52 protein-coding genes (2 of these 52 cut by a window edge) are annotated in these 56753 nt (G+C 62.1%); 32 read left to right on the plus strand and 20 right to left on the minus strand.

The genetic code is table 11. The features are described from left to right. Window positions 1-6, minus strand: partial view of a 23S rRNA (adenine(2030)-N(6))-methyltransferase RlmJ gene (locus GLS_RS10095; protein WP_041112126.1) — the 5' end (the start) only. It extends 834 nt beyond the left edge of the window; 6 of the gene's 840 nt are visible here — the first part of the coding sequence; its start codon is at window positions 4-6; its stop codon lies beyond the left edge, outside the window. Beyond that, window positions 3-1100 (minus strand): tRNA (adenosine(37)-N6)-threonylcarbamoyltransferase complex transferase subunit TsaD, encoded by a 1098-nt coding sequence (gene tsaD, locus GLS_RS10100; RefSeq protein ID WP_041112127.1) that lies wholly within the window; start codon window positions 1098-1100, stop codon window positions 3-5. The genes GLS_RS10095 and tsaD overlap by 4 nt, the downstream gene beginning before the upstream one ends. 67 nt (window positions 1101-1167) lie before the next feature. Between tsaD and hemC the strand changes: the two genes are divergently transcribed. Together hemC and GLS_RS10110 are read left to right on the plus strand one after the other, a co-directional pair. Continuing rightward, window positions 1168-2217 (plus strand): hydroxymethylbilane synthase, encoded by a 1050-nt coding sequence (hemC, locus tag GLS_RS10105; RefSeq protein ID WP_041112846.1) that lies wholly within the window; start codon window positions 1168-1170, stop codon window positions 2215-2217. Between the two features lie 50 nt (window positions 2218-2267). Beyond that, window positions 2268-2915 carry a uroporphyrinogen-III synthase gene (locus tag GLS_RS10110; protein WP_226986566.1) on the plus strand — a complete coding sequence of 216 codons (648 nt, stop codon included), beginning with the start codon at window positions 2268-2270 and terminating at the stop codon, window positions 2913-2915. On the opposite strand, the gene secB is transcribed toward GLS_RS10110, so the two are convergent. Next, a complete protein-coding gene (gene secB, locus GLS_RS10115; protein WP_041112129.1) occupies window positions 2916-3437 on the minus strand; it encodes a protein-export chaperone SecB in 522 nt (173 codons plus the stop codon). It abuts the gene before it with no gap. A gap of 193 nt (window positions 3438-3630) precedes the next feature. Here secB and GLS_RS10120 point away from each other — a divergent pair, with 193 nt between their 5' ends. The 5 genes from GLS_RS10120 (at window position 3631) to GLS_RS10140 (ending at window position 9696) form a co-directional block, all read left to right on the plus strand. Next, window positions 3631-4428 carry a Tim44/TimA family putative adaptor protein gene (locus GLS_RS10120; RefSeq protein ID WP_041112130.1) on the plus strand — a complete coding sequence of 266 codons (798 nt, stop codon included), beginning with the start codon at window positions 3631-3633 and terminating at the stop codon, window positions 4426-4428. Window positions 4429-4440: 12 nt separating this feature from the next. Then, window positions 4441-5583: a murein transglycosylase A gene (mltA, locus tag GLS_RS10125; protein WP_041112131.1), complete on the plus strand. Its 1143-nt coding sequence runs from the start codon at window positions 4441-4443 to the stop codon at window positions 5581-5583. Beyond that, complete coding sequence (locus GLS_RS10130) at window positions 5580-6398, plus strand: DNA-methyltransferase (RefSeq protein WP_011253407.1); 819 nt, start codon at window positions 5580-5582, stop codon at window positions 6396-6398. The genes mltA and GLS_RS10130 overlap by 4 nt, the downstream gene beginning before the upstream one ends. A gap of 81 nt (window positions 6399-6479) precedes the next feature. Next, on the plus strand, window positions 6480-7970 hold the full coding sequence (locus tag GLS_RS10135; RefSeq protein WP_405002417.1) for a cytochrome-c peroxidase: 1491 nt from the start codon (window positions 6480-6482) through the stop codon (window positions 7968-7970). Between the two features lie 217 nt (window positions 7971-8187). Next, window positions 8188-9696 (plus strand): glycosyltransferase family 61 protein, encoded by a 1509-nt coding sequence (locus GLS_RS10140; protein WP_041112132.1) that lies wholly within the window; start codon window positions 8188-8190, stop codon window positions 9694-9696. A gap of 65 nt (window positions 9697-9761) precedes the next feature. Here the strand turns inward: GLS_RS10140 and GLS_RS10145 are convergent, their stop codons facing one another. Together GLS_RS10145 and GLS_RS10150 are read right to left on the minus strand one after the other, a co-directional pair. Then, entirely contained in the window at window positions 9762-10961 is a 1200-nt protein-coding gene (locus GLS_RS10145) for an alpha/beta hydrolase (protein ID WP_052327554.1), read from the minus strand. Between the two features lie 111 nt (window positions 10962-11072). Beyond that, a complete protein-coding gene (locus GLS_RS10150) occupies window positions 11073-11282 on the minus strand; it encodes a hypothetical protein (protein WP_024717082.1) in 210 nt (69 codons plus the stop codon). A 162-nt stretch (window positions 11283-11444) separates the two neighbouring features. On the opposite strand from GLS_RS10150, the gene GLS_RS10155 reads away from it, so the two are divergent. Next, window positions 11445-12008, plus strand: coding sequence for a Smr/MutS family protein (locus tag GLS_RS10155; RefSeq protein ID WP_041112849.1), 564 nt, complete (start codon window positions 11445-11447; stop codon window positions 12006-12008). 5 nt (window positions 12009-12013) lie between these two features. On the opposite strand, the gene GLS_RS10160 is transcribed toward GLS_RS10155, so the two are convergent. Continuing rightward, the gene (locus tag GLS_RS10160; protein WP_041112133.1) at window positions 12014-13096 is read right to left on the minus strand and encodes a type 2 periplasmic-binding domain-containing protein; all 1083 of its coding nucleotides are present in this window, start codon (window positions 13094-13096) and stop codon (window positions 12014-12016) included. Continuing rightward, the gene (gene hemF / locus GLS_RS10165; RefSeq protein ID WP_041112134.1) at window positions 13093-14010 is read right to left on the minus strand and encodes an oxygen-dependent coproporphyrinogen oxidase; all 918 of its coding nucleotides are present in this window, start codon (window positions 14008-14010) and stop codon (window positions 13093-13095) included. Before hemF ends, GLS_RS10160 begins: the two co-directional genes overlap by 4 nt. A 287-nt stretch (window positions 14011-14297) precedes the next feature. Here hemF and GLS_RS10170 point away from each other — a divergent pair, with 287 nt between their 5' ends. Next, window positions 14298-15188 (plus strand): S-methyl-5'-thioadenosine phosphorylase, encoded by an 891-nt coding sequence (locus GLS_RS10170; RefSeq protein ID WP_041112135.1) that lies wholly within the window; start codon window positions 14298-14300, stop codon window positions 15186-15188. 63 nt (window positions 15189-15251) lie between these two features. Here the strand turns inward: GLS_RS10170 and GLS_RS10175 are convergent, their stop codons facing one another. The 3 genes from GLS_RS10175 to GLS_RS10185 are packed head-to-tail and all read right to left on the minus strand — an operon-like array spanning window position 15252 to window position 16997. Next, a complete protein-coding gene (locus GLS_RS10175) occupies window positions 15252-15515 on the minus strand; it encodes a hypothetical protein (RefSeq protein ID WP_226986567.1) in 264 nt (87 codons plus the stop codon). 1 nt (window position 15516) lies between these two features. After that, window positions 15517-16263, minus strand: a complete 747-nt coding sequence (locus GLS_RS10180) for an SDR family oxidoreductase (protein WP_041112136.1) — start codon at window positions 16261-16263, stop codon at window positions 15517-15519. 8 nt (window positions 16264-16271) lie between these two features. Continuing rightward, the gene (locus GLS_RS10185) at window positions 16272-16997 is read right to left on the minus strand and encodes a dienelactone hydrolase family protein (RefSeq protein WP_226986568.1); all 726 of its coding nucleotides are present in this window, start codon (window positions 16995-16997) and stop codon (window positions 16272-16274) included. Between the two features lie 42 nt (window positions 16998-17039). Between GLS_RS10185 and GLS_RS10190 the strand changes: the two genes are divergently transcribed. From GLS_RS10190 to GLS_RS10225, 8 genes are all read left to right on the plus strand, one after another. Further along, a complete protein-coding gene (locus GLS_RS10190; RefSeq protein WP_041112137.1) occupies window positions 17040-17246 on the plus strand; it encodes a DUF4169 family protein in 207 nt (68 codons plus the stop codon). Between the two features lie 130 nt (window positions 17247-17376). Next, on the plus strand, window positions 17377-17667 hold the full coding sequence (gene groES, locus GLS_RS10195; protein WP_024717078.1) for a co-chaperone GroES: 291 nt from the start codon (window positions 17377-17379) through the stop codon (window positions 17665-17667). 50 nt (window positions 17668-17717) lie between these two features. Continuing rightward, window positions 17718-19358 (plus strand): chaperonin GroEL, encoded by a 1641-nt coding sequence (groL, locus tag GLS_RS10200; protein WP_041112138.1) that lies wholly within the window; start codon window positions 17718-17720, stop codon window positions 19356-19358. A 281-nt stretch (window positions 19359-19639) separates the two neighbouring features. Beyond that, window positions 19640-22618: a TonB-dependent receptor domain-containing protein gene (locus GLS_RS10205; RefSeq protein ID WP_193363815.1), complete on the plus strand. Its 2979-nt coding sequence runs from the start codon at window positions 19640-19642 to the stop codon at window positions 22616-22618. A 163-nt stretch (window positions 22619-22781) separates the two neighbouring features. Further along, window positions 22782-23168: a hypothetical protein gene (locus GLS_RS10210; protein WP_041112140.1), complete on the plus strand. Its 387-nt coding sequence runs from the start codon at window positions 22782-22784 to the stop codon at window positions 23166-23168. After that, complete coding sequence (locus GLS_RS10215) at window positions 23168-24121, plus strand: hypothetical protein (RefSeq protein ID WP_041112141.1); 954 nt, start codon at window positions 23168-23170, stop codon at window positions 24119-24121. Before GLS_RS10210 ends, GLS_RS10215 begins: the two co-directional genes overlap by 1 nt. A gap of 51 nt (window positions 24122-24172) precedes the next feature. Then, window positions 24173-25030, plus strand: coding sequence for a heavy metal-binding domain-containing protein (locus tag GLS_RS10220; protein ID WP_052327556.1), 858 nt, complete (start codon window positions 24173-24175; stop codon window positions 25028-25030). A gap of 1 nt (window position 25031) precedes the next feature. Beyond that, the gene (locus GLS_RS10225; RefSeq protein ID WP_041112142.1) at window positions 25032-26273 is read left to right on the plus strand and encodes a toxic anion resistance protein; all 1242 of its coding nucleotides are present in this window, start codon (window positions 25032-25034) and stop codon (window positions 26271-26273) included. Here GLS_RS10225 and GLS_RS10230 read toward each other — a convergent pair. Next, a complete protein-coding gene (locus GLS_RS10230; protein ID WP_041112143.1) occupies window positions 26264-29197 on the minus strand; it encodes an ATP-dependent DNA helicase in 2934 nt (977 codons plus the stop codon). The two genes, GLS_RS10225 and GLS_RS10230, sit on opposite strands and share 10 nt — an antisense overlap. Before the next feature lie 210 nt (window positions 29198-29407). Here GLS_RS10230 and GLS_RS10235 point away from each other — a divergent pair, with 210 nt between their 5' ends. Genes GLS_RS10235 through GLS_RS10245 form a run of 3 tightly spaced genes read left to right on the plus strand, consistent with a single transcriptional unit; the run spans window position 29408 to window position 33873 of the window. Beyond that, window positions 29408-31039: a lysine--tRNA ligase gene (locus GLS_RS10235; RefSeq protein ID WP_041112144.1), complete on the plus strand. Its 1632-nt coding sequence runs from the start codon at window positions 29408-29410 to the stop codon at window positions 31037-31039. Window positions 31040-31093: 54 nt separating this feature from the next. Beyond that, entirely contained in the window at window positions 31094-33175 is a 2082-nt protein-coding gene (locus tag GLS_RS10240; protein ID WP_041112853.1) for a lysylphosphatidylglycerol synthase domain-containing protein, read from the plus strand. Then, window positions 33172-33873, plus strand: coding sequence for a MarC family protein (locus tag GLS_RS10245; protein WP_011253425.1), 702 nt, complete (start codon window positions 33172-33174; stop codon window positions 33871-33873). The genes GLS_RS10240 and GLS_RS10245 overlap by 4 nt, the downstream gene beginning before the upstream one ends. On the opposite strand, the gene GLS_RS10250 is transcribed toward GLS_RS10245, so the two are convergent. Beyond that, entirely contained in the window at window positions 33874-34479 is a 606-nt protein-coding gene (locus GLS_RS10250; RefSeq protein WP_041112145.1) for a uracil-DNA glycosylase family protein, read from the minus strand. It lies immediately after the preceding gene. Then, entirely contained in the window at window positions 34476-35039 is a 564-nt protein-coding gene (gene thpR / locus GLS_RS10255; RefSeq protein ID WP_041112146.1) for an RNA 2',3'-cyclic phosphodiesterase, read from the minus strand. The genes GLS_RS10250 and thpR overlap by 4 nt, the downstream gene beginning before the upstream one ends. A gap of 151 nt (window positions 35040-35190) precedes the next feature. Here thpR and GLS_RS10260 point away from each other — a divergent pair, with 151 nt between their 5' ends. From GLS_RS10260 to cyoD, 5 genes are all read left to right on the plus strand, one after another. Next, complete coding sequence (locus tag GLS_RS10260) at window positions 35191-35961, plus strand: Bax inhibitor-1/YccA family protein (RefSeq protein ID WP_041112147.1); 771 nt, start codon at window positions 35191-35193, stop codon at window positions 35959-35961. Between the two features lie 447 nt (window positions 35962-36408). Then, window positions 36409-37347, plus strand: coding sequence for a ubiquinol oxidase subunit II (gene cyoA, locus GLS_RS10265; RefSeq protein ID WP_011253429.1), 939 nt, complete (start codon window positions 36409-36411; stop codon window positions 37345-37347). A 7-nt stretch (window positions 37348-37354) separates the two neighbouring features. Then, entirely contained in the window at window positions 37355-39343 is a 1989-nt protein-coding gene (cyoB, locus tag GLS_RS10270) for a cytochrome o ubiquinol oxidase subunit I (protein ID WP_041112148.1), read from the plus strand. Between the two features lie 18 nt (window positions 39344-39361). After that, the gene (gene cyoC / locus GLS_RS10275; protein WP_011253431.1) at window positions 39362-39979 is read left to right on the plus strand and encodes a cytochrome o ubiquinol oxidase subunit III; all 618 of its coding nucleotides are present in this window, start codon (window positions 39362-39364) and stop codon (window positions 39977-39979) included. Next, window positions 39979-40314 carry a cytochrome o ubiquinol oxidase subunit IV gene (cyoD, locus tag GLS_RS10280; protein WP_011253432.1) on the plus strand — a complete coding sequence of 112 codons (336 nt, stop codon included), beginning with the start codon at window positions 39979-39981 and terminating at the stop codon, window positions 40312-40314. Before cyoC ends, cyoD begins: the two co-directional genes overlap by 1 nt. Window positions 40315-40488: 174 nt before the next feature. Here the strand turns inward: cyoD and fdxA are convergent, their stop codons facing one another. The 3 genes from fdxA to GLS_RS10295 form a co-directional block, all read right to left on the minus strand. Further along, on the minus strand, window positions 40489-40821 hold the full coding sequence (fdxA, locus tag GLS_RS10285; RefSeq protein ID WP_011253433.1) for a ferredoxin FdxA: 333 nt from the start codon (window positions 40819-40821) through the stop codon (window positions 40489-40491). 92 nt (window positions 40822-40913) lie between these two features. Further along, entirely contained in the window at window positions 40914-41192 is a 279-nt protein-coding gene (locus GLS_RS10290; RefSeq protein WP_011253434.1) for an RNA-binding S4 domain-containing protein, read from the minus strand. Beyond that, complete coding sequence (locus GLS_RS10295; protein WP_052327659.1) at window positions 41189-43747, minus strand: helicase-related protein; 2559 nt, start codon at window positions 43745-43747, stop codon at window positions 41189-41191. Before GLS_RS10295 ends, GLS_RS10290 begins: the two co-directional genes overlap by 4 nt. A 98-nt stretch (window positions 43748-43845) precedes the next feature. Here GLS_RS10295 and GLS_RS10300 point away from each other — a divergent pair, with 98 nt between their 5' ends. Together GLS_RS10300 and GLS_RS10305 are read left to right on the plus strand one after the other, a co-directional pair. Beyond that, window positions 43846-45237: a leucyl aminopeptidase family protein gene (locus GLS_RS10300; protein WP_041112150.1), complete on the plus strand. Its 1392-nt coding sequence runs from the start codon at window positions 43846-43848 to the stop codon at window positions 45235-45237. A 303-nt stretch (window positions 45238-45540) separates the two neighbouring features. Beyond that, entirely contained in the window at window positions 45541-45942 is a 402-nt protein-coding gene (locus GLS_RS10305) for a MarR family transcriptional regulator (RefSeq protein WP_024717011.1), read from the plus strand. A 14-nt stretch (window positions 45943-45956) separates the two neighbouring features. On the opposite strand, the gene GLS_RS10310 is transcribed toward GLS_RS10305, so the two are convergent. Next, complete coding sequence (locus tag GLS_RS10310) at window positions 45957-46928, minus strand: glycosyltransferase family 4 protein (protein ID WP_041112151.1); 972 nt, start codon at window positions 46926-46928, stop codon at window positions 45957-45959. Window positions 46929-47015: 87 nt separating this feature from the next. On the opposite strand from GLS_RS10310, the gene GLS_RS10315 reads away from it, so the two are divergent. From GLS_RS10315 to GLS_RS10325, 3 genes are read left to right on the plus strand one after another with little or no spacing between them, the layout of a single operon-like run. Then, complete coding sequence (locus GLS_RS10315) at window positions 47016-48974, plus strand: polysaccharide biosynthesis protein (protein WP_041112152.1); 1959 nt, start codon at window positions 47016-47018, stop codon at window positions 48972-48974. Beyond that, a complete protein-coding gene (locus GLS_RS10320) occupies window positions 48971-50113 on the plus strand; it encodes a DegT/DnrJ/EryC1/StrS family aminotransferase (RefSeq protein WP_041112153.1) in 1143 nt (380 codons plus the stop codon). Before GLS_RS10315 ends, GLS_RS10320 begins: the two co-directional genes overlap by 4 nt. Further along, window positions 50110-50538: a hypothetical protein gene (locus GLS_RS10325; RefSeq protein ID WP_041112154.1), complete on the plus strand. Its 429-nt coding sequence runs from the start codon at window positions 50110-50112 to the stop codon at window positions 50536-50538. The genes GLS_RS10320 and GLS_RS10325 overlap by 4 nt, the downstream gene beginning before the upstream one ends. A gap of 80 nt (window positions 50539-50618) precedes the next feature. On the opposite strand, the gene GLS_RS10330 is transcribed toward GLS_RS10325, so the two are convergent. From GLS_RS10330 to GLS_RS10340, 3 genes are all read right to left on the minus strand, one after another. Next, the gene (locus tag GLS_RS10330) at window positions 50619-51764 is read right to left on the minus strand and encodes an AI-2E family transporter (RefSeq protein WP_041112155.1); all 1146 of its coding nucleotides are present in this window, start codon (window positions 51762-51764) and stop codon (window positions 50619-50621) included. A gap of 150 nt (window positions 51765-51914) precedes the next feature. Then, window positions 51915-53693: a Hint domain-containing protein gene (locus tag GLS_RS10335; protein ID WP_041112156.1), complete on the minus strand. Its 1779-nt coding sequence runs from the start codon at window positions 53691-53693 to the stop codon at window positions 51915-51917. 240 nt (window positions 53694-53933) lie between these two features. After that, window positions 53934-55841 carry an ABC-F family ATP-binding cassette domain-containing protein gene (locus GLS_RS10340; protein WP_041112157.1) on the minus strand — a complete coding sequence of 636 codons (1908 nt, stop codon included), beginning with the start codon at window positions 55839-55841 and terminating at the stop codon, window positions 53934-53936. Window positions 55842-55987: 146 nt separating this feature from the next. On the opposite strand from GLS_RS10340, the gene ndk reads away from it, so the two are divergent. Then, entirely contained in the window at window positions 55988-56410 is a 423-nt protein-coding gene (gene ndk / locus GLS_RS10345; RefSeq protein ID WP_011253445.1) for a nucleoside-diphosphate kinase, read from the plus strand. 141 nt (window positions 56411-56551) lie between these two features. Beyond that, on the plus strand, window positions 56552-56753 hold the 5' end (the start) of the coding sequence (locus GLS_RS10350; protein WP_041112158.1) for a glutathione S-transferase. Its footprint extends 470 nt past the window's final position; 202 of the gene's 672 nt are visible here — the first part of the coding sequence; the start codon lies at window positions 56552-56554; its stop codon lies beyond the right edge, outside the window.

Genomic DNA, 56753 nt, shown 5'->3' on the forward strand with positions numbered 1-56753 from the left:
GTTCAAGAGATGTGTTCCGGGGTGGCGGGAGTGCGTTCCGACAGGGGCCAGCGGGGACGGGCTGCGGTGTCGATTTCGTTGGGGGTCTCGCCCGCGTGGAGGCGTTCGAGGGCGGCCCAGGCGACCATGACCGCGTTGTCCGTGCACAGGCGCAGGGGCGGGGCGAAGAAGGGGATGCCGTGGTTGGCGGCGACCTGTTCGAGGGCGTGGCGCAGGGTTTTGTTGGCGGCGACACCGCCTGCAACGACCAGGGCCGTGGCGTTCGGGCTGAGGGCTAGGGCGTGTTCGGCGCGGTCGGCCATCACATCGGCAACCGCACGCTGGAAGGACGCGGCGACGTCGGCGGCGAACTGACGCGGGAGAGCGTCGCGGCTGCCGATCGGGTCCTGTGTGTCGATCAGGCGGCTGACGGCGGTTTTCAGGCCAGAGAACGAGAAATCGCAGCCTTCGCGGCCCTTGAGGGGGCGGGGCAGCGGATAGGCGTCGTCGCGGCCTTCGGTGGCGAGTTTTTCCAGAGCGGGTCCGCCGGGCCAGCCGAGGCCGAGCATCTTGGCGACCTTGTCGAAGGCTTCTCCGGCGGCGTCATCGATTGTGCCGCCAAGGCGGACATAACGGCCGGTTTCCTCGACCGAGACGCACTGGCAATGGCCGCCCGAGACCAGCATCGTCAGGTAGGGGAAGTGCAGGTCAGCACCCAGGCTGGGGAGGCGCGGGGTGAGGATGTGGGCCTCGATATGGTTCACGGCCACGAAGGGGCGGTGCAGCGCCATGGCCAGTCCCTTGGCGTAGGAACTGCCGACGATCAGGCCGCCGATCAGACCGGGGCCGGTTGTGCCGGCGAACGTGTCGATGTCGGCCAGCGTCAGGGAGGCTTTTTTCAGGACTTCCGCCACCAGTGCAGGCAGGGCGTCCAGATGGGCGCGGGCCGCGATTTCCGGGACGACGCCGCCGAGAATGGCATGGTCGGTCTGGGATAGGACGCCTTCGGCCAGGATCGTGCCGTCGTAAGCGAGGATGGCGCAGGCCGTATCGTCGCAGGAGGTTTCGATGGCCAGAAGGGGGCGCGTGGATGCGGATGGAGAAGTGGCGGAGGCTGACATGGGGCTTATTATGGCCGAGTCTGTCATATCATGACAGTCCCGTGTGAATGGGCTAAAGCTGCCGTTCATGAATGCTCCCGTCCTGCCTTCCGAGGCGCTCCAGAGAGTCGCCGCGGAAGCCGTCCGCCGCTCCCACGCCGCTGAGCCGCCTACCGGCCGCAAGCTTCCTCTTCGTGTCGGGTCGCGGGCGTCTCCGCTGGCGCTGGTCCAGACGCGGAACTTTCTGACGCGTCTGACGCGGTTCTGCCCCGTTCTGCGCGATATGGGGGCATTTCAGGAATACCAGATCAGCACCGAGGGCGACCGCAATCTGGTGCAGCGTCTGGCGGAAATCGGCGGCAAGGGACTTTTTGCCAAGGAAATCCATGAGGCGCTGGCGGCCGGGCGGATCGATTTCGCGGTGCACAGTCTCAAGGATCTGGAAACCAACCTGCCGCCGGGCCTCGTGCTGGCCTGTACGCTCAAGCGCGAGGATGCGCGCGATGCGCTGATCCTGCGGGATCGCGACGTGGTGGTTGATCCGCAGCGTCCTTATGACTGTCTGCCGGAAGGGGCGCTGATTGGATGTGCGTCGGTGCGTCGTCAGGCGCAGATGCTGCATGTAAGGCCCGATCTACGGTTCTGCCTGCTGCGTGGCAATGTGCAGACCCGCCTGGACAAGCTGCGGGCCGGAGCGTGCGAGGCAACGCTTCTGGCGCTGGCCGGGCTGCGGCGTCTGGGCATGGAGGATCGTGTGGACGTCGTGCTGGAGCCGCATCAGATGCTGCCGGCCTCGGGGCAGGGCATTGTGGGCGTGACGGTTCGTGAGAGCGATCTGGAACTGCGCGAACTGCTCTCCGCGATCGAGGATCCGGAAGCGCGGGCGGTTTCGACGGCCGAGCGTGCGCTTCTGGCTGAGCTGGACGGCTCGTGCCGGACGCCGATCGGGGGGTATGCCCGGATCGAGAAGGGCGTTCTGAAGCTCAGCGGCATGATTGCGAGCGAGGACGGGACGTTCCTGCTGCGTCGCGAAATCGAGGGTGCGCCGCTTGAGGCCGCCCGTCTGGGGACCGAGCTTGCGGACGAACTTCGCCGCGACACGCCGGCCCATATCTTTGATGAAATGAGGCGTCCCTGACGCTTACCCGGCCTGAACCGGGTCGCCCTGAACTGGCGCGCGCGGTTCTGGTGACCCGGCCGGAGCCCGGACTGTCCGCTACGATGGCGGAGGTCCGGGCGCTCGGCTGGGAGGCTGTGGCGTGTCCGATGCTGGATATCACGACATTTGAGCCTGTTGCGCCCGGAGTGTTCCGGGCTGTGCTGGTGACGAGTGCGAATGCGTTGCCTGCGCTGCGGGACTGGCCTCGGGACCGGCTGGTTGTGGCGGTGGGTGCGCGGACGGCGGCGCGGGCACGCAAGGCCGGGTTCGTGAATGTTGAGGCGGCGGACGGAGATGCGCGGGCTCTGGCGGCGTTCTGCCGGGCGCGGGGCATTCTGGGCGCGGATGTGCTGCTGGCCAGTGGCGAGGGCTACGGCGTGGAGCTGGCGCAGGATCTGGGTGTGCAGCGGGTCGAGGTTTATGCGGCCTGCAAGCGTACGGTTCTGCCTGATGATGCGGCTGCGGCCTTGCGGGGCGGGCGAGTCGATTCCGTGCTGCTGTATTCGGGGAAAACGGCGGAAGCGTTCAGGGAAGCGCTGGGGGCCGAAGAGGTCACGGCGCTGTCTGCCGTGCGGGCGCTCTGTTTGTCAGAGGCCATTGCCGCGCGCCTGGACCCGAAGGAATGGCGCGCGGTGATGTGGCCCGATCCGCTGGAGCAGCTCGGGCCAGTCGTCTGATCAGGCTTCGCCGGCGGGTTCCGGGAACTGCTGGGCGCGCTTGGCCTGCCACAGGGCAACGAAGTCGATCGGCTGCAGCACGACGGGCGGGAAGCCGCCGTCACGCGTGACATCGCTGACGATGGAGCGGACATACGGGAAGATCAGGCGCGGCACTTCAACCAGCAGGATCGGCTCGATGAGCTCCTGCGGCGGGTTGTTCAGCGTCACGACGGCGGCGTAGGTCAGCTCGGCGATGAACACCGTACGACCGGCCTGGCCACCTTCCTGTGCCGGCGGCTCGGCGGCCTCGGCGCGGACGGCCAGGGCGACTTCATAGACGGCCTGATCTTCTTCCAGACGGTTGGCCTGGACGTCGATGTTGACGGAAATCTGCGGAGCAGGGCGCAGTGTTGCGAAAATGGAAGCGCCGGCCGGTACTTCGAAGGAGAGGTCCTTCGTGTACTGCAGGTTGATGGCCAGCGGCATGGCCGGCACGTTTTCCTGGCCCAGGGCAGCGTTGTCGGTGGTGTTCTCTGACATACAGTCTCCGGTTCCGCAGGGGCTGGGCCCTTGGCGGACATCGATTGGAACGATTGCGATCCCTCGGCGGTAGCATGATGTCCGCTGTCCGCCAAGACACGGTTCTGGCGGACAGATGGTTGAGATCGGACGGATTGCACCCTATCTGTAGGTCAACGGATCTTTAACCGAACACTGCGAAACACAGGCCTTCATGTCTTCTGACGACATCCATCTCCCCGCCGGCCTCATGGCTCACGCGGGTCATTATTTTCCCTGGGACCTCGTGGTCCTGTTCGTGCTCGCCGTGGCGCTGGGGGTGAGGCTGTACCGTGTTCTTGGCCGCCGTGTCGGGATGCAGGGGGTGCGGCAGGAACGTCCGGGGGCCGGGTTTGGTCGGGGTGCGCAGAAGGGGGCGGCTCCGGATGCCGCACGTCCGAGCGTTCCGCCGCCGCTGCCCGGGCAGGTTGCTGGGAAACCGGGGGCTGCTCCCGGGATGTTCGATCAGGCGGTGCCGGATGTGGCGTATGAAATTCCTGCGCCTGCCACGCGGGTCGGGACGGTTCTGGGTGAGATCGGGTCTGTTTTCCCGGGATTTTCGCCCGATGGTTTCCTGAAGGAAGCCGAAGGGACGTTCCGTCAGGTGGTTCCGGCTTTTGCGGTCGGCGACCGTACGGCGCTGGAAAAGCTGCTGACGCCGGCCTCCATGGACTCTTTTTCTGCGGCGATTGATGCCCGGGTGCAGGCGGGCGAGACGCAGCGGAGTGATCTGCGCGGGATCGAGAGCCTGTCCATTCTGGATGCGATGCTTGTGTCTGCTGAAGACGGGACGCGGGTCGGCCGAATCGAAGTGAAGATCGTGTCGCGTCAGGTGAATATCCTTACGGATCGTGAGGGTGAGCCGGTGGTCGGAACCGAGGCCGTGACCGAGTTCCACGATCTGTGGCTGTTCGAACGTGTGGCGGGGCAGTCCGACGCGCGGTGGCGTCTGGCGGCATCGCGTCCGGCCTGATCGCGTTCTCCGATGAAGAAACTGCTGACCCTGCTGACGCTTGGCGCGCTGTGCGGATGCACGCCCCAGAATGCGCCCTCGTCGCTTTCGCTCTCTCCTGTCGGATATGACTCGCTTGCCGGATGGGAGCAGGAGGATTTCACGTCGCTGATGCCGCTGCTGCGGAATGAGTGTCATCGTCTGTCGCAGCTGCCGCCCGAGACGGTCCTTGGCGGGAGCGAGGCCATTACTTATGGGCGTCATGCTGCCGACTGGAGCAATGCCTGTGCGGCGCTGGCGACGGCTTCGGATGCGCGAACCTATCTGGAGACGTGGTTCCAGCCTTACGAGGCGGGAACGGAGGCGTTTTATACCGGCTATTTCGAGCCGCAGATCCCGGCGTCCCTGACGCGGGGCGGGGCCTATCAGACGCCGGTCTATGGTCGTCCGCGCGATCTGGTGCGGGCGAAGGCGACCAATGGCCAGATGGTCAGCGGGCGCTGGGTCAACGGGCAGTTCGCGCCGTATTATGACCGTGCCGCGATTGATGGCGGGGCGCTGGCCGGGCAGGGGCTTGAGATTGCCTGGCTGAAAAGCCCGGTGGATCTGTTTTTCCTTCAGATCCAGGGTTCCGGGCGGCTGATCCTGCCGGATGGTGGACAAGTGCGTGTCAGCTATGACGGGCGCAACGGGCAGGCTTATGTGCCGCTCGGGCGGCTTCTGGTGCAGGATGGCGAACTGCCGGCGGATGGTGTCAGCATGGACAGCATCCGCAACTGGCTTGAGGCGCATCCGGACCGGATGATGTCCGTCATGGAGCGCAATCCGAATTACGTGTTTTTCCGTCGCGATGACGGCAATCTGGCGCAGGGTCCGAAAGGGGCGTTCGGGATGCCGCTGACGGCCGGGCGTTCCGTGGCGGTCGATCGGTCCGTGGTGCCGTTTGCCATGCCGCTTTGGGTCGAGACGAAGCTGCCTTATGGGGCGGGTCAGCCTGTGACCTGGGATCATCTGGTGTTTGCTCAGGATATCGGGACGGACATCAAGGGCGCCGGCCGGGCCGATCTGTTCACGGGCTGGGGGGCGACCGCGCAGTCCGTGGCGGGGAACCTGCATGCGCATGGCCGGATGGTGCTGTTCCTGCCGCGGCCTCCTGCGGATTCTGCGGCGCAATGATCCGCAGTCGCCGGGAGAAGCTCGGTGTCCATACGCTGATCCGGGGGGACTGTACGACGGTTCTCAGACGGATGCCGTCGCAGAGTGTGGACGTTGTGGTGACGTCTCCGCCGTATAATCTGGGGGTGCCGTACCGGACGTATCAGGACCGGCTGCCCGAGGACGCGTATCTGGACTGGCTGGAGGATGTCTGCACCAGTCTGTGCCGGGTGATGAAGGATGACGGGTCGTTTTTCCTGAATATCGCCGGATCGTCCTCACAGCCCTGGATGCCGTTCGAACTGATGACGCGACTGCGCAAGCTGTTCGTGCTGCAGAACCACATCACCTGGATCAAGTCGATTTCGGTCGGTGAGATCACGTACGGGCATTTCAAGCCGCTGAACTCGGCGCGTTTCGTCAATCGCAATCATGAGCATGTGTTCCATCTGACGAAGACGGGGAATGTGCCGGTGCAGCGGCTGGATGCGGGTGTGCCGTTTACGGATAAGAGCAATATCGTGCGGCGGCAGCACATCACGGACCGGCGGTGTCGGGGTGATACGTGGTTTATTCCTTACGAGACCGTGCGCAGTCGCAAGGAGAAGTTCAGCCATCCGGGGACGTTCCCTGTGGCGCTTCCCGAGGCGTGCATCCGGCTGCACGGGCTGCGGCCGGGGGGTGTGCTGCTTGATCCGTTCATGGGGTCGGGCACGACGCTGGTGGCGGCGGAGCGGATGGGCTGTGTGGGGATCGGGATTGATACCGATACGTCCTATGTGAACGTGGCGCGCAAGCGGGTGCGTGCGGCGATCGATCATGAGGACGAGGATTAATCGACAGCACCTGTTTTTCTGACAGGTTCAATCACTTTGACTTTGTGTGTCACTTTTCCGCATTATCACGACACCGTGAGTATGAGGAGAAAAGTGGTGCGTTCCAGCACGATTACAAAGGGAATTGCCGGTCTGGTGGCGCTGGGCGTTGTCGCCTGGGGCGGGACCGTCACTTATCTTGAGCATTTTGATCATGCTGGAGCACCGCAGTTGCCTGCCAGCAGCCCGACGCGTCAGGACCCGACGGCCATGGCGGCGTTCGCGGCCCTTCGGGAAGTGCGCTGCGATTACTGCCATACGCAGAATGTCGAACTGCCGTTCTATTTCAAGCTGCCGCTGGCCAATCAGATTATGAAGCGTGATCTGGTGCAGGGGCAGCGTCATTTCGAATATGCGCCGGTTCTGACGGCCCTGCAGGATGGCAAGCCGCCTTCCGTTGAGCAGCTTTCGCGCATCGAGGAAGTCATCACACAGAACCGGATGCCGCCGGCAGCCTATCTGCTGATGCATCCGCATGCGCATCTGGACGAGAAGCAGCGTGCGGACATTCTGAAATGGGTGCGTGAGCAGCGTGAGCGTTACTATGCGACGCCGGGGGTGGCGGCGCAGTTCCGTGGTGAGCCGATCCAGCCGATCCCCGAGAGTGTTGATGTGAACTGGAAGAAGGCCGAGCTGGGCCGGGCGCTGTTCTTCGACAAAGGTCTGTCGGGTGATGGCACGCTCAATTGTGCAAGCTGCCATGGTCTAAACAAGGGTGGCGTGGACAATCTGACGACCGCGACAGGCATTGGTGGCCAGAAGGGGCCGATCAATGTGCCGACCGTCTATAACGCCGTGTTCAGCATGGCGCAGTTCTGGAACGGCCGTGCGAAGGATCTGGCGGAGCAGGCGGCAGGGCCGGTCATGAACCCGCTGGAAATGGGCTCGCATGACTGGAACACGGTGTCCGAGCATGTTCGCAGCACGCCGGGTTATGCCGAGCAGTTCAATGCGGCTTTCGGCTCGGACCAGATCGACAAGGACACGATCACGGGGGCGATTGCGGAATATGAAAAGACGCTGATCACGCCGGACAGCCGTTTTGACCTGTATCTGAAGGGCGATGAGAAGGCGATCACGGCGCAGGAAAAGCGCGGGTATGAGCGCTTCAAGGAAATCGGCTGCTCGGGGTGCCATAGTGGCATTGCCGTGGGTGGTGACGCCTACGAGATCCTTGGTCTGGAAGGGCCGTATTTCGAGAACCGTCACACGAAGCTGACGGATGCCGATGAAGGCCGTATGGCTGTGACGCATAAGGAAGGTGATCGTGAGCGGTTCAAGGTTCCGAACCTGCGCAATGTCGAGCTGACGGGTCCGTGGCTGCATGACGGCTCGGCCACCACGCTGGAGCAGGTCGTGCGGGAGATGGCCCGTTATGAGACGCCGGATCATGACATTGCCGATCAGGACGTCACGGACATTGTGGCGTTCCTCAAGACGCTGACGGGCAAGTATGAGGGCATTCCGCTGAAGGATGTGCCGGCTGACCAGCCGCTGCAGGCTCCTGTGTCGGGTTCTGATTCCCCGAACTGAGGCTTTAGTATTGCCCAGTAAAAAACCGGAGAAGGGAAACCTCTCCGGTTTTTTTTATATATACAGGACCGTTAATATGGATTGCCTGTATCAGGCGGTTCTTCGCACGGCTGAAATCGTGTGTTTGCGGCTTGATGAGTTTTAATAAGTAATATGGACAGCGGAGAACAGCTTCGCTATCGATTTGAAACAAAACTATTTCAGAACAGGATATGATATGAGTGATTATATCAAGGATTGCATCAAATATGATATTTCTGGTTCTGTTATAGAGGGTTTTCCGGAAGTTTTTGAACGGCGTAATGTTCTCTACGTTCCACGACGAGAGGGCGGTCTCGACAAGGACTTTGGGTTATTTGATGAAACAGGACGACAGATCCTCGGGAACGCTCTTTTCTCAAGTTATCCGCCTGTATTGAAAACACAGGCTTTGACGACGCAGAAAAATGGGGAGAAAGCCTCTTACCAGGACCGGCCTGTTGTGTATGGAGGGTGTATTGGCGACCATTACGGCCATTTCATCACAGAATGTCTGAACACACTCTGGTATTTTTCAAGGGAATGTTCACCGGAAACGCTGGTGCTTTTCCATAGTGACATGACCGTTGAAGAGATTTTTTCCAGACCCTGGATGGTCGATCTGCTTCGTTATGCAGGTGTCCGAAAAGAACAGATTATTATTCCCCGTGTGCCATTAAGATTTGATTCCATTACCATACCGGGGCAGGCTTTTTCTGAAGATGGATTTGTTTACACGGGCTATGCAAAATATCTGAAAGCGCTATCGTTGAAGGCGGTTCAGGAAAGCAGATTTGACTTCCAAGGTATGGTATATCTCTCGAGGGTCAATCCTCTCTATAATAGTCGCCTGCCCTGTAACGAAGAGGATCTCTGCGCCGAACTTTCGGGACGTGGGGTAAAGGTTGTTCGGCCTGAAGACCTGTCTGTTGCCGATCAGATCAAGATATTTAACGACAATATTGTCATAGGGCCTATTGGCTCGGCTTTTCATACGTCGATTTTTGCGGGGGCGCCGAAAGGCATAGCCATCTGCCCGGAAGACCGGCCTATTGCGCGTTCATACGAATTGATGGATGCGACGCATGATGCCGAGATACGCTACGTATACAGTGAGGATAAGGTAGATCCTTCAACGCTTGCGGAAGTTCTGGTGAATGCTGCGGAGTCACATGCGTATTGGAAAACAATAATAGAAAAATTGGGACTGGGATTTCTGGAGCGGAAAAACAGAGGGAATATTTTCTTTGCAAGTCATGAAAATATTCTTCTTTCGAGAGATGCGAAGGAAGCTGGGGATTATGATGTTCTTGTAGCCACAGTGGGTAACAAGTCATTTATTTTTGCAGATCATTCCTCTTTGCCACCCTTTTACATAGAAAAAGAATTGAGCGAGACAAGAGTCATCTCATATCTGAAATTCGATGAAGAAAATGGTATCGGATTCCGTAATCCGGTAAATGGTAAATGGCTGAAAGCACTTCCCCCTGAGTTTAAGAAGAATCTTCATTGTGATGCGGAGCATGTAAATGATTGGGAACTGTTCCGAATAAAGTCTGTGGACTATCCGGATTTCTCCGGTGACCTGAAAATTCTTCTGGAAGCGCTGGCTTATCTTTCTGACACGGGAGAGGTGGCTGGGTGTCTGGCGATTGCGCCCTGTCTTGAGAATGCGCTTCAGCGGTTTGAAAGTTCCGATTGTCAGTAGAGTTTTCTCTTCTGACAATCGTGCTGCCTGCTGGGGATTAGGGAGAAGCTTTATTTCCCTTCCGCTTATTCCGGCACGGGATTGCACTGCGGGGTGATGGGCTGGCCGGTCATGACGGTTGTCGTAAAAGTGGCGGAGTCCGGCAGGGAGCCGTTTACGACCTGGCTGTGGTCCAGACCCTTGTAGAGATGGGCCTGAACGGTTGAGCCTGCTGCGCAGGCGGCTTTGACCAGACCGAGCTGCAGGGCGGGGGGCACGTCGCGGTCTTCTGTTCCGGTGCCGGTGAAGAGGGGCTGGGCCAGCTTGAGCGTAGGGAACGCCATGGCTTTCAGGGCCGGGCTCATGGCCTTGAGGAAACTCGGCTGGAGGCTGTTCTGCAGGGTCAGGCCGGCTTCCTGCGTCTGATGGGACAGAGAGGTCAGGCATTCATGGGCGGCGTTGCGATAGACGGGCAGCGCTTTGGGCGTGAAGGCCTGTTCGGGGCGGAAATGGGGATCGCGTCCTTCCAGTCCGGCGGCAAGGTAGAAGACGTAATTGATCAGCGGGCTGTAGCCGACGCCGGGTTGTGAAGCGGCCTTGAGCAGGCCGCTGAGCAGTTCGGGCGTCACGTAAGGCGCGCCGGTGGCCACGGTGCCGCGGATGTCCAGTTCGGGTGCGTAGGTTGGTGCGTAGGACGCTGTGGCGACGGCAGCGCCGCCTCCCTGGGACTGACCGACGATCATGATCCGGTTTTTCAGCTCCGGGACATTGGCGAGGGCAGCACGGACGCTGTCGAGGACGCTGTAAGCTTCGACGCGGGTGTCCAGATAGGGGTGGGTACCGGGTGTGCCGAGGCCCTGATAATCCGTGGCGACGATGGCGAAGCCGCGCTTCATCCATGCGGAAAGATAGGTGCGGTTGCGGTCGCTGACAGGGTTGAGGGACGGGGCGCAGCTGTCATCCACGCCGACGGTGCCATGGGCCCAGGCGACGATCGGCCAGCCGCCCTGAGGCGCCGGACCGGCGGGCAGGATGATTTCGGCCGTGACGGGAACGAGGCCTTTGCCGGTGATGCCGTTGGTCGAAAGATAGGTGATGCGCAGGGAGCGTCCGGTGTCCGGAAGGCCGAGAGCGTCGGCAAGTGGAGCCGAGGCGGTGATGGTTCCGGGCTTTTGGGTAGCGGCCGGGGCTGCGGCATGAGCTGCGGGAGCGTTGGCGAGGCCAGAGACGCAGAGGGCCGTGCTCGCAAGAAGGGGCAGGATCTTGCGCAGGAAAGGCAGGGGCATGAAAAATCCTTTGTCAGTCTCGCTTCGAAAGCCAGCGCATGTAACACCGCGTGCAAGCGAGACTGACGGCATGTCCCTTAACGTCAAGTGAATTTGCGATTGCGGGAAGTTTTAGTCGTCCTGGGCGAGGCGGCGGTCGGCGGCCTTGTCGATCCGGTCACGCTCTTCGGCCGTGAGGAGGCCGCGTTCGTATTCCTGCGTGGCGCGGGCCTTGGCGTTGCTGGCGCGGGCGCGGGTGTCGATCGGGTAGGCGCGTTTTTCGGGGAGGCCGAAGGCGCTGTCGGGCAGGCTGTCGCGTTCTTCCTGTGTGAGATGGCTCATGGGTCTGCTCTCTCGGAAATGGAACCTGAAAGTAAATGTATCAGTGCGGCGTAAGTGCCGAAATCCCGAAAGAACATTGTTCAATGGCGCTGGAACCCGTTACATGCTCGGGACCTGAATTCCCGACCGGGCAATGCGGATGGGACAGCAAGCGAGGATGGTGTGGCGAAGCGGGATCTGAGAGAGGACGAGGCGACGTTGTGGCGGATGGTTGTCCGTGACATCAAGCCGTTGCGCTCTCCGCGCGCGCCGCGTCGCATGATGCCTGTGGCGAAGGCCGGGCCGCCTGCGCCCATACCTGAAGCTGCGCGCTCGGCACCTGTGGTCTCCCGGCGTTCCTTTGTTCCGGTCCAGCCGAAAAAGCCTGTGTCACGTCCGGCAGAGCTTGCCGTTGGCGTTCGCGCACCGGGGCTGGATGATACGAGCTGGAAGCGTCTGTCACGCGGGCAGATGAAGGTCGATGCGCGGCTCGATCTGCATGGCTATGTCGTGCAGGAAGCGTTTGAGCGGCTTTATGACTTTATGCAGCGGGCACGGGTACGGAACTGGCGCTGTGTCGAGGTTGTGACGGGGCTGGGGAGCGGGCAGACCAGCGGGCTGATCCGTCGCGAGCTGCCGATGTGGCTTCAGCGGGGGGATCTGCGGTCCATGGTTCTGGCCGTGGTGCATCCCCATGCGGCCAATCACGGATCGGTCCGCATTCTGCTGAAGACGCGCCGCCGCTGATCCTGTCAGAGGTGGCGGGTTTCCTGCCCTTCGCGCCAGCGGGGTGTGTTGACGGCCAGCCAGCGGCGCAGGGCCAGCGTGGCGCCGAGATCCGGGACCGTCCGTGACAGGAACGGGGCGGCATTTTCGCCCGTTGCCAGTTTGAAATGATGCAGGTCGGCCCAGCGCCGGATGCCGGAATCCGCTCCGACCGCCGAGCATGCGTGGCTCCACTGCGTGACGATTTCAGGTGGGGTCAGCATGGGCAGGGCGACGGCCATGGCTGTATCGGCTGCGGCGGAAACGGCCTGCCAGGCGTGGTAGAACGGGCCTTCGGGCGGACGGTGTCGGGCCTGCTGATAGGCTTCCATGAAAATGGGAATGGTCGTCGCATGCGTGTCGGTCAGGTCGCCGGTGTAATAGATCGCGCTCGTACCTTCCGGCAGGTTGGCGAGGACATCATCAAGCGGGCGGTCGAGCGTGTAAGGGGAAATCTGGACCGCATCGACCGTGCCCTCATGCAGGGCGGTGAGGGCGTTTGATGAATCGACATAGCCCGGCACGGGAATGGGGCGCAGGCCGAGAAGTGACAGACCCATCAGGGCGTTCAGTTCCGGGCCGCCGATATGGGAGACCGCGAGGCGGACGGGATGATCATGGAAGAAACCCGTCAGGCGGCTGCGCAGGGTCTTGTGCAGCTCCGCGCGCGCGATGACGACGGTTGTGGTTGAAGCCACGAGGACGGGAATCCAGCGACCGAAATCGTAGTGGACGCGGGAATCGCCGGTCAGGGATGCCAGTAGGGTGGCGCCGGGCAGGGCCAGGGCGGTGTTGCCGTCAGGCGCGCTGTTGGCGTCGAACAGATTGGCAGCGCGGACGCCGTCCTGTCCGATGTCGGGGGTCAGTTCGAGGGGTGTCTCCAGTCCCAGGGCGTGGGACAGGGGACCGCTTGCGAGTTCTGCGAACTGGCCGGGGGTGGAGGCGAGCGTGCCGCCCAGAAGGAGCTGGACATCCGTCAGGGTGCCCGCGCGGGCCGGGTTTTTCAGGAGGGGAGCGGCTCCGGTCAGAGCCGCCAGCCCCTTCAGGGCTGCACGTCGGGTCAGTCTCACGGCCAGCGGACTTCCGGCGGCATGCTCATGAGGATGGCTTCGGTGTTACCGCCCGTTTTCAGACCGAACAGCGTGCCACGGTCGTGAAGCAGGTTGAACTCGACGTAGCGGCCGCGGCGGATGAGCTGGGCGTCACGGTCGGCTTCGGTCCAGGGGGTGAACATGCGGCGGCGGACGACGGCCGGGTAGGCGTCGTGGAAGGCCATGCCGACGTCTTTGGTAAAGGCGAAGTCCAGATCGACGTCGCCGGTATAGAACTGGTCGTAGAAGATGCCGCCCAGACCACGCGGTTCGTTGCGGTGGTGCAGGTGGAAGTAGCGGTCACACCATTCCTTGAAGCGGGGATAGTGCTCCGGGTCGTGGCGGTTGCAGGCGTCTTCGAAGGATTTGTGGAAATAGGCGGCGTCCGACTGGGCTTCCGCACTTTCGGGGAACATCGGGGTGATGTCGCCGCCGCCACCGAACCAGCCCTTCGTCGTGATGATCATGCGCGTGTTGAAATGCGCAGCACTCACATGCGGGTTGCACGGATGGGCGACGAGGGAGACGCCGGTTGCGAAAAAGCGCGGGTCTTCGTCAGCGCCGGGAATGTTCTTGCGGAACTCAGGGGAGAACTCGCCCCAGACGGTTGAGACGTTGACGCCGACCTTTTCAAAGACGCGGCCGCGCATGACGGACATGACACCGGCACCGCCTTCGGGGCGGCTCCAGGCAGTGCGTTCGAAACGGCCGGGAGCCGTGCGGTCACGCAGGACCTGCGAACCGCCTTCGGCTGCTTCGTCTTCGAGTTCTTCGTAGGACGCGCAGATGCGGTCGCGGAGGGTTTCGAACCAGGCTTTGGCGTCCTGCTTGAGGGCGTCGTGAGGCACGTCTGGACGAACGGTTTCAGCGAAACCGGGGCTGATCTGGTCCATGTTTTCTTCCCCCGTCTATACAGGACAAAACTTCGTTACGCGCAGTGTCCTAGCAAATCGCACCGTCGCCGAACAGTTGGCTGATGCATGTCTGACGTTCATTCGTCGCGGGCATCCGTGGCGGGACGATGGCGCAAAGACGTTTTCATTTCGTAAAAACGGTCCTGTTTTGTGAAAAAGTTTCTCTGAACGCTGCAACGCGCTGCTTGCGGGCCGCAAGGCTTGCGTGTCGGGCCGTCTCGTGGTCCAGAACAGGCGAGCGGATCAACCAGAAATCAGGAGCAGACATGTCTTCGGAACAGGAAATCCAGCCCGTCATCGGTGTGATCGGTGGCTCGGGGCTGTATGACATTGACGGACTCGAGAACAAGGAATGGCGCCGGGTGGAAACGCCCTGGGGTGAGCCTTCGGACGAACTGCTGTTCGGCACGTTCGAGGGCGTGCAGTGCGTGTTCCTGCCGCGTCATGGGCGGGGGCATCCCATTCCGCCGTCGCGTCTGAACTTCCGCGCCAATATCGATGCGCTCAAGCGGGCCGGTGTGACGGATATCCTGTCGCTTTCGGCTGTGGGGTCGCTCAAGGAAGAGCTGCCGCCGGGGCATTTCGTGCTGGTGGACCAGTTCATTGACCGCAGCTTTGCGCGTGAAAAGAGCTTCTTCGACACGGGCTGTGTGGCGCATGTTGGTATGGCGGACCCGGTTTCGGCACGTGTGCTGGATGTGGTGCAGGGCGAGGCGGCTTCGCTCGGGATCCCGTTCACGCGGGGCGGGACGTATCTGGTGATGGAAGGCCCGCAGTTCTCCACACGCGCCGAAAGCGAGTTGTACCGGTCCTGGGGCTGCTCGGTCGTGGGCATGACGAACATGCCGGAAGCCAAGCTCGCACGTGAAGCCGAGATGAATTACGCGACCGTTGCCATGGTCACGGATTTCGACTGCTGGCACTCCGACCATGACAGTGTGACGGTCGAGGCCGTCGTGAAGGTCATGAAGGGGAATGCGGATAATGCGCGTCGCCTGGTGAAGGCTGTCATTCCGGTGCTCGGGAAGAAGCGTCCGGTGGATGCGAGCGCCGAGCGGGCACTGGATCATGCGATCATCACGGCACCTGCTGCCCGTGATCCGAAGCTGGTGGCCAAGCTTGATGCCGTTGCAGGGCGTGTTCTGAAGCAGGACTGAGGCTCTGCGGGTGCCGCGCCGGCATGATGCGGGCGCGGCTGGAACCGTGATCGGCTGACGGGATCAGTCGAAATTGTGGTTCGGGTCTGCATCGACATCAATGCCTGCACGGGCATCGTCGATTTCCACGCCGTCGAGTTCCGGCGGCGGCAGGTCCTTGACCGGGGTGCCCTGCGGGACGCCCTTGATGGCGATCAGGTCGGTGGCCTTCTCGATATAGCCTTCGGGGCCGCAGGCCGGCTTGCCGTCGGCTTCCCACAGGAGGCGCGCTTCGTGGCGGATTGCGGCGTCGCGCTTGGGGTCGTCTTTGAGCGGATTGCTGCTCATCTTAAAACTCCTGTCTGGTCGGGCGCAGGACGATCTCGTTGATGTCCACGTCGTCAGGCTGTGAAATGGCGAAGGCGATGGCACGGGCCACTGAGTCCGCCGGGATCGCCATCTTATAGAACTCTTCCACGGTTTTGCGACTGTCTGTGTCACCGCTTCCGGACTTGAGTTCGCTCTGGACCGCGCCGGGCTCGATGGAGGTGACGCGGAAGGTGTTGCCGGCTTCCTGCCGCAGGCCTTCGCTGATGGCGCGGACAGCGAATTTCGTACCGGAATAGACGGTCCCGCCCGGAGCAAAGACCTTCAGGCCAGCGACGGAGGACAGGTTGATGACGTGTCCGGATTTCTGTTTTTCGAACACCGGTAGGGCGGCGGCGACGCCGTAGAGCACGCCCTTGATATTGATGTCGATCATCCGGTCCCATTCATCGACCATCAGCTTCCGGATGGGGGCGATGGCCATGAGGCCGGCATTGTTCACCAGAACGTCCAGACGGCCGAAATCGCGGGTGACGGCGGCGACGGTCTCTTCGACCTCGGAGCGTTTCGTGACGTCGAGCGTGTAGGCGCGGGCGGTCTGGCCCTGTGCCGTAAGTTCGGAGACGATCTCGTCCAGCCGGTCACGGCGGCGGGCGGCGATGGCCACCTTTGCGCCCTGGGCGGCAAGGTAACGGGCCGTGGCCTCGCCAAGTCCGGAACTGCCGCCTGTGATGAGGACGACCTTTCCGGCGATGTTGTCCGTGGTCATGGTGGGGCTCACTTCTGTTCGAGATGAGACGTCAGGAAATCGACGCTGCGGGACCAGGCGAGATCACGGGCATCGCGGTTGAAGCTCGGGCGCTCGGGGCAGCCGAAGCCGTGGCCGGCGTCGTCATAGACGTATTCCTCGACTTCGGGGCGGGCGTCGCGGATCTTCTGGATTTCGGTGTGGGGGATGGAGGAGTCTTCGCCGCCGAAATGCAGCTCGACCGGACAGTGCGGTGCTGTTTCGACATGGTTGCCGATGCTGCCGCCATACCAGCTCACAGCCGCGTCCACGTCATGCGTGCGGGTGGCGGTGAGCCAGGCGAGGAGACCGCCCCAGCAGAAGCCGATGATACCGACTTTCTTGTGGCCGGCGTCGCGCAGGGCCTTTGCGCAGGCGGCGATGTCGGCGAGGGTCTTTTCGGACGGGATTTTGCTGCGCAGTTCCAAGCCTTCGGTCACGCCGGCCTGCGTGTATTCCAGAATGACGTCGGATTTGACGCGATCAAAGACAGCCGGGGCAAGAACATGGAAGCCCTCGGCTGCGAAGTCGTTGCAGACGTTGCGGATATGGGTGGTGAGGCCGAAAATTTCCTGCACGACGATGACGGCGAGGGGCGACTCCGCGGAGCCGGCTTCCCAGGCCTTGAAGCTGTGGCCATCGGATGCGGTCAGGCTGGTCATGTGACCGTCAGCGCTGGAGGCAGGGGTTTTGTTGTCCGAGGGGCTGTGTTTCATGTCTGTGTATCCAGTCTTGTAATGCCCGGAAGGCCATGAGCCATGAGCGACGTCATCAATCTCCGTCGGGAACGCAAACGCCGCAAGAGCGTAGAGGATGCGAAGGTCGCCGATGCGAACCGCCGTCTGCACGGCCGCACCAAAGGGCAGAAACTGGCTGAAACGCTTGAAAAACAGCGGATGCAGGCGCTTCTGGACGGGCGGAAACTTTCTTCCGGAGCACCCTCGGATGAAAGCGAGAATCCTTGACGCAGAAGGTGGGGGCGACTATGTCTTTGGCACTCTCCATGTGAGAGTGCCAAAATGCACTGCAGTCATTGAGTGCAGCAACCCGGTCACGCTGCTTTGTACAAGGGTGTGACCATAAATGGAGCGATCCATGACGAAGTTTCGTCCCCTTCATGACCGCGTGGTGGTCCGTCGCCTGACGGGCGAAGAGAAGACCGCTGGCGGCATCATCATTCCTGACACCGCCAAGGACAAGCCGACCGAAGGCGAAGTCGTTTCTGTCGGCCCGGGTGCCCGTAACGAGCAGGGCCAGGTCGTGGCTCTGGACGTCAAGGCTGGTGACAAGGTGCTGTTTGGCAAGTGGTCCGGCACCGAGGTCAAGATCGACGGCGAAGAGCTGCTGATCATGAAAGAGAGCGACATCATGGGTGTGATCGGCTGATCAGCCGTCCCCGTTTCCTCTCGTAAGAACCTCATTCAGGAGTAAGAATTATGGCTGCCAAGGACGTAAAGTTCGGCGCTGATGCCCGCGAGCGTATGCTGCGTGGTGTTGATATCCTCGCAAATGCCGTCAAGGTAACGCTCGGCCCGAAGGGTCGTAACGTTGTTCTCGACAAGGGCTACGGCGCACCGCGCATCACCAAGGACGGTGTGTCGGTTGCCAAGGAAATCGAACTGGCTGACAAGTTCGAGAACATGGGTGCCCTGATGGTCCGCGAAGTCGCGTCCAAGACGAACGACATCGCAGGCGACGGCACTACGACCGCAACCGTGCTGGCCCAGGCCATCATCCGTGAGGGCGCCAAGGCTGTTGCCGCCGGCATGAACCCGATGGATCTCAAGCGCGGCATCGACAAGGCTGTCGGCGTTGTCGTTGACCAGCTGAAGAGCAACACGAAGAAGATCACGTCTCCGGAAGAAATTGCCCAGGTCGGTACGATTTCCGCCAACGGCGAGACTGAAATCGGCGAGATGATCGCTTCTGCCATGCAGAAGGTCGGATCCGAGGGTGTCATCACGGTGGAAGAGGCCAAGGGCCTGCACACCGAGCTCGACGTTGTCGAGGGCATGCAGTTCGACCGTGGCTACATCTCCCCGTACTTCGTGACGAACCCGGAGAAGATGACGGCTGATCTCGACAGCCCGTACATCCTGATCCACGAGAAGAAGCTCTCCTCGCTTCAGCCGATGCTGCCGCTTCTCGAGAGCGTTGTGCAGTCCGGCCGTCCGCTGGTGATCATCGCCGAAGACGTCGATGGTGAAGCACTGGCCACGCTGGTCGTGAACAAGCTCCGTGGTGGCCTGAAGATCGCTGCCGTCAAGGCTCCGGGCTTCGGTGAGCGTCGCAAGGCCATGCTGGAAGACATCGCCATCCTGACGGGCGGCCAGGTGATCTCCGAAGACATCGGAATCAAGCTGGAAACCGTCACGCTCGAAATGCTGGGTCGCGCCAAGAAGATCCACATCGAGAAGGAAAACACCACGATTGTCGAAGGCGCTGGCAGCAGCGACGACATCAAGGGCCGTTGCAACCAGATCCGTGCGCAGATCGAGGAAACGACGTCCGAGTACGACCGTGATAAGCTCCAGGAGCGTCTGGCCAAGCTGGCTGGTGGCGTTGCCGTCATCCGCGTCGGTGGCAGCACCGAGGTCGAGGTGAAGGAGCGCAAGGATCGCGTTGACGATGCCCTGCACGCAACCCGCGCTGCCGTTGAAGAAGGCATCGTTCCGGGTGGTGGCACGGCTCTGGCCCGCGCATCTTCCGCTCTGAAGGGTCTGACCTTCGACAACGACGACCAGCGCGTCGGTGGCGAGATCGTCCGCAAGGCCCTGCAGGCTCCGCTGCGCCAGATCGCGTTCAACGCCGGTGAAGACGGTGCGGTCATCGCAGGCAAAGTGCTTGAGAACGAAGGCTATGTCTTCGGCTTCGACGCCCAGAAGGGTGAGTACAAGGACCTGGTTGCGGCCGGTATCATCGATCCGACCAAGGTTGTCCGTACGGCTCTGCAGGATGCCGCTTCGGTTGGTGGTCTGCTGATCACGACGGAAGCCATGGTTGCCGAGCGCCCCGAGAAGAAGGCTCCGGCCGCTGCTCCGGGTGGCATGGGCGGCATGGGTGACATGGACTTCTGATCGAAGTCCGGTCCCTTTCCTGTCCCTTCTCCGGAAGGGGCAGGGAAGGCTCCCAGATGTTGCAAAAAAGCCTCTGGCCTGCGGGTCAGAGGCTTTTTCTTTGCCTATTTAGTTGCTGAAAGATAACGAAAAAACGGGGGCGGGGTATAACTGTTGCGTGGAGAACACATGTTGCATTCAAGTGCTCCGTAAAAGCATGGCTGGTATGTATTTTCCGTGACAGTAACGCTCTGACATCTTTAGAGAGGGTCCATCATTCTTCTGAAGGATCTTGTTCTTTGATGAACACATCTCGTCGCCATTTGTTGCTGTGTGCATCAATTCTCGGAGTTGGGACCCTGTCCGGGACGGCTTTCGCCGATTCCACGACGCAGCCGGAACACCGTTCCCACAAGGTTGTGCATCACAAGGCTTCCACTTCGACGGCTGCGGCCCGGAGCACGCCAGCCGCTGTTGCTGCTCCTGCCGCCACAACGTCCGTTGCTGTGCCTGTCGCCACGACCGCGCCGGCTTCCTCCAGCCGCCGTCGTGCCGCGCTTCTTGAGGCGCAGGGTGTCTCGGGTGGGACCGAGCGCATGGTTGTCACGGGATCGGCTCTGGCCTCCTCGAACAACCAGAACGCCAACCCCGTCCAGATCGTGACGGCGAAGCAGATCCAACAGACGGGTGCTACGACGCTCAGCGACTTCTTCGCGCGTATTCCGTCCATCGGCGGAACGGGCACGAACAACTCGGAAACCAACGGTACGGGCGGTGCGTCCTGCACGGACATCCGTAACCTTGGGTCCAACCGCGTTCTCGTGCTGATCGATGGCAAGCGCGCCACGCTGAACGGTCAGTCGAACTGCATCGATCTGAACGCACTGCCGGTCCAGCAGATCGCCAGCGTCGAAATCCTGAAGGATGGCGGTTCCGAACTGTACGGCGCGGATGCCGTGTCGGGCGTCATCAACATCAAGATGCGTCATAACCTCTCGGACGGAAACATCACGATCCGTGGTGGTATCACCGGGCAGGGCGACAACGATACGGGCATGATCTCCGCCTACAAGGGCTGGAACTTCGATCATGACAAGGGCAACCTGACGCTGTTCGGTCAGTACATGACGCAGGGCGGTGTCCTGCAGCGTGACCGCAGCTGGGCCAACCCGGTGCAGCTGTCCGATAACCCGGTGGGTTCGGGTGCAGAGACCTTCGGGTCCGGTTATTCCAACTATACGCATGTCCAGAGCGCATCGGGCCTGAACGCTGCCGTTGCACCGGACGGCAAGACGGTCAGCGAATGGGGCACGAACAACCGTTATGACTACGGTCGTCACCAGAGCCTGATCAACCAGCTTCAGGATGCCAGCCTCTCGGGTGATTTCCACTACGAGTTCAACCGGCACGCCAACCTGTATTCCAATGTGATGTACTCGCATCGGACCAGCTCCAGCTACATGGCGGCCGAGCCGTTTGACGGTTCTGTCCAGCCCAGCACGCTGCCGTCCGTTCTGACGGTGCCGGCGAATGATCCGAACAACCCGTTCGGTCAGGACGTGGACATCACGAAGCGTCTGACGGAGCTCGGGGATCGCCGCGACGAGAACGCAACCGACACGGTCACGGCCAAGGTGGGCGTGAACGGTGAGATTGCTTACGGCTGGGATTACGACCTGTCGTATACCTACGGTTCCAACATGTCGACGGATCACCTGGAGAACGTGGGTTCGTACACGAACCTGCTGAACGCCTATGGTCTGCAGCAGACGGACCCGTCCAGCGCGACGAGCGCTCTGGTCTACAACCCGTCGGTCTGCCCGTCTTTCGGGTGCAGCAATCCGTTCGGGACGATGGGCAGCCAGGCTGCGTCCTACGTCAACTACAACACGAACACGCATTCGCATTATCAGCTTCGTGACTGGAACCTGCGCATCAACAACAACCACGTGACGACGATGCCCTGGAAGGGCGGCGGCGATCTGGGTATTGCGGTGGGCTTCGAGCATCGTGGCGAGCAGCTGACCAACACGCCTGACGAACTGATCAGCAGCGGCCAGAGCCTGACCAACACGGTTCTGCCGACCAGCGGTGGCTTCGACGTGACGGAAGGTTATGCGGAAGCCAAGGCGACGCTGCTGAAGAACGTCTTCCTGGCGAAGGATCTGACGGTTGACGTGCAGGGTCGTGCGTCCGGTTACAGCACGACGTCGGACACGGCGAAGAACTGGAAGGCGTCCATCAACTGGGCACCGACGCAGGATATCCGTTTCCGCGGCACGATCGGCACGTCCTATCGTCAGCCGAACGTCTATGAGCTGTATGGCGGTCAGTCGCTCAGCTACAACCTTGCCAACGATCCGTGCGATGCGGGCCAGGTCGGTACGTATGGTGCTGCTTCGGCGGCGGTTGCGGCGACCTGTGCGAAGCAGGGGATCAACACCTCCACGTTCCATCAGTCCGGTACGGGTCAGGTTCCGACGCTGGGTGGCGGCAATGCGCATCTGGCACCTGAGATCGGGCGGACCTACACGTTCGGTACGATCATCACGCCGCGCTGGATCCCGAACCTCTCCATCTCCGGTGAGTTCTGGCACTACTCGGTCAACCACACGATCAGCGCGCTTCCGACGCAGTATATTCTGGACGGATGCTACACCGGCACCAGCCCTTCGCTGTGCAATACGATCAACCGTCTGTCGAATGGCCAGATCAATACAGTTACGGCGACGAACCAGAACACGGGTGCGCTGCATGAGAGCGGCGTGGACTTCGATTTCGACTACCGCATCCGTGTGGCACGTCACGATGTCCTGTCGGTCTCCAACAACTTCCAGTATCTGCTGAACTACACGCAGCAGCTGGTTCCCGGTGGCGCGTTCACCAACTACACGGGTGCGCTGCTGTATGCCGGTGGTCCGAACAACGCCAATGCGTCCTATGGTATTCCGCGCGTTCGTGACTATGCGACGTTCGGCTGGACCCATGGTGCGTTCACGGCGACCTATATGGTGCAGTTCATCGGCGGTATGCGCTGGAACGATCAGTCCGAGTTCCTGAACTCCACGACGGCTGGTCGTTACAAGACGCCGATGATGATCGAACAGGATCTGACGCTGGCCTATCGCTGGAAGAAGTGGAACTTCGAGAGCGGCATCAACAACATCACCAACAAGAAGCCGCCGTTCGTGGCCAGTGGCGTGGATAACAGCGCCGGCGCGACCTATGGCAGCTTCTACCAGGGACGTTATTTCTTCCTGCAGGCCGGTCTGAACTTCTGATCCTGTCAGTCTGAAAAACGGCCTGGACCTTTCGGGGTCCTGAAGAGCCCCCGGCCTTTGTGGTCGGGGGCTTTTTTTTGTGCGAACTTTCCGGGGGCGTAATTTCCTGATTGACGGGCGCGGAAACCTGTCGAAGTGTAACAGGGATCTCGGAGAGGGGCTCATGAGCGGGAATATCGACGATCTTGCGGCGCTGATCAGGGAAGCCGAGGGCGGCCGTGAGCGCTTTCTGGAGAAGTTTGCCGTGTTCTGCGAGCAGGCTTTTCCGCGCCAGACGACGGTGTCGCGCAGGGCCCGGGGCTGGCTGAAGCGGACGGTTGAGATCGAGGGGCTTTCCCTGCGGTTCGAGACGCGGGTGTTTGAGCTTCGGCGTGAGGGCGCTGCGGTCGTAGCCGGGATTGCGCATGAGGTTCGCGGCGTGGTCATCAGCCGCAAACAGGTTCCTGTCCGGGACTGGATCGTGCAGCTGCGCCAGAAGATGCATGAGGCAGGACTGGCGGTTTCGGGTGAGGGGCAGGCTGCGGCGGAACTGACGGATTTTCGGCCGTGATGAGGCTGTTTCCGTGGTCTTCAGGTCCGAAAAAGGCCCCCGAAACGCGGGCTTTTCATGAACTTGAGGGGCGTCCCCGGCCTCTGGTGCGGCTGGGATCGGTGCGGCAGGCATTGCTCGCGCCGTCGATGGCGATGGTGCCGATCGGGAATGTTCATGCGGAAACCTGGTGGAAATCCGGTTTGAGCTGGCAGGCCGTGCATGAGGCGGGCTGGCGGACGGCGACGGACCGGATCCGTGAGCAGGCGCGGGCGCTTGGGGCGGATGCGGTTCTGAATTTGCGGTATCGGCTGGAGCATCATGGCGGGGCGCTGGGGTTCATGCTGCATGGCGAGGCCGTGCGGGTGCCGCAGCTTGAGCGCCGCGGTGTGATCCCTTGTGTGCCGTGGAATGCGGCGACGCTGGATGTGGCGCTTGCGGCGGGGATCGTGCCGGTGAGTTATGGCGTCGGGACGTGGGAGGAGGTCCGGTATACGGGGCCTCTGGAAGGTTTTTTCGACGCGATGAAGCTCGGGGAAAGCGCGCTTCTGACGCAGGCCAAGCGGGCGGCGCGGGATGCGGCGGCGCAGAGCTTGCGGAACGATCCGGTCTGTCAGGACTGGGACGGGGCGCTGGGACATGACGAGACGGTCGGGCTGATGGTCCGGTCGGAGCGGGGTGTCGTGAAGTCGATCCGGGTGCGGGCGGCTGTGAGCATTCTGGGCTATTGGCGAATTGGCGGGCAGGGTTCCGTTTCGCCTGCGATGCTTTGCGGGCTTGAGGAGACGGTTCGGACCGGCATGCAGCACCGGCCATTGTTTGCCGGGGTGTCCAACCGGATTGAAGTTGAGGAAGAGACCGGGGAAGGGCGCGTTGAGGCGGCTGTTCTGGGGCTTGAGGCTGGCGGCGAGGTCGTCAGCGAAGTGGCCGAGGGGCTCGGTGGTCTGTTCGACGGGCTGGGTGATCTTTTCTGAGGTTCGTTTTGGACGGCCTCGTGTTCTTTTGGATTTTGCAGCGGGATTCCCATGGGTATCTTTGATCAGGTTCCGGGTTTTGACAGTCTTCCTCCTGGCTGGGGCGGCAGCGGTGCTTCCGAACCGGCGCAGGGTGGTGAGATGCCGCCTGTGAGGGCTGCTGGCGGGCGGGTTGCGACTTCGGATTTCAGCGTGCGCGAACTGCTGGTTGTGGAGCAGGCCGGGTTCCGGGCGCTGGGTTTGTGTCTGGGGAACAGCATCTGGAAGGTGCAGGCCAATACGCAGTTCCGTAACACGTCCTATGAGCTGACGGATCTGACGGGGGCCATGTATGGCGCGCGTGAGAAGGCGGTCGAGATCATGCGCGAGGAAGCTGAGCAGCTTGGCGCGGATGGGATCGTGGGGACGCGGCTTGAGATTTCGCAGCTTGCCGATAGCGGGATGCTGGAATTCCGGGCGTTCGGGACGGCCATCGTGCATGCAGAAGGGCATCCGGGGTATCGGCGGCCGGACGGGCGGCCGTTCACGTCCGATCTGTCGGGGCAGGATTTTGCGTTGGCGCTGCGATCGGGGCGGCGGCCGCTGGATCTGGTTCTCGGATGCTGCGTACAGCATATTCCGCGCCGCAGCCTGATGACGACGCTTAAGCAGGCGATGCAGTGTGTGGAGCTCGATCTGTTTACGCAGGCCTATTACACAGCGCGCGAGCACGCGATGGAGCGGATGTCGGCCCATGCGGCGGAGGTCGGGGCCAATGAGATCATCGGCACGACGCTGCGCGAGGAATCGCATGTCTGGGGCGATCATATCGTCGAGTTTCTCGCGGTAGGGACGGCGATGTACGATACCGGTAAGCCGGACCCGGAGTTTCGCATCGATCCGACTTTCACTCTGACGCTGGATGACTGACATGAGTGCTGACGAGACCAGACCGCTGGATCTGAGCGATCTTTATGCCGACGAGCCTGCGCCCGCTCCTGTGAAGGCTGAGGCTCCGGTTGCCGCTGGAGCTGTGCAGGTAGAGCTGGAGCCGATGCCGGCTTTTCCGCGGCTGGTGGAAATCAGCCGTCTGCCGGCGGATATGGTCGAGGAAGCGCATCGACGGGCGGAGATGATCGATTTTTCGGATCTGAACACGCTTCTGTCGCATGGCATGGGTGCTCTGGGGGAGCTTGCGAAGGTTTCGGACCGGATGCTGGCTGGGCGGACGCTGGGCGAAAGCGATGCTGTTGGGGAAATCGCGGCGGGTGTTCTGGATGGCGTGAAGATCCTGCGCATTGGCGAGCTTCAGAAGCTGGCGCGGGGCGAAGGTGCGGCTCCGGGTGGGTTTCTGGCGAAAATGGGCGGTTTGCTTGGGGGCGCGAAGGATGCGCTCAGCGGGTTTGCCGAGAACCGCAAGAAATTCAATGCCCTGATGGATCAGCAGGAGGCCAAGGCGCGGGTCACGATTGCCGATCTCAAGCGGAACATCACGTCATTTGAGGACATGTATCAGGCGCTTCGGCAGGGTGTTCGTGAGCTGAATATCGACATCGCGGCCGGGCAGCTTGCGCTTGAAGAGGGCGAGCGGAAAGTTGAGGCATTGCGGCAGCATGCTCTGGAGACGCAGGATCCTGTGGATGCGGCCGAGGTTATGGAATTGCGCGGACGTCTGGCGAATTTTTCGGGGCATCTGAGCGAGCAGCGCGAAGGGCTGATGCGGGCTGCCCTGACCATTCCGATGATCAAGAGCACGCGTGAGGCGGCGGAAGCGCGGATCATGGCGCTGCATTCGGCGCTGACAAAGACCATTCCCAATCTGAAGGCGGCCTGTGCGGTGGCGGTGGGGCAGGTGGATAACCGCAATGCCGCCACGGCGCGCGATGCGCTGAATGAGGCGGACCGCAAGATCCTTGGGCTCGTGGCGGATGGTGCGCTGGATGCGGCGCGGACGACGGCGTCCAGCCGAGGTGTGGACCCGCGGCAGATGGAAGCGCTGGCACAGGCAGCGGACAAGGTGACGCAGGCTCTGGGCGAAATGGCGCAGAATGACAGGCTCGCGGCCGAGCGGGCACAGGAGCAGGAAAAGGAGCTGCACCAGCTTCGGGATCGTCTGGCAACCAGCATGCGCAGCCTGGCGCAGCAGTCGGTTCAGCCCCTGGGTCAGCCCTGAAGGAGGGGCGGTCCGTTTTCCTGTTCCTCGGGGCGCAGAAAGCGGGCGATGTCTTCCAGTGCTTCGGCCAGTGGCATACGGCGGACGTCCACGCCGTCGGGGAAGGCGGAGAGCAGGCGTGAGGGCATGCGGCGGTCCAGCATGACGAACACGCCGCGATCGGTGCCCTGACGGATCAGGCGTCCGAAAGCCTGTCGCAGGCGCATGCGGGTGATGCGGTCGTCGTAATCGCCGGGGCGGCCTTCGGAGAGCAGGCGGCGACGTTCGCGGTGCAGGATGTCGGGGCGGGGCCAGGGGGTCTTTTCGAACACGACCATGCGCAGGGCTTCGCCGGGGACGTCTACGCCATCGCGCATCGCGTCCGTGCCCAGCAGGCAGCTATGGGTTTCGGTGCGGAAGACGTCCACCAGGGTGGTGTTGTCCATGGCATCGACATGCTGTGCGTAGAGCGGGAAGCCCTGCGTTTCCAGCGGTTCGTGGATGCGGCGGTGGACTTCGCGCAGGCGGCGGATGGCCGTGAAGAGGCCAAGCGCGCCGCCGCCTGCCGTTTCGAACAGAGCGCGGAAGGCGTGGGCGAGGGACGGGATTTCGCCCGAGACGTCGGTGATGACATAGGCGCGTGTCTGCGTGGCGTAGTCGAACGGGCTCATGACCGAGGCACGGATGGGCGGCTTGAGGAAATGCGTGGCGCCCAGACGCAGTTCGGCGGCGTGCCAGCTGGCCTCGTTCTGTGTGTCGCCATGGCCGGTCTGGTCGCGCAGGGTGGCGGACGTCATGAGCAGGCCATGGGCGGGTGTTTGGATGGTCGAGACGAACGGAATGGTCGGGTCCAGCCAGTGCCGGTACAGGCCGATGTCGTGGTCGCCCTGTGTCGCGCGGGTGCGGGGCAGGCGTTCGGTGCGGATGAAGTCCACGAAGGTGGGGGTGACGTCCGGTTCGGGAGGCGTTTGCAGCGCGTCCAGCATGCCGATCCAACCGGAGAGGCGGCTGATGGCGCGGCGGTGCAGGGTGCGGATCATGGCCTCGATGCGCTGGCGGGTCGGGGCGTCCATTTCCGCATCGTCCTCGACCTGTGCGGCGAGACGGTCGGCCAGCATCCTGATGGGATCGCGCAGGCGCGTGAGGGCGCGGCTGAGGGTTTCGGCGGTGCTGGCGACATCCTCATTGACGGGGTGCAGGTCGCACTCCGCCGAAATATAGCCGTCGCGGCTGTCCTTGGTCTGTCGGGCGCGGAGTTGGTGGTCCAGGGCGCGCAGGAAGGCTTCGGACGGGTTTTCCGGCGCGGGCTCTTCGGGGATCAGCAGGGGTGTTTCGCCGGGCAGCGGGGGAAGGTCCGGGTCCTGTTCGGGTTCGGTCTGCGGGCGCAGGCGCGTGCTCCAGCCGGGGGCGGGCAGGGCGCGGGCGGCCTGAAGTGCGGCCTGAAGCGGCGTGTCGATCATGGGCAGGCGTTCGACCAGATCGTCCAGCCGGCGTTGCAGACCACGGGCGCGGGAGCGGCTGCCTTCGGCGCCCAGCAGCCAGCGTCGGAGTTCGGCGGCTTCGAGGCCGGACAGGGCCGTGGCGAAGGCGCTGTCGGCGGCATCGGGGATGTGGTGGCCTTCGTCGAAAACGTAGCGCGTGGGGGTGGTGTCTTCGTCGGGCAGGCCTGGTGGGGCGAGCGCGGCCCAGGCGGCCTGTGAGAGGACGAGAGCGTGGTTGGCGACGACCAGATCGGCCTGACGGGCGCGGCGGATGCCGTGTTCGACGAAGCAGGTCTGGTAATGCGGACAGGCGGCGTGGATGCATTCGCCCCGTCGGTCGGCGACGCCGAACAATGTGCCGTGGCCGAAGAGTTCGCCGAACCAGCCCGGGAGGTCACCGCCCATGAGATCGCCGTCGCGGCTGGCTTCGGCCCAGCGGGCGAGCAGGGCCATCGGGAGCAGGGCGGCGTAACCGTCAGGGCCGCGGGAAGTGGCGACGTTAAGCAGGTCTTCCATGTTCAGCAGGCACAGATAGTTCTCGCGACCTTTGCGGACGACGACCTTCTCCCGCAGGGTCGTTTCGTCCGGGTAGAGGCGGCGGAGTTCCTGCTCGATCTGGCGCTGGAGGTGGCGGGTGTAGGTGCTGACCCAGACGGCACCGTCATTCTGCTCGGCCCAGAGGCTGGCGGGCGCGATGTAGCCCAGCGTCTTGCCCGTCCCGGTTCCGGCTTCGGCGAGGACGACATTGGGGGAGCCGATGCTTTCACGTGGCTCGAAGGCGGCCGTGGCGACGGAGGCGAAATCGGCCTGACCGTGACGGATTTCGGCGTTTTCTCCTAGGATATCGCGCAGGCGCTGGCGGGCTGCGTTTGGCGAGACGGGCTGACTTCCGGGCGCGGGGCGGGGGGCGGTTTCTTCCCAGCGCGGCAGGCGTTTCCAGATGCGGATGGCTTCGTAGGGGTGCGCGCCGGTGGTGTCTCGCGGAGTGCCGAGCACGTCCGTGATCTCGCCGCTCCAGGCCCAGCCGGCGCGGGTCAGGGGGACCATCAGGGCGCGCAGGCGGGCGCCCTCGGGTGTTTCGGCCTTGTGGCGCAGTTCGTCGAGCAGGGTTTCGCACAGGATTGGAAGGAGGTCCGCGCCGATGGTTTCGGGCGGTTCGATGCTGAGGGCGAGGGCCAGTCCGCGCGGGGTAGGGGCGACGGTTGTCGCGGGGCGGACGAACAGGAAGAGGTCCAGCAGGTCGAACCAGGGAACGGGCTGGGACAGCGGGGAGAGATCCAGCGCGCGCAGGGCGGCGGGACCGTGGACCAGAAGGGGTGGGGGGAGCTGGGTGAGGCGCTCGCGCGTTTCTTCTGCCGTGAGGTCCAGCAGTTCGCCATCCGGGGTGAGGAGCGAGGACAGGCCGCGACGGGCGACGAGGGCCGGAGCGTCGAATGGCGAGAGAAAGGTGGGGGCGCGGGGCATTCTCGCCACTGTAGCGGGTAGGGGAAAATCCGGCGAGGATGTTTTGCGGGTTTTGCGAACGGAACGTGAAAGCTGGCTGTCTGCAAGGGCTTGGGAAGCGCGGAAAAATCCCTGAAATATTTCGTAACCACATGGATGTGTCTGGTTGAAACCGCAATGTGTCGTATTGCTTGACCGGGGAGAAGTGTCTCCCTACCTTTTCCGGTAATCATGCAGAAAACCAAGACACCTATCGCCCCGTCCCTCTCTCCTGACGCGCCGCTTCCGAAAGCATGGCCGTTCGAAGAGGCACGAAAAATCACCGCGCGCATGGACGCGCGCGCATCTGATGCTTCGGAGCAGGCTCCGGCCCTTCTGGAAACGGGCTATGGTCCGTCGGGTCTGCCGCATATCGGCACGTTCGGCGAAGTGGCGCGGACGACCTGGGTGCGTCAGGCCTATGAGGCGCTGACGGGCCGTCCGACGCGTCTGCTTGCGTTCTCCGATGACATGGACGCGCTGCGCAAGGTGCCGACCAATGTGCCGGAACAGGAGATGCTCGCGCAGCATCTGGGGCTGCCACTGACGCGGGTGCCCGATCCGTTTGGCGAATATGACAGCTTTGCCGCGCATAATAACGCGCGCCTTCGCCAGTTCCTCGACAGTTTCGGTTTCGATTACGAATTCGCCTCCGCCACGCAGTATTATACCAACGGCACCTTCGATGCGGCGCTGCGCCGTATGCTTGAAGTCCATGATGAAGTCGTGGCGACCATTATTCCGACGCTTGGTCCGGAGCGCCGCGCGACCTATTCGCCCGTTCTGCCGATCCATCCCGAGACCGGGCAGGTCATGCAGGTTCCGATCATCAAGGTCGATCCGGAGGCCGGGACCGTTGTCTGGAAGGACGAGGCCGGCAAGACGTTCGAGACGTCCGTTCTGGGCGGTCATGCCAAGATGCAGTGGAAGGCCGACTGGGCCATGCGCTGGTATGCGCTGGGCGTGGATTATGAGATGTCCGGCAAGGATCTGATCGACAGTGTGAAGCTGTCCTCGAAGATCTGCCGTATTCTGGGCAAGGAGCCGCCTGCGGGTCTGACCTATGAGCTGTTCCTCGATGCGCAGGGGCAGAAGATCAGCAAGTCCAAGGGCAATGGTCTGTCGGTTGAGGAATGGCTGCGTTACGGCACGCCGGAGAGCCTGGCGCAGTACATGTTCCAGCAGCCGACGCGGGCCAAGCGTCTGTTCTTTGACGTCATTCCGCGTGCGACGGACGACTACCTGACGCTTGTGCAGAAGGCCGAGACGCAGGAAGGGCCGGAGCTGATGGCCAATCCGGTGTGGTTCATCCATGGTGGGACGATCCGTCCGGAAGACACCAGCCCGGTGTCCTATACGGCGCTGCTCAATCTTGCGAACGTGGCGAATGCCGACAAGCCGGAGACGCTGTGGAAGTTCCTGCGGCGCTATGATCCGACTCTGTCGCCCGAGACGCATCCGTATGTGGACCGGCTCGTGCACTGTGCGCTGACCTATTTCAAGGAGCAGGTGTACCCCAACAAGACCTATCGTGCGCCGACAGAGACCGAGCGGAAGGGACTTGAGGATCTGGCGGACGAACTTGCGAAGCTCGCGCCGGATACGGCACCGGGCGATGTGCAGGATGTCGTGTTCGAGGTTGGCAAGCGCTATTTCGCCAAGCCGGAACTGCGGTCCTGGTTCGGGTGCCTGTATGAAGTGCTGCTCGGACAGACCGAAGGGCCGCGTTTCGGGATTTTCGCTTCCCTGTTCGGGCTGCCGGAGACGGTCGGCCTGATCCGGGATGCCCTCGCGCGGCCTGTCGAAGAGCCTGTGCAGGACTGAGCCGTGGGCATGCCCGGGGATAACAGACCGCAGGATGTTCAGGTGTCTTCCGTGATGGAAGAGCAGAGCCTGTCTGTGGATGTAGGGGCGGCTGACGGGGCATGTGCGGAGACCGGGCAGCGGAAGCGGCGGTGGCAGGTGTTCATGTCCCGTGCGCCCGCTCTCGTGGGGCTGGTCCTGCTGGTGGCGGCGGTTGTCGTCATCTGGCGGGAACTGCGGCATCTGTCGCTGCATGACATCATCACGAGCCTGAGCGCCATTCCGGATTCCGCACTGCTGGCGGGTGGTGCGGCGACGGTCCTGTCGTACTTCATCCTGTCTTTCTATGACCGGCTGGCCTGTCTGCATGTCCGGGCGAAGGTGTCCTACCAGCGTTCAGCGTTTGCGGCGTTCTGCTCCTACGTGCTGTCCCATAATCTGGGATGTGCGGCGATTTCAGGGGCGGCGGTACGTTTTCGGCTCTATCGGAGCTGGGGCGTGGCGCCGGGGGCGATTGCGCAGATCATTGCGTTCTGCTCGGCGACCTATCTGCTGGGGACGATGGCGCTGATTGGCGGCATCCTGATCCTTGAGCCGCATGCCGTGCCGGTGTTGTCCCATTTGCCGGAGTTCCTGCTTCGTCTGGCGGGGCTGGTGCTGTGGGGTGTGTTGCTGGCTTATGTGCTGGTGGCGCGCGTGCGGCGGCATGTGCGGATCTGGAAATACGAGATCGAGCTTCCGGGACCGGGCATTGCGATTGCGCAGATCGCGGTCAGTGCGGCGGACATGGCCGCGACGGCGCTGATTGCGTATTGCGTGCTGCCTCCGCTTCCGCCCGAGGCACATTTCGGGTTCGGGACGTTCCTGGCGATCTATCTGGCGTCCTATACGGCCGGGCTCATGGCCAGTGTGCCGGGTGGCCTGGGCGTTTTTGACGGGGCCATGCTACTGGCGTTGCAGGCCTATCTGCCGGCGTCGCAGATCATGGGCGCCATCCTTGTTTTCAGGCTTTTCTATTACATCATTCCGCTGCTTCTCGCGGGATTGATGTTCGCGGGGCATGAGCTGTTCCTGCGCGGTGAGCAGGCTCTGGTTTCGGCGGGGCAGACGCCGCGGCGGGTGCGGCCCAGTCAGGTCATCCGTGAGTCGGAAGCGGATTTTTCCGTGGCCGTGGCGACGAGTGTTCAGGCGGTCGTGGGCATTCTGCTCGTGCTTTACGCGCTGGTGGCGGATTTGCCGCCGCTTCAGACATCCCTTGGGGCGGCTGTGTCACAGATCGCGGATCTGCTGCTGACGGTGGCGGGTGTCGGGCTGGTGGCACTGTCCTGGGGGCTGTCGCAGCGCGTGGCGCTGGCCTGGAAGTTTTCCCTCGGAATGCTGGGTTCGGCGGCTCTGCTGCTGATGCTGCGGCATGCGCCGTGGGAAGGGCCGGTGGTCATCATCCTCGTGATGCTGCTGCTGCTGCCGTTCCGGAACTGCTATTATCGCCGGGCGCATCTTCTGGCTGCACCGCTGACACCGTCGATGCTGGCGCCGCTCTCGCTCTGGGGGCTTGGGCTTATGGGTGTGGGCTGGGTTGCCGTGCAGCGGCATCTCGGGCCGATCTGGTGGCGGTCGATGATCTATGACGCCCATACGGCCGTCGGGCGCTGGTTTCTGGGGTTCTCGGCACTGTGCGGGTTCTATGTCCTGTGGCGCGGGATGCGGAGGACGCGGATCCGGTTCGAGGCCTGGACTGCGGAGAATGCGCATCGCTATCACAGTCTGGCCCATGCACTGCCGCAGTTGGGCGCGCGTCGTCCGACCGGGCTGTTGCTGGATGAAGCCGGGCGTGCGGCCATTCCGTTCCTGCGGACGGGGCAGTTCATTATCGGGCTGGGCGATCCGGCCGGGTCTGAACGGAACTGCGTTGCGGCGATCTGGCGGCTGCGGGATCTGGCGTTGCAGGAAGGGTGCAAGCTCGCCTTCATACAGGTTGGCCAGTCGCTGATGGCCGTCTATAACGATCTGGGACTGACGGTCTGTCCGGACAGGACGGCTGGGACGGTGTGCTGTTTTTCCGAGGATTATCGGATGCTGCGGGCTTTTCTGAAGGGTGAGGAACGGCTGGCACGCAAGCGCCAGCCACAGGCTGCGTCAGGTCTGACCGGTTCATGAGCCTGGCACCCGGGCTGGGGAATACGCTCAGCAGCTGGTTGATTGCCTTTCCGGCGCTCTTCTCGATCATTAACCCGCTTGGGGCGTCACTGATCTTCGCTCAGGCGACGGAAGGGCGCGATCGTCGCGAGGTTGTCGAACTGGCGCGTCAGGTGGCGCTGAATTCGCTGGGCATCATGCTGGTGTCCATCTGGTTCGGGAGCTGGATCCTCGGGTTCTTCGGAATTTCGATCAATGCGCTGCGGATTACGGGCGGACTGGTTGTGGCGTCGCGTGCCTGGCTGATGCTGCTGCAGCCTGAGACGTCCGAGGCGCGCAAGGAAAAGCAGGCGCTTCAGGGCGGTCGGACGGTGACGACACCGGACCTGCGGGAGACGGCGTTCTTTCCGTTGGCCATGCCGTTTACGGTGGGGCCGGGCAGCATTTCCGTAGCCATCGCGCTTAGTTCATCCACGCCGCCGAACATGCCCACCGCGGATTATTATGTCGGCGTATCGGCTGCCGCGACGACCATGGCGATCGTGGTGGCGGTCGTTTACGCCTATGCGGAGCGGGTTGTTGCGATGCTGGGTGTGACGGGAACGCGGATTGTCAGCCGGCTTGCGGCGCTGATCCTGCTGGCGATCGGGGTGCAGATCCTGGCGTCGGGCGTGGAAGGGTTCCTTGTCGAGGCGCTGAAACAGGCCAAGGCAGCCTGATCAGCGCCCCGCCAGTATCGCGTGAACGCGCTCGCGCAGGGCGGGAATGACATCTTCCTGAAACCATGGCGCTTTTCTTTCCCAGACGCCGGTACGCCATGAGGGGTGGGGCAGGGGAAAGTATTCGGGCAGATAGTCCCGGAAATTCCTGACGCGTTCCGTAACTGAACCGCGTCCCAGAACATGGTTCTGGGAATAGCTTCCGACGAGCAGCGTCAGGCGGATATCCGGCATGAGGGAAAGGACGCGACGGCGCCATAGCGGGGCGCATTCCGGGCGGGGCGGGTTGTCGCCGCCTTTGGGAAGGCGTCCGGGATAACACAGGCCCATCGGAAAAATGGCGATCTGGCGCGTGTCGTAAAAGATGTCTTCTGAAATGCCGAGCCAGTCGCGCAGGCGGTTGCCGGAGGGATCGTAGAAGGATTTTCCGGCGATATGGGCCTTTGTGCCAGGGGCTTGGCTGGCGATCAGGATTCTCGATGTGGCGGAAGCGTGGATCAGAGGCCGGGCGCCGAGGGGAAGATGAGCCTCGCAGACACGGCAGGCCCGGACTTCCGTGAGGAGTGCCTCGAGGCGCTCCTCGGGTGACGGAACGGACAGGGTCATTCTTCCTCGGGGATCAGCGGCATTTCCGGCCGCCAGGCATATTCTTCGCGGGGAACATAGACGTGCTCGCCCAGGCTCCGGAGGCTCTCGAAGAGTGTAACGTGCTCTACGGACATGGGTTTGCTGCGGAAGAGATTGTGCCGCTGGACCCATTTGATGGCATCGGCCCGCTGGTTCGGGAAAAAATGCCCCAGGGTGATGGTGGGTTGGAAGCGGCGCTTGGCTGGAGGGCAGCCGGCACGGCGAAGGGCGCTTTCGACCTGGGACTGCAATGCGTCCAGCTGGCGGGTGCGTTCGACCCCGATCAGGAGACTGTCCGCCGTGAGGCCTTCACGGATGTCGGCCTGCGCCAGAGAGAGTTCGAAAGGCTGCCAGGCAAGGCGGGAGAGGGCGAGGTCGATTTCCTCCAGCCGGTGCCGGTCCGTGATCTCTCCGATGAAGCGGAGGGTGATGTGATGGTTTTCGGCTGGAACCCATTGCACGCCGGGCATGGAACCGCGCATCAGCGCAAGCGTTTCCCGGACATCGGCAGGAAGGTCGAGTGCGACAAAAAGTCTCAAGAGGCGCGTTTCCCATGAAAAAGAAGTAAGGGGCGGCGGAGTATTCTTGACCCTTCCGGCAAAAACCCCACATTCAGTCCGAGTGTACGGACGGCCCTCCCGGGTTCGTCAAGCGCCCTTTTCAGAAGGGCATCTCATTGGAAAAGGTGTCATGGCTTTCAATACCAACTTCAGCAGAGCCGGTGTGCAGGCCGGAGCCGGCAGTCTCGATGCCGGGCTTCGTGCTTATATGTGCCGGGTCTTCAACTGGATGGCGCTTGGTCTGGTGATCACGGGACTGGTCGCCTATGGCGTGGCGCAGACATCCCTGCGCGCTCTCTTCTTCCATCTGGCAGAGATGCCGAACGGTGCCATTGTTCTGCGCCCGACCCTGCTGGGGGGGATCAGCATCTTTGCGCCGCTTGTGTTCGTGATGGTCCTGTCCTTCGGGGTCAACCGTCTGTCCCGGCCGGCCGTGCAGGGGATTTTCCTGCTGTTCAGTGCGGCGATGGGGGCGAGCATGGCCAGCCTTCTGCTGAGCTATACCGGCGTTTCCGTGGCCCGCACCTTCTTCGTGACGGCCATTACATTCGCCGGAATGTCGCTGTGGGGATACACGACCGGCGCCAATCTCGCTCGACTCGGTTCCTTCCTGTTCATGGGGCTGATCGGGATCATTCTGGCGTCCGTGGTGAACATTTTCCTCCACAGTTCGCCGCTTGCCATGCTGGTTTCCATAATAGGTGTGGGGCTTTTCACCCTACTGGCAGCGTATGACACGCAGCGCATCAAGATCACGTACCAGCAGTACATGGCTTATGCTGGTCCAGAAGATGTTGCGAAGCTGAGTGTCTATGATGCGCTGACGATGTATCTCAATTTCGTGAACCTGTTTCAGTTCCTGATCCAGTTCATGGGGGTTCGCTCAGGTAACAACGACTGAGATTACTATCTGCGCGATATTGGAGATCCTGAAAGGGGCGGCAGTTGATGCCGCCCCTTTCTGCTTTTTGGACCAAAAAAGTCTTGAATTATTTCCGCGAATTCTAAACGAGTTTACATTAAAAATCGGTAATGTTCAGGCTTAATGAAAGTCGTAATTAGATCAAATGTGGCGAAAAACAGCCATTTCACTCTGACGTCCATTTTGGGGGAGTGCTCACGAAATCCGTGATAAGCCTTGTCTTTGAGGCGATTCAGGCGGAAAAAACCTGAGGAACCGGGACAGCCGTGTCCCATGCTGAATGAATTTCAGGGTCGGATCTTTGATCCGGTTCCTGACGTCAGGATACGAACGAGAAAGGTAGCAGACTATGGCAGCGTTCGGCGGCACTGATGCGGACCTTATCGTGTCAAACCGTTTCCCGGCGACTACTGCAAGCCGGAACGGATGATGAAAGCAGGACCGATGAAAAAACTCTGGCGATATCTCCCAGCGTTGCCGGCGCTGATGCTATCGGGTTGTACGGTTGATCTGCTTCAGCCGCGCGGCCCGGTCGCAGAAATGAACCGCGATGTCATGGTGGCGGAATTCGTCATCATGATGCTGGTCGTGGTTCCCACCTGCGCCGCGACGCTTTATTTTGCGTGGAAGTATCGTGCTTCCAACAAAGAGGCCGAATACCTCCCGACCTGGGATCATTCGACCGCAATCGAATATGTCATCTGGGGCGTTCCCGCCATCCTGATCGCCCTTCTGGGTGCCATCAGCTGGTGGAGCACGCATGCTTATGACCCGTACCGCCCGCTTCAGACGGCTGACAACGTCAAGCCCCTGAATGTCCAGGTGGTCTCTCTCGACTGGAAGTGGATGTTCATCTATCCGGACCTGGGGATCGCAACGATCAACCAGCTGGATGTTCCGACGAACACGCCGCTGAACTTCCAGATCACGTCTGATTCCGTCATGACGTCGTTCTTCATCCCCCGTCTGGGTTCGATGATCTACGCCATGCCGGGTGAACAGACCCAGCTGCATCTGCTTGCAAGTGAATCCGGGGATTACCTGGGTGAGGCTTCACAGTTCAGCGGCCGTGGTTTCTCGGATATGAAGTTCCGTACCCTCGCCATGGATCCGGCTCAGTTCAACGACTGGGTTGAGAAGGTGAAGAGCGGAAGCGAAAATCTCGACGACACCACATACCCGAAATATGCTGCACCGCAGGAAGCTGCACCGGTACAGTATTTCGCGCATGTCCAGCCGGATCTCTTCGACGGCATCGTTGCCAAGTACAACAACGGCATGATGGTGGACAAGAAGACGGGCAAGGTCATGCACATGCAGTCTGCTTCCAACGCTGCACCGTCCGACACTGGCATGAAGGAATAACCGACAGATGCTCGGAAAACTCTCCTTATCAGCCATACCGTTGGATGTGCCGATTCTTGTCGGTACGTTCATTGGTGTTGCTGTCATCGGTCTCGCCGTACTGGGTGCTGTCACCTATTATGGCAAATGGGGCTATCTCTGGCGTGACTGGCTGACGACTGTCGACCACAAGCGTCTTGCCGTAATGTACATCATCCTGGCGATCGTCATGCTGTTCCGCGGTTTTGCGGACGCCATCATGATGCGTACCCAGCTCGCGCTGGCTTACAAGGGTAATCCCGGTTACCTGCCGCCTCATCACTACGACCAGATCTTCTCCGCTCACGGCACCATCATGATCTTCTTCATGGCGATGGCGTTCATGACGGGCCTGATGAACCTGGTTGTTCCCCTTCAGATCGGTGCTCGCGACGTTGCGTTCCCGTTCCTGAACTCGCTCAGCTTCTATATGACGCTGGTCGGTGCCCTGCTGATCAACATCTCGCTGTTTATCGGTGAGTTTGCCCAGTGCGGCTGGCTGGTTTACCCGCCTCTGTCCGAAATGCAGTTCAGCCCGGGTGTTGGCGTTGACTACTATATCTGGGCCGTTCAGATCTCCGGTGTCGGTACGCTGCTGACGGGCGTGAACTTCTTCACGACCATCGTCAAGATGCGTGCGCCTGGCATGGGCTGGATGCAGATGCCGGTCTTCACCTGGACCGCGTTCTGCACGACCGTTCTGATCATGGTGTCCTTCCCGGTTCTGACGGTGACGCTGGCTCTGCTCAGCCTTGACCGTTACCTCGGCATGCACTTCTTCACGAACGATGCCGGCGGCAACGTCATGCTTTACCTCAGCATGATCTGGACCTGGGGCCATCCGGAAGTTTACATCCTCGTCATCCCGGCGTTCGGTGTTTTCTCCGAGGTCACTGCAACGTTCTCCCAGAAGCCGCTCTTCGGCTACAAGACGATGGTGTACGCCACGTGCTCCATCATGGTGCTCTCCTTCGTCGTGTGGGTGCATCACTTCTTCACCATGGGTGCCGGTGCCAACGTCAATACCTTCTTCGGTATCATGACGATGATCATCGCCGTCCCGACGGGTGTGAAGATCTTCAACTGGCTGTTCACGATGTATAAGGGCCGCGTGGAATTCACGGCTCCGATGCACTGGACGCTCGGCTTCATGATCACCTTCTCCATCGGTGGTATGACCGGTGTCATGATGGCCATGCCGGCCGCTGACTGGATCCTGCATAACTCCCTGTTCCTGATTGCCCACTTCCACAACGTCATCATCGGCGGTGTGTACTTCGGCTACATCGCGGGCATGGGTTTCTGGTTCCCGAAGGCTTTCGGCTTCAAGCTGAACGAAGCCTGGGGCAAGCGCGCTTTCTGGTGCTGGTTCGTCGGTTTCTACCTGGCCTTCATTCCGCTTTATGTCCTCGGCCTCGAAGGCATGACGCGTCGTATGAACCACTATGACAACCCCGACTGGTATCCGTGGATGCTCGTTGCTGAAGTTGGTGCAATCGTTATCGCTCTCGGTATCGTCTGCCAGCTCACGCAGCTCTACGTTTCCATCCGTGACCGTAACCTGCCCGAGAATCTTGATCTGACGGGTGATCCGTGGAACGGCCGTACGCTGGAGTGGTCCATTTCCTCTCCGCCGCCGGCTTATAACTTCGCGGTCATTCCTGACATTCATGGTCTCGACACGTTCCACACCGAGAAGCAGCTGGGTCTGAAGGCTCACGGCAAGCCGCTGGCTCCGATCCACATGCCGAAGAACACATCTGCTGGTGTCTTCATCGGTCTGTTCAGCTTCATCCTCGGTTTCGCTTCGATCTGGTACATCTGGTGGCTTGCTGCCATCGGCCTGATCGGTATCGTTGCAACCATGATCCTGCGCAGCGCCAACCGCGACGTCGACTACTATGTCCCGGTGAGCGAAATCGAGCACAACGAGGAAGTCTATTCTCGTCGTATCGCTGCTGCGCAGGCAGCAGAGTAAGAGGGGCGCATAAGACTTATGGCTCACGAAGCAACAATGTCGCCTCTGGCACACGCTGACGACCACCACGGGGAACACCACGAGTCCCCCAACGTGTTCGGCTTCTGGCTCTACCTGATGACGGACTGCGTCCTGTTCGGGTCGATCTTCGCTGCCTTCGCGGTCCTCCGGAACCAGTTTGCCGGTGGCCCGTCGGGCAAGGAACTGTTCGACCTGACGAACGTGGGGATCGAGACGGCTATCCTGCTGTTCTCGTCCATCACGTACGGCTTCGCCTCGCTGAACGCGCTGGCGAAGAACAAGAAGATGGTCCTGCTCTGGCTGGCCGTTACGTTCGTGCTGGGTGTTTCCTTCGTCGGTCTGGAGCTGAACGAGTTCAGCTCCATGATCGCAGAAGGCAATGGTCCTGACCGCTCCGCATTCCTCTCCGCGTTCTTCACGCTGGTTGGAACGCACGGTCTGCACGTCACCTGCGGCCTGATCTGGATGGTCGTTCTGATGGTGCAGATGATGGGTCCGCAGGATCTGTCCGAGCGTATGATGAACAAGCTGGCTTGCCTCAGCCTGTTCTGGCACTTTCTTGACATCGTCTGGATCTGTGTCTTCTCGTTCGTCTATCTCGCAGGTGTGATGTAATGACCCAGGCTCCTACCACCACGATGACGGGTGACAGCCACGGCTCTTATCCGTCCTATCTGATCGGCTTCGTTCTGGCCGTGATCCTGACGGTGGCATCCTTTGCCGCTGTCATGACCCACGCCCTCTCCCCGGGGATGACGATGGCAGCACTGACGGTTCTCGCCGTCGTGCAGATCGTCGTCCACCTGGTGTTCTTCCTCCACATGAACACCAGCACCGAGCAGAGCTGGAACCTGATGTGCTTCATCTTTGCTGCGGCATCGGTGATCGTCATCATCGGCGGTACGATCTTCATCATGCACGACACGGCCATCAACATGATGTCCCGCTAAGGTTTCTTTCGAAACCTGAGGGAAGGGCTGACAGGAGAAATCCTGCCAGCCCTTTTTTTGTGCCCGGCTTTCTTTGGACTTCAGTCCGCTAAGGGCGCTGAGCTGGCGATCGGGCATAAAAAAACCCGGTCTCCTGGGAGACCGGGTGAAAGATGCCGCCAAAGAAAAGCGGGGTCAGTCCTTGTGGGGCGCCTCGGACAGCATGGCGGCCTTGCCGGGCTTGTCTTTCCATTCTTCGGCGTCCGGCATGGCGTCGATCTTGCGGGTCATGTTCGGCCACTGAGTCGAATATTTCGCGTTGATCTCGATCCACGGGGCGGCGCGGTTGTCGCTGTCCGGGAAGATGGCCTCTGCCGGGCATTCCGGCTCACACACGCCGCAGTCGATGCATTCGTCAGGATTGATGACGAGGAAATTCTCACCGGCGTAGAAGCAGTCTACGGGGCAGACTTCCACGCAATCCGTGAACTTGCAGCGAATGCAGTTTTCGGTGACCACATAGGTCATTGACGTCTCCGATCGTCTTGCTGGTCCGGCATCCGGCCGGTTTCATCCGAGCGGGATGATATGCGAAGGTTTGGCCTCAGACGCAAGCATCGTCAGCCGTCTTCTGTGATGGCTTCATAAAGAAGTGCGGCTTCTTTTGCCGGACCGCGGCGTTCACCAAGATCCAAGACGCGCCACACGCGCACTTCTCCGCCAGAAACGGCCGGAAAAGTCAATATGTCGCCAACGTGAAGTTTGGCATGGGGCTTGCTGGTCGGCTGCCGGTTGATGCGGATGCGGCCTTTGCTGACGATGGCGGCGCAGAGGGGGCGCGTCTTGGCGACGCGGGCGTAATACAGCCACTGGTCCAGCCGCTGGTAGTCTTCGCTCATGGACGGATTTTTTCCCTGAGAGCTGCGAGTGCTGCGAAGGGGCTGTCGGTTCGGGGAGGGGCCGAACGTCTGGGCGGTGCGTGGTGTGGTGCGGATCTGCGCCGACGTGATGCCCGGGTCTGGCGGTCGTTCAGGATCATGAGCGGACGGGGCGGCCCTGCATGGGCGGATGAGGGGGCTTCGGCCGGCTGGTGTGCGATGCCGAGGCCTTTGAGAATGGAGGGAAGCATGTCGGCTTTCACGCCCAGTCTGGAGGCCAGGCTGAGCGGGGCGGCGTGGTCGTGGCGGACGGCGAGCTGGTGCATTTCCGCGATACAGCGCTCCGCGATATCGAGGCGCAGGCCGGTGTCGCCTGCCCGGATCCAGCCGAATTGCCCCTGGATATCGCTCCAGGGCAGCGAGACGCGCCCGGGCGCGGTTGGGCGGATCGGGGTCTTGTTGTGCAGGGCATGGAGAAGGCCCAGAAGCGCGAGCGGACGGGTCCGGAAGAGGGCGGGGCAGTAGATCGAGAAACGTCCGACCTCGACGCCTCCCTTGCGCAGTCTGCTTTTCAGGGCCGGGGAAAGTGCGTGGTCTTCGGGGAGGGTTTCGGTGATGCCACCGTCTTCCATGAGGCGGTGCAGGATCGCGCGGAGCTGGGGTTCGCGTTCGGCGAGGGCCTGACTGCGGTAGAGAGGCTTGAGATCCCGCTGGATGAGCTGTGCCACAAAGTCCAGCAGGCGCGTTTCGACATGGGTTTTCTGGACGGTGTCGGTGAACTCTGCCGGGAAAAGCTGGATGGCGGGGCGGAGCAGGGAGGGGCCTGCGGCGAGGCGGCCGAGGCGTGTGTCTTCCCAGAAGAGTTCGCCGTGTGTGGTGTCCAGTCGGAGGGATGTGTCGGGTGCGTCCTGAAGCATGCGGATACGACGCGGGATTTCGTGCAGCAGGGCCTTGCGGCCGGCGCGAAGGATGATCTGGCGGTCGGGGCCTGCGGCGACATCCGTTTCCAGGGTGAAGCCACGGATGCGGCCGATGCTGTGGCCTTCGACGAGGACTTCACCGTCGGGTTTGACCGCTGAGAGCAGGGTGCGGTCGCTGTCACTGTCGAGGCGGCGAAGGAGCGTTGTGGCGCGGCGGTCCACGAAGCGGGCGGTGAGGCGTTCGTGCAGGGCGTCGGAGAGCAGGTCTTCGACTTCGCGGGCGCGTTCCTGCCACATCGCGGAATGGCGGCTCCATTCGGTGCGCGCGGCGACGTAGGAACAGACGCGCACCCCGGTGAGGCGGTGCATGAGTGTGTCGATATCGCCTTCGGTTTTGGCCAGGCCACGGATATGACCTTCCATCCAGTTGGCGGGGACGGAGCCTTCCTTGAGCAGATGCATATAAAGACGCGCGCAGAGACGGGTGTGGCTGTCGTCGCCGAGTTTGCGGAAATCGGGGATCTGGCAGACGTCCCAGAGCAGCATGGTGGCGCGTTTGCCCCGGGCGCTCTCGCGGATGTCCGGATCGAGCATCAGGGATTCGAGTGTGGTGACGTCCGAAGCCACGCGGCCTGCGGTCAGGCCACGCAGCGGTGGCGGTCGGGTCAGGCTTTTGAGCAGGTTTGCGGGGTTGGTGAAGTCCAGTTCGTGGTTGCGCCAGTAGAGGCGCTGGATCGGGTCGAAGCGGTGCTGTTCGACGGCTTCGACGAGGGCGCTGGACATGGGCGGGCAGTCGGCCGTGGTGCCGAAGGTGCCGTCTTTCATGCCGCGCCCGGCGCGTCCGGCGATCTGGGCGATTTCCTGTGGGAACAGGGGGCGGGGGACCGTGCCGTCAAACTTGCTGAGCTGCGCCAGGGCGACGTGATCGACGTCCATGTTCAGGCCCATGCCGATGGCGTCGGTTGCGACGAGATAATCGACTTCGCGGTTCTGATAGAGCTCGACCTGGGCGTTGCGGGTGCGGGGGCTGAGCTGGCCCATGATGACGGCACAGCCGCCGCGACGCCTGCGGATGACTTCGGCCAGTGCGTAAACCTCGCTCATGGAGAAGGCGACGATGGCCGAACGGGGCGGCAGGCGGGAGAGCTTGGTGTGTCCGGTGCTGCTCAGGCTGGAGAGGCGGGTGCGGATGTCGATCTCGATGCCCGGGACGAGTTTCTGGAGCAGCGGGCGGATGGTTTCGGCGCCGAGGAACAGAGTCTCGACCGTGCCGCGCGCGTGAAGCAGGCGGTCCGTGAAGATGTGGCCGCGATCCGGGTCCGAGGCGAGCTGGATCTCGTCGATGGCGACGAACTCGGCCTTGCGGTCCAGCGGCATCGCTTCGACGGTGCAGGAGAACCAGCGTGCTCCGGGCGGGACGATCTTTTCCTCGCCCGTGATGAGGGCGACGTGACGCTCGCCCTTGATTTTGACGAGGCGCTCGTAGTTTTCCCGGGCCAGAAGGCGCAGGGGGAAGCCGATGATGCCGGACGCATGGGCCATCATGCGCGTTAAGGCATAATGGGTCTTGCCGGTATTGGTGGGGCCGAGGGCAGCACGGATGCTGGCTGGCATGGTATGATGACCGGACGAGGTTCCGTGGAATGCACCCTTCATGTCTGAATGGTCGGGTGCCTGCGGGGCAAAAGCAAGCATCTGAAGCCCATCCGGATGATCTTTATCGGGCGGGACCTGTATTTGAGGAAGAAAGTCTTATGAATCCGCATCCCCAGCTTCCCTTCGTAACCTCTGCGGACGCGGCTTCGGCCCGTCTGGTTCATCTGGTGGCCTGTGAGGACAGTGCGACCGTCTCGCGCCTTCTGGGGGAGCATGCGGCGTTTCTTCAGGGACAGGGATTTTCCGCAAAGGACGGCGCTTTCACGCTGCTGCCGGGTGACGGGGGCGTGGGGTCGGCGATTCTGTGTGTGGCGTCCGCACGGGTCAATGATCCGGTGGCTTTCGGCAAGCTGGGGACGGCTCTGCCGGACGGGGACTGGACGGCGGTGCTCCACGGGCTTGATGAGGGGGCGCTGGAGAGCGCGCTGCTCGGGTTCTGCATGGGGGCGTATCGTTTCAGTCTGGGCGAGGACAAGCCTGTCACGACGCGGATGGTTGTGCCGGATGAGGCAAAGCGGCTCGTTGCGCTGTCGAAGGCGCTGTGGTTCGGACGGGATCTGATCAACATGCCTGCCAATCTGCTGGGGCCGCGGGAGCTGGCGGATATGGCCGGTGCGGCGCTGGTGCATCGCGGGGCGAGCGTCAGTCTTGTGGATGGGGATGATCTGCGGAGTGCGTATCCGTGCCTGGCGGAAGTGGGCGAGGGGTCGGAGCGCAAGCCGGTCGTGGTCGTGGCGCGGTGGAAGGCCCGTGAGGGTGCGCCACGCGTTTCGCTGATCGGCAAGGGCGTGTGTTTCGATACGGGCGGGTACGATCTCAAAGGCGCGGCGGGCATGTTGCGCATGAAGAAGGACATGGGCGGGGCAGCGCTGATGCTGGCCGTTATGTGTGCTGCGATCGACCTGGGGCTGGATGTGGATCTGGAACTGTGTCTGGGCTGTGTCGAGAACAGTGTGTCGGGTCATGCCATGCGGCCGGGGGATGTGCTGCGGACGCGCAGTGGCAGGACGGTCGAGATTGGCAATACGGATGCGGAAGGGCGTCTGGTGTTGTGTGATCTCATAACGGAGGCGTCTGAAAGCCGTCCGGATGCCATTCTGGATGCTGCAACCCTGACGGGTGCTGCGCGCGTGGCACTCGGTCCGGATGTGCCCGCGCTGTTCAGTAATGACGATGAACTGGCATCACTCATTCTCGAATCGGGAAAAACGACCGCCGATGTAATGTGGAGAATGCCGCTCTGGCATGGCTATGATGCATGGCTGGATAGTAAAGTGGCTGATTTCGGAAATGTGACATCACAGCCGATGGCGGGGGCCATTACGGCTGCGCTCTATCTTCAGAAATTCGTTCCGGATGGCCAGAAATGGGCGCATATCGACACTTATGCGTGGAATGACGGCGCCCGGCCGGGCCGTCCCGAGGGCGGAGAAGTGCTTGGTCTTCGGGCAATTCTGGAGAGTTTGTCACGAATTCATAATAATTCCTGAGCTTCCATAAAGCGTTTCACTCGGCAAACAGTGTGGCCGAGCGACGGAGTGTTGAAAGATTAGGGTGTCAAACGCGCTTCAATCAGGCATACGCCCTTTTATCGTTTCGATGCAGAGTCATCGTCCACTGGATTGTTTTGGAACCCGTATGCTTGCGTATGCGTTTCGAATCACCACTTGAATGCCACTACGGTCTCTCCGGACATGGAGAGGCAGAGACAATTTCACGTCGACCCTCATCCCGTCGGCTCCTGTTATGGGATCGGACAACAGATGAGGGAGGGACTGCTTAGGAGAGAGATCATGCCCCAAGCTACCAATGATCAGATGCTCAACCTTCTGTGCGACACCATCGTTTCCATGGTCCGTCGTGACGGGCCCGACCTTTCTGCCCGTCAGCTCGCTGTTTTCCTGACCTGCTATCTGCGGGACGGGGCGCACACGGTTCGTGGCCTGGCGCTGGAACTCAAGGTGTCCAAGCCTGCCATCACCCGCGCTCTCGACCGTCTGGGCGAACTGGACCTGGCGCGCCGCAAGGTTGATCCGCTGGACCGTCGTTCCGTGCTGGTGCAGCGCACGCTGAAGGGCTCCACCTTCCTGCGCGAAATGCGCGCCGTGATGGCGGAAGCTTCCGGCACGCGTTCGACGCGCACGGAACGCGCTTCGGCTTCGGTCGAGCGTCTGAGCAGCCGTCGCGCTGGCTGATTTAAGCCGCTGGGTTACCAGCGGTCCTGCACGCGGGTTCTGGCCCGCGTGCAGACATATCCTGTCCACGCAAGCTGTGGCAGGACGATCATCAGAACCATCGTGATGATCTGACCTGTGGCGAAAGCCGCAGCGCCCCAAAGGGCAAATCCCCAATAGAGACATGTAACGAGCGGGACGGGCAGTCCTGAGCGGACGGCCAGCTGATAGAGATGGCCGCGATGGGCCTGTGCGAGCCTGTCACCGGCGCGTGCCCGGCGTGCGAGCGTGAACGTCACATCCCACAGCACGCCCGAGAGCAGGGCGATGACGAGCACCGCGCTGCCTGTGCCAAAGCCGGTCATGCCGCCCCAGGCGATGGCGAGGCCAATTGGCTGGCTGCCGACATCGCCCATGAAGATCCGCGCCTTCGGAAAATTATAGGGCAGGAAGCTCAGCAGGCAGACGGCGAGCAGGACGAAGGCGACGGGCATGAGGCCTGTGCTGGCGAGAACCAGGGCGGAAATGGCCATGACGCCCGAGGCCAGTCCATTGATGCCATCGATGAAATTAAGGGCGTTCGTGATGAAGACGGCAGCCAGCACGAAGGGGATCAGTTCGGGCAGGGTTGCGCCCGTTCCGATGGCCGCGGCGATTGCCGCCACGAACTGGGCCGCGAGCTTGTAGCGCGCGGGGAAAGGGCGGACGTCATCGAGCCATGAGACCGTGCCGAGCAAGATCATGCCGATCAGAAGCCCCGTGATGGCAGGGACGATGCGCATCGACGCGTGGGCCTCGTACAGGGCGGGAGGCAGGCAGAGGATGAAGGCGCCGACGATGCCGACCCCGCCGCCTTTGGGCGTCGGGCGCGTATGGGAACTGCGGGCGACGGGATGGTCCAGAACGCCAGCGCGGATCATGAGCAGGATCAGGAGATTGCACAGGACAACGGCGGCGATGCAGGCGAGCGTGACGCCGCTGGTCAGGTTCTGGAAAGAAAAGGGCATGGGACGACTTTATGGGAGGGAGGCTTTTGGCGCTATAAGGGGCGCGTGACATCCGTTCATCCTACAGGGCCCACATCCCAGGCCTCAATGCCCCCTTCAGGCGCGGCCCCGCGCTCTTCGATGCCGGCGCGGCGCATCGCTCTCAATGTGGTGCTGGATGGAGTCGTGTCCGCGGCTGCGGCGCCGGTGGCGCGCTGGCTGGCTGATCCGGCAGGGGGGTGGCTTCATCCGTTGTGGTTCATTGCCGGGGGCGGGATCACGCTGCTGGTGGGGGGGCTGCCGTTCCGTATCCCGCAGCAGTACTGGCGGTTTTCGGGTGTGGCGGACCTGTTCAATATCGCCTGTGCATCGGTTCTGAGTGCGCTGCTGTTTGCAGAACTGTTGCATGTTGCGGGGTATCCGCTGCCGACGCCGACTTTCCCCATCATTCATGCGCTGGTTCTGCTCGTGTTTCTGGGCGCCATTCGCATGATGTGGCGTCTGGCGGCGCGGCGCAGAAGTCTGGCTCTGGATGGCGAGCGCATCCTGCTGCTCGGAGCGGATCATGAAGCCGATCTGTTCATCCGGGCGATGGAGCGTGACAGCGGGAATAACCGCCGTGTGGTGGGACTGCTGACCGGGGGGGCGCAGCAGGCAGGGCGGCGTATTCATGACTGCCCGATCCTGGGGACGATCAGTGAGACGCCTGCCATTCTGGAGCGGCTTTTCGCAGCGGGGAAACTGCCGGATGCACTCGTCATTACGGCGGGGGAAATCAAAGGCCGGGAGCTGGCCCAGATCCTTGAAGCCGCGCGGGCTTATGATATCGATGTGCAGCGCACACCGTCGCTTACGGCATTGCAGCCGGCAGACCGGGTGGAGCTTCGGCCGATCGCGATCGAGGACCTGCTGAACCGGCCGCCTGTGGCGCTCGATTCGCAGGGGATGGCGCGGCTGATCTGCGGGCGCGTCATTGCCGTGACGGGGGCCGGGGGGAGCATTGGCTCCGAACTGGCGCGGCAGATTGCGTCTTTCCAGCCGGCCATGCTGCTGCTGATCGAGAGCAGCGAATATGCGCTGTGGCAGATCAATCTGGATATTTCCGAGCGTTTTGCAGACGTAAAGCGCCAGCAGATCATTGCGGATGTGCGCGACCGGCGACGTATTGCTGAGGTGTTCGGACTGTACCGGCCGCATCTCGTTTTTCATGCAGCCGCGCTCAAGCATGTCCCGATCGTGGAAGACAATCCGGTCGAGGGTGTGCTGACGAATGTGATCGGCACGCGGATCGTCGCGGATGAGGCCGAGCGGGCCGGGGCGCAGGCGATGGTCATGATTTCCACGGACAAGGCGGTCAATCCATCCAGTCTGATGGGGGCGAGCAAACGCTGTGCCGAAGTGTACGGGCAGGCGCTCGACATGCGGGCGCGCGCCGGGCAGGGCGGTATGCGCTGCGTGACCGTGCGGTTTGGCAATGTGCTGGGCTCTACAGGGTCGGTCGTGCCACTGTTTCGACGGCAGCTTGAGCATGGTGGGCCACTGACGGTCACGCATCCGGACATGACGCGCTATTTCATGACGGTGCCCGAGGCCGTGGGGCTGGTGTTGCAGGCGGCGGTGCGTGGCACGCATGAGCGTGCGCAGAACGATGCGACGGACCAGCGTCTCAGGCAGGGCGGTATTTTCGTGCTCGATATGGGTGATCCGGTGCGGATCATGGATCTGGCGTTCCAGATGATCCGTCTGGCCGGACTGCGGCCGGAGACCGATATCGAGATCCGCTTTACCGGGCTGCGGCCAGGCGAAAAGCTGTTCGAAGAGCTGTTTCACGGCCGTGAGGCGCCGGTTCCGACCGATGCGCCGGGCCTGCGAATGGCGTCTCCACGCACGGTCGATTTCAAGGTGGCGCGTGCTGCGATGGATGAGCTGGAGGCGGCCTGTCACGCGAGTGATCTGGGCGCGGTCATGGCCATCCTGTATCGGCTGGTGCCAGAATTTCTTCATAACCGTGACGGCAATACGCCGCTTGCGATGTCCCATCCCGATCCGGAGATGATAGCGCCATGACAAGGCAGATTGCTTTTCTCGACCTTCCCGCCCAGCAGGCGCGGCTGAAGGGCAGCATCCAGAAACGTGTGGACGCCGTCATGGCGCATTGCCGTTTCGTGCTTGGTCCCGAAGTGCAGGAACTGGAGCAGCGTCTGGCAGAGTTCGGCGGTGCGAAACATGCAATCGGCGTGTCGTCCGGGACGGATGCGCTGCTGATGGTGCTGATGGGTGAGGAGATCGGGCCGGGAGACGCAGTGTTCCTGCCGGCCTTCACCTATACGGCGACGGCGGAAGTCGTGCTGCTTCTGGGCGGCACGCCGGTTTTCGTGGATGTGGATCCGCAGACCTTTCAGATCAGTCTTGAGTCCCTGAAGGAGCGGCTTGAGGCCGTGCGTCAGGCCGGGGAGCTGGAGCCCCGGGTCGTGATCGGGGTGGATCTGTTTGGTCAGCCCGCGCCCTGGGACGAACTGAAGGCCTGGACGGCGCAGGAAGGTCTGACGCTGGTGGCCGATTGCGCGCAGTCATTTGGTGCGATGTATCATGGGCGTCGTCTGGGGCATGAGGCGAAGGCGACGACGCTGTCCTTCTTCCCGTCCAAGCCGCTGGGCGGTTACGGGGATGGTGGTGCGATCCTGACGGATGATGACGATCTGGCGGCGCTGTATCATTCCCTGCGCACGCATGGGGAAGGCCGCACGCGCTACGAAGTCGAGCGGATCGGGATCAACGGGCGTCTGGATACGCTTCAGGCCGCGGTGCTGCTGGCGAAGCTCGATGTGTTCGGGGAGGAACTGAAGCGCCGGGATGCGATTGCTTCGGCCTATGATGCTGCCATGCCGGAAGGCATTGTTCCGCCTGTGCGCGTTGCCGACAGCGAGAGTGCCTGGGCGATTTATACGATCCTGTTGCCTGATGCGGGCAAGCGGGATTCGCTTCAGGCGTTCCTGAAGGAGGCCGGTGTTCCGACGGCCATTTATTATCCCAAGCCGCTCCATCGTCAGCCGGCCTATGCGCCGCATCATGATGGTGCCTCGCTGCCGGTGGCCGAGGGGCTCGGTGCGCGGGTTCTGGCTCTTCCCATTCATCCCGAACTGACGGACGATGACGTCAGCTACATCATTGCAGCCCTTAACCGCTGGGCAGGAGAACAGGCGTGAGACGTGAACAGAAACTTCTGCTGGTTTTTGCGGCCCTTGTTCTCATTCCGGTGGGCATCATCTGGTTCGTGACCTGGCCGCTGCTGCATGCCTGGAAATTTCCGGAGGTGACGGCGGGGCAGCTGAGTGCGCCTGTCAGTCGTGAACTCACGGCGGATGAGGTTCAGAAGGTCAATCTGTGGCTGCAGTCGCATGAGACGGCGTGGGGACCGTCGGGTGAGCGTCCGCCTGCACCGGGTCAGGTCATTCTGGAAATGACCACGGCGCAGGGACAGCCGGTCATCGTGTCCATCTGGAAGCACAAGAAGCAGGACGACATTATCGGCGTTCAGCTTGAAAAGAACGGCCCGTACCGGATGAATGCCTTTCCGGATGCGCAGGTCATGGCGCTTCAGCCGGATGGTGCGCAGCAGCCTGCGAAGTAAGACGCCGAGAACGGTTCAGGCATAAAAAAGACCGGCCTCCTTTGGGAGCGCCGGTCTTTTTTTGTCCTTATGGAGGGGACTTACTTCTGCTGTTTTTCTTCCTGTTCCGTGACTTCGCCGACGGCGCGGCGGGTCTGGTTTTCGTCTTCGAGCGGTGCCGTGGCCTTGTCGCCCATGGCCAGTAATGCGGCCGTGATGGGGGACGCCAGGATCAGGCCGGGCGCGCCGAGGATGGAGCCGAAGACCGTCTGCGAGAGGATGGCGAGAGCGGGGGGCATGTGAACCGCGCGGCGCTGGATCAGCGGGGCAAGGACATTGCCTTCGAAGAACTGGATCACGCAGTACAGGATGCCGACAAACAGGGCTTCGTGGGTGCCGAGAGACAGGCCCAGCAGGACGGCGGGGACTGCGCCGAGAATGGCGCCGATATAAGGAATGAAGTTGCACAGGCCTGCCACGACGCCGAGCGCCAGAGCGAGCGGGATCCCGATCAGCGAGAGGCCGATCCCCGACAGCATTCCGACCACCAGCATGTCCAGCGCCTGTCCGGCGGTCCAGGCCCAGAGGGTGGATCCGGCGGTCAGCATCAGTTCCCGTGCAGCGGGACGGTGCTGGGTAGGGACGAGGCGCAGCATGCCATCGATATAGACGGCAGGGCTCAGTGCGAAATACAGCCCGGCGATCAGGACCACCAGAAGGGTTCCGAGGATGCCGAACACGGAGCTGAGCAGTCCCGTGACCGAACCTGCGAGGCCCGAACCCAGTGAGCCGAGGCTCGCGGTGCTCGCAGCATTGCCGCCCAGCGACGAGGGCAGGTGATCGAGGACCATCTGACCGAGCGTTGAACCGGAAAGATGGGTGCGCAGTTCGCCGGACTGGGTGATGAGGGCCTGTTTGAGGCGGATGAACTGGTCGCTGATGGCCGGGCCGCTGTACCAGCCCAGACCGAACAGGGCTACGAGGATCACGACAGTGACCAGGGCGACCGCTCCCTGATACGGGATGATGGAAACGTGACGCCGGAGCATGCGCGCAAGCCCGTGCAGGACGATCGCCACGAGGGCAGAGGCGAAGATCACGGCCAGGACGTCACCGATCAGCCAGATTGCCAGCAGGCCCAGTGTGAGGGTCAGCGCGATGCGCAGCAGACCGGCGATTCTGGACAGTTCCCGCGCGCGAGGTTCCGTCTCGCTGCGTTCTGCCGGATCGGAAAAGGAGATGGGCATGGGGAAGGTCTGTCCTTGGTCAGTCGTTGCCGACTGGCTTATGGGCAGAGGGAAGGGGGGTCAATGGCCCCCCTTCTTTTGCCGGCAGGCCCGCATGGGCGCCGCCGGCACTGCCGGGACCGGACGGAATGTCCGGAGCCCGGTCTGGCCTCAGGCGCGCCGGGCGACCGGAGCGGTGGTGTCTTCGACGGTGTAGGGGCCTGCTGCCACGATCTGCAGGGTCAGGACCGCTGCTGCCATGGTGTCGAGGCTGAGCGTGGCGTTGCCCGCCGTCCAGCGCATGGGGGCGACTTCACGGCCATGCCATCCATCGGCGTCCGTCGTGAGGTGTGTAGTGACCTGACGGGTGGAGGCGCTTTCGAACAGCGTCACGTCACCGACCAGAACGCCGAGATCGCGGCGGTCGTCGAGGAACGGTCCGACCACGTCACAGGGACGGCTGGTGCGGGACAGGATGCGGACATCGCTGACACCGTCCGGCAGGCTGAAGACGGCACGGTCATTGGCGATGCGGCTCGGGGCGAGTAGCGTTCCGCAGGGCAGCTGCAGGAGCAGTTCGGCATCCGTGGTCGTCGCTGCGGGAGCGGCGGTCACGTTGCTGCGGGCTGCGATGGCCGTCCAGACCGGCTCGACGCGGGTGCGATCGGTCACCAGTTCGGCGGCGGCATCGTGTTCCCAGCTTGCGGGGGCGCCACCGAAGGCAACGACGCGGCCGGTCTGCGTGAAGTTGCGACGGTTGCCGGTGTCGAGATACGATTCCGTTGCCAGGCCGTTGGCGAGAATGACGGAATGGCCGTCCGTCTCGACATGCAGGTAGTCGTAGGACGTGATGGCGTAATCCCAGACGATGGAAGCGCCGTTAACCAGCATGCGGGCTGGAATGAAGCCGCCATCGAGGAACAGGCAGTGTTCGCCGGTGACCAGAAGGTCGGTATGCGGAACGCCATCGGCGATCGCATTGGCGCGGATGCGGACCGGATAGCCGGCCTGGTCGTCGGGGAGACCGGCGCGGACGCGGGCATGGGCGCGGCCAACCCAGGTCAGGGTGCGGGTCTGGCCGTCCGGGGTGACGACGCTGTCGCCGATCTCGAACGTCTCGATAGCGCGTTCGCCATCGGGGGTGGCGATCAGGGTGCCCGGAAGGAAGCAGACTTCCTGAAGATGGACGAGCGTGCTGCCGTCGCTGTCGCGCGACAGGGTCACGGTCTGGCCTGCGTAGCCGCTGTAATTGTCAGCCAGCTTGAAGGAAATCTTCCCGTGGTTGCTGGTGATGACAAGATAGTCGTTGCTGATCGTGGCCGTCGTGCTGCTGTTGTAGCGCAGGAAGTTCAGGTCGAGCGTGCTGCCCGTGTAGAGCTTCGTGTTCTGGACGACGGAGCCGAAATTCACGACCAGCGTGCCACCGTTCAGAACCGAGGCGTTGCTGACGGTGCCCCAGCTCGAGACGGCAAGCGTGCCGCCGGCGCCGATGGTCGTGCCGTTTGCCTGGCCTGTCAGCACGTACTGCGTGCTGCCCTTGCCGACTGTCGTGTTGGTAGCGGTGCCGCCGAACACGACCTGATCGCCGCCGTTGAGGACGGTCTGCGTCGTGCTGCCGTTGGTGTAAACGGCTTCGATGCCGCCGCTTCCGACCGTCGTGTGGGAGGACGTGCCGCCCGAAATGATGGCCTGAAGGCTGTCACGGCTGATCGTGGCGTAGCTGGATGACCCGCCATATCCGACAACGACGGTGCCACCATTCACAATGGATGTCTTCGTGATGGAATCGCCATTGAGGACATACAGAACCCGGCCACAGCCGCTGACGGTCAGGCCGGAAGCAGACTGGGCGTGATGCGGACTGTAGGAGCAGCCGTTCGCGTCGTAGGAGGGAGAATGGAAGGGACGGCCGTAATAGCAGTCGGATGGAGCGTGATATTCGCGGGTCATGTGCTGAGTTCCTGTATAACGGCAGGTTTTTAGAGCTGGAGGTTCCTTCCATTCCGCGACCCGCATGTCGGATTGGAAAGAGTGCCTGATTGTAGTGACAGGTCAGGAACACCCTGCAGCTGTTGCCGGTCAGGACCGAAACAGGATGTTAACCCCCTGGAGACCCTATATCTCCCACAGTGGTTAACAAATAACAAATCATTTTTGTTAAGAGTTTCCTGTCAAGGAAATCTCAGGGCCTCAGCCGGTGGCATCTTCAAGCTCTGCCTGGGCCTCGAGCCAGCTTTCCTCAACGGTTTCGAGGCTGGCGTTGAGCGCGGCGAGATGGACGTTCAGGGACGTCACTTCCGTGGCATCGCCGGACTGATAGAGGGCAGGATCGGCGAGTCTGGCCTCGATTTTCGTCTTCTCGCCGGTGAGCTGGGCCATTTTGCTCTCCGCGTCGCGGATTTTGCGGCGCAGGGGCGCGAGGGCGCGGGTCTGTTCCTTGCGGTCGATCCGCTTCTGGGCTGACGAGGAGCCGCTGTTTTCTGATGTCGTGGTGACCTTGTTGCGCTCGGCCATTTCGGCGCGGGCCTTGCGGGCGCGTTCGAGGAGCCAGGCGCGGTATTCGGCCATGTCGCCCTCGAAGGGAGCGATCGTGCCGTCTTCGACCAGCCAGAAGCGGTCGGCGACCGATTCCACGAGATGGCTGTCATGGCTGATGAGGACGACCGCACCTTCGAACTCCGACAGGGCGCGGATCAGAGCGTCACGGGCGTCGAGATCGAGATGGTTGGTCGGCTCATCGAGGATCAGAAGGTGTGGGGCCTCGCGGGTGGAGAGGGCGAGAAGCAGGCGGGCCTTTTCGCCGCCGGAGAGCTCTCCGACCTTGGTTCCCGCGCGATTTTCATCGAGGCCGAACCGGGCGAGCTGGGCTCGGACAGCGGCGGGAAGCGCGTCCGGCATGGCGCGGCTCATGTGGTCGATCGGCGTGTCGGTCAGGACGAGCTCGTCGCTCTGGTGCTGGGCGAAATAGCCGATCTTCAGCTTGGGTGAATGCGTGTAGGTGCCCGACATGGGCTCCAGCCGGCCGGCCAGCAGCTTGGCGAAGGTGGATTTGCCGCGGCCGTTCTGGCCGAGCAGGGCGATGCGGTCTTCCATGTCCAGACGCTGGTTCAGGCCCTTGAGCACGACGCGCCCGTCATAGCCGAGACTGACATTGTTCAGGCTCAGCATTGGCGGGGGCAGGGGCTGCGGTTCGGGGAAGGAGAAGCGGGTGGGGGTGTCTTCCACGACGCTGTCGATCTGGGGAAGGCGTTCGAGGGCCTTCAGGCGGGCCTGCGCCTGCTTGGCTTTCGTGGCCTTGGCACGGAAGCGGTCCACGAAGGACTGCATATGGGCGCGCTGGGCAGCAATGCGTTCGGCGGCGCGGTTCTGCTGGAGGGCCTGTTCCGTGCGGATGCGGACGAAATTGTCGTATCCGCCGGGAGTGACGCTGATTTTCTGGTGATCGAGATGGGCGATGGCATCGACCGTGTTGTCGAGCAGGGAGCGGTCATGACTGACGATGATCGCGGCACCCGAGAACTTCGCGAGCCAGGATTCCAGCCAGAGCGTGGCCTCGATATCGAGATGGTTCGTCGGTTCGTCGAGCAGCAGCAGATCGGGGTTCAGGAACAGCGCCGTGGCCAGCGACACGCGCATCCGCCAGCCGCCCGAAAAGTCCGAGACGGCGCGGTTCTGGGCGTCCTGATCGAAGCCGAGGCCTGAGAGAATGGCACCGGCGCGGGCGGGGGCCGTGTAGGCGTCGATGGCGATGAGGCGTTCGTGGACGTCGGCGATGCGGACCGGGTCGGTCGCGGTTTCGGCTTCCGCAAGCAGGCGCGTGCGTTCGAGGTCGCCTTCCAGAACCGTATCGAGGATGGAGGTGTTGCCTGAGGGCGTTTCCTGTTTGACGCGGCCCATCGTAGCGCGGGCGGCAAGCGTGATGGTGCCTCCGTCCGGGGCGAAATCACCGGCGATTGCGGCCAGAAGGGTGGATTTTCCGGCGCCGTTCTTGCCGATCAGACCGATCTTGCGTCCCGGATCCACGCTGAGGGACGCATTGTCCAGCAGGGTGCGGCCCGCGATGCGGAGGGTCAGGTCGGTGATGGTGAGCAGGCTCACGGGCGCCTCGATCAGTCGGAAGAAAAGAAACAGGGGACGTTAAAATACTGCGACAGACCTATCAGGAACGATGAATTTGCTCTAGTGGAACGGCGGTATTTACCCGCTGGTCCCGGAAGGGGCCGGTCCTAACCAGGAGAAGAAAGATGGCTCTCGAGCGCACGCTTTCCATCATCAAGCCCGACGCAACCAAGCGTAACCTGACCGGCAAGATCAATGCCGTGTTCGAAGGCGCTGGCCTGCGTATCGTTGCTCAGAAGCGCATTCAGCTGACCGAGAAGCAGGCTGGCGCTTTCTATGCGGTTCACAAGGAGCGTCCGTTCTACGGCAGCCTCGTGTCCTCCATGATCGCCGAGCCGGTTGTCGTTCAGGTTCTGCAGGGCGAGAACGCCGTTGCCAAGAACCGCGAAGTCATGGGTGCAACGAACCCGGCCGACGCTGCTGAAGGCACCGTCCGCAAGCTGTTCGCCGAGAGCATCGAAGCCAACTCCGTGCATGGTTCGGACAGCCTCGAGAACGCGAAGAACGAGATCTCCTTCTTCTTCGCCGAGACCGAAATCCTGCCGTAATCTGCGGTTGGGACTTTCTGTCCTGAAGGAAAGGCGCGGGCTTCGGTCCGCGCTTTTTTTTATTGCTCCGTTTTTGCTCTCAGGGGCCGGGGCAACCTCGTGCTGCTTGCGACCGTTAGCTCCCGATCAAGGGAGAGCCCGATGCTTGTCGTCCATCATCTGAACAATTCCCGGTCCCAGCGTATTCTGTGGCTGCTTGAAGAACTCGAGCTGCCTTACGAGATCCGGTTTTATAAACGCGATCCGAAAACGATGCTGGCGCCTCCTGAGCTCAAGCGGGTGCATCCGCTGGGGAAGGCGCCTGTTCTGGTGGACGGGGATGTGGTGCTGCCGGAATCGGGAG

The organism is Gluconobacter oxydans DSM 3504, assembly GCF_000583855.1.
In the GTDB taxonomy this organism is placed as follows: Bacteria; Pseudomonadota; Alphaproteobacteria; order Acetobacterales; family Acetobacteraceae; genus Gluconobacter; species Gluconobacter oxydans.

Excerpts from the sequence above, each read along its gene's own strand:
- tsaD (WP_041112127.1), bottom strand. The coding sequence starts at position 1,100 with ATGTCAGCCTCCGCCACTTCTCCATCCGCATCCACGCGCCCCCTTCTG.
- hemC (WP_041112846.1), top strand. The coding sequence starts at position 1,168 with ATGAATGCTCCCGTCCTGCCTTCCGAGGCGCTCCAGAGAGTCGCCGCG.
- secB (WP_041112129.1), bottom strand. The coding sequence starts at position 3,437 with ATGTCAGAGAACACCACCGACAACGCTGCCCTGGGCCAGGAAAACGTG.
- GLS_RS10120 (WP_041112130.1), top strand. The coding sequence starts at position 3,631 with ATGTCTTCTGACGACATCCATCTCCCCGCCGGCCTCATGGCTCACGCG.
- mltA (WP_041112131.1), top strand. The coding sequence starts at position 4,441 with ATGAAGAAACTGCTGACCCTGCTGACGCTTGGCGCGCTGTGCGGATGC.
- GLS_RS10130 (WP_011253407.1), top strand. The coding sequence starts at position 5,580 with ATGATCCGCAGTCGCCGGGAGAAGCTCGGTGTCCATACGCTGATCCGG.
- GLS_RS10135 (WP_405002417.1), top strand. The coding sequence starts at position 6,480 with ATGAGGAGAAAAGTGGTGCGTTCCAGCACGATTACAAAGGGAATTGCC.
- GLS_RS10140 (WP_041112132.1), top strand. The coding sequence starts at position 8,188 with ATGAGTGATTATATCAAGGATTGCATCAAATATGATATTTCTGGTTCT.
- GLS_RS10145 (WP_052327554.1), bottom strand. The coding sequence starts at position 10,961 with ATGCCCCTGCCTTTCCTGCGCAAGATCCTGCCCCTTCTTGCGAGCACG.
- GLS_RS10150 (WP_024717082.1), bottom strand. The coding sequence starts at position 11,282 with ATGAGCCATCTCACACAGGAAGAACGCGACAGCCTGCCCGACAGCGCC.
- hemF (WP_041112134.1), bottom strand. The coding sequence starts at position 14,010 with ATGGACCAGATCAGCCCCGGTTTCGCTGAAACCGTTCGTCCAGACGTG.
- GLS_RS10170 (WP_041112135.1), top strand. The coding sequence starts at position 14,298 with ATGTCTTCGGAACAGGAAATCCAGCCCGTCATCGGTGTGATCGGTGGC.
- GLS_RS10175 (WP_226986567.1), bottom strand. The coding sequence starts at position 15,515 with ATGAGCAGCAATCCGCTCAAAGACGACCCCAAGCGCGACGCCGCAATC.
- GLS_RS10180 (WP_041112136.1), bottom strand. The coding sequence starts at position 16,263 with ATGACCACGGACAACATCGCCGGAAAGGTCGTCCTCATCACAGGCGGC.
- GLS_RS10185 (WP_226986568.1), bottom strand. The coding sequence starts at position 16,997 with ATGAAACACAGCCCCTCGGACAACAAAACCCCTGCCTCCAGCGCTGAC.
- GLS_RS10190 (WP_041112137.1), top strand. The coding sequence starts at position 17,040 with ATGAGCGACGTCATCAATCTCCGTCGGGAACGCAAACGCCGCAAGAGC.
- groES (WP_024717078.1), top strand. The coding sequence starts at position 17,377 with ATGACGAAGTTTCGTCCCCTTCATGACCGCGTGGTGGTCCGTCGCCTG.
- groL (WP_041112138.1), top strand. The coding sequence starts at position 17,718 with ATGGCTGCCAAGGACGTAAAGTTCGGCGCTGATGCCCGCGAGCGTATG.
- GLS_RS10205 (WP_193363815.1), top strand. The coding sequence starts at position 19,640 with ATGAACACATCTCGTCGCCATTTGTTGCTGTGTGCATCAATTCTCGGA.
- GLS_RS10210 (WP_041112140.1), top strand. The coding sequence starts at position 22,782 with ATGAGCGGGAATATCGACGATCTTGCGGCGCTGATCAGGGAAGCCGAG.
- GLS_RS10215 (WP_041112141.1), top strand. The coding sequence starts at position 23,168 with ATGAGGCTGTTTCCGTGGTCTTCAGGTCCGAAAAAGGCCCCCGAAACG.
- GLS_RS10220 (WP_052327556.1), top strand. The coding sequence starts at position 24,173 with ATGGGTATCTTTGATCAGGTTCCGGGTTTTGACAGTCTTCCTCCTGGC.
- GLS_RS10225 (WP_041112142.1), top strand. The coding sequence starts at position 25,032 with ATGAGTGCTGACGAGACCAGACCGCTGGATCTGAGCGATCTTTATGCC.
- GLS_RS10230 (WP_041112143.1), bottom strand. The coding sequence starts at position 29,197 with ATGCCCCGCGCCCCCACCTTTCTCTCGCCATTCGACGCTCCGGCCCTC.
- GLS_RS10235 (WP_041112144.1), top strand. The coding sequence starts at position 29,408 with ATGCAGAAAACCAAGACACCTATCGCCCCGTCCCTCTCTCCTGACGCG.
- GLS_RS10240 (WP_041112853.1), top strand. The coding sequence starts at position 31,094 with ATGGAAGAGCAGAGCCTGTCTGTGGATGTAGGGGCGGCTGACGGGGCA.
- GLS_RS10245 (WP_011253425.1), top strand. The coding sequence starts at position 33,172 with ATGAGCCTGGCACCCGGGCTGGGGAATACGCTCAGCAGCTGGTTGATT.
- GLS_RS10250 (WP_041112145.1), bottom strand. The coding sequence starts at position 34,479 with ATGACCCTGTCCGTTCCGTCACCCGAGGAGCGCCTCGAGGCACTCCTC.
- GLS_RS10260 (WP_041112147.1), top strand. The coding sequence starts at position 35,191 with ATGGCTTTCAATACCAACTTCAGCAGAGCCGGTGTGCAGGCCGGAGCC.
- cyoA (WP_011253429.1), top strand. The coding sequence starts at position 36,409 with ATGATGAAAGCAGGACCGATGAAAAAACTCTGGCGATATCTCCCAGCG.
- cyoB (WP_041112148.1), top strand. The coding sequence starts at position 37,355 with ATGCTCGGAAAACTCTCCTTATCAGCCATACCGTTGGATGTGCCGATT.
- cyoC (WP_011253431.1), top strand. The coding sequence starts at position 39,362 with ATGGCTCACGAAGCAACAATGTCGCCTCTGGCACACGCTGACGACCAC.
- cyoD (WP_011253432.1), top strand. The coding sequence starts at position 39,979 with ATGACCCAGGCTCCTACCACCACGATGACGGGTGACAGCCACGGCTCT.
- fdxA (WP_011253433.1), bottom strand. The coding sequence starts at position 40,821 with ATGACCTATGTGGTCACCGAAAACTGCATTCGCTGCAAGTTCACGGAT.
- GLS_RS10290 (WP_011253434.1), bottom strand. The coding sequence starts at position 41,192 with ATGAGCGAAGACTACCAGCGGCTGGACCAGTGGCTGTATTACGCCCGC.
- GLS_RS10295 (WP_052327659.1), bottom strand. The coding sequence starts at position 43,747 with ATGAAGGGTGCATTCCACGGAACCTCGTCCGGTCATCATACCATGCCA.
- GLS_RS10300 (WP_041112150.1), top strand. The coding sequence starts at position 43,846 with ATGAATCCGCATCCCCAGCTTCCCTTCGTAACCTCTGCGGACGCGGCT.
- GLS_RS10305 (WP_024717011.1), top strand. The coding sequence starts at position 45,541 with ATGCCCCAAGCTACCAATGATCAGATGCTCAACCTTCTGTGCGACACC.
- GLS_RS10310 (WP_041112151.1), bottom strand. The coding sequence starts at position 46,928 with ATGCCCTTTTCTTTCCAGAACCTGACCAGCGGCGTCACGCTCGCCTGC.
- GLS_RS10315 (WP_041112152.1), top strand. The coding sequence starts at position 47,016 with ATGCCCCCTTCAGGCGCGGCCCCGCGCTCTTCGATGCCGGCGCGGCGC.
- GLS_RS10320 (WP_041112153.1), top strand. The coding sequence starts at position 48,971 with ATGACAAGGCAGATTGCTTTTCTCGACCTTCCCGCCCAGCAGGCGCGG.
- GLS_RS10330 (WP_041112155.1), bottom strand. The coding sequence starts at position 51,764 with ATGCCCATCTCCTTTTCCGATCCGGCAGAACGCAGCGAGACGGAACCT.
- GLS_RS10335 (WP_041112156.1), bottom strand. The coding sequence starts at position 53,693 with ATGACCCGCGAATATCACGCTCCATCCGACTGCTATTACGGCCGTCCC.
- ndk (WP_011253445.1), top strand. The coding sequence starts at position 55,988 with ATGGCTCTCGAGCGCACGCTTTCCATCATCAAGCCCGACGCAACCAAG.